Raw genomic sequence first — 54808 nt, forward strand, 5'->3', positions numbered from 1 at the left:
ATGACCCGATCCAAGCTCGCCCAGCTGCGTGAACTGTCCGTCGTGGTCGCCGATACCGGCGACTACGACGCCATCAAGCGCCTGCGCCCGGTCGACTGCACCACCAACCCGACGCTGGTGCGCAAGGCGCTGGACCTGCCGGTGTACGCCGGGCTGATCGAACGCGAACTAGAATGGGGCCGCGCCCAGCCCGGCGACCGCGCCGAGGTCGCCAGGGCCGTGGTCGACCGCCTGACCATCGGCGTGGGCACGATGCTGGCCGCGCTGGTGCCGGGCCGCGTTTCCACCGAGGTCGATGCCGACCAGGCCCACGACACCGACGCGACCATCGCCAAGGCGCGCCAGTTCATCGCCATGTACGCAGCGGCCGGCGTGCCGCGCGACAAGGTGCTGATCAAGATCGCCGCCACCTGGGCCGGGGTGGAAGCCACCCGCGTGCTGCAGACCGAGGGCATCGACTGCAACCTGACGCTGATCTTCAACCCGACCCAGGCGCTGGCCTGTTCGGAAGCCGGCGCGTTCCTGATCTCGCCGTTCGTGGGCCGCATCCTGGACTGGTACGTGGCCCATGGCCAGGCGCCGGCCAGCATCGACGAGGACCCGGGCGTGCGGTTCGTGCGCGGGGTGTACGCCGAGTTCAAGCGCCGCGGTTCGCCGACGGTGGTGATGGGCGCCTCGTTCCGCTCGACCGCGCAGATCGAGGCGCTGGCCGGCTGCGACCGCCTGACCATCTCGCCGGACCTGCTGGAAAAGCTCGACGCCGACCTGGGCGAGCTGCCGCGCAAGCTGGTGCCGGGCGCCGCCGAAGCGGTGGACGTCGCGCCGATCGACCAGGCGAAGTTCGACGCGGACATGGCCGCCGACCCGATGGCCACCGAGAAGCTGGCCACCGGCATCGACGCCTTCGCCAAGGACCTGCAGGCGCTGCGCCAGCGCATTGCCGACGAACTGGCCCGCTGAACGTCCGCGGGAGCGCACCCGGGTGCGCTTCTGCGGGCAACCGGGCAACGCTCCGGGTGTGTCAATGCACATGCGGGGCAGGCCCCGCATCTACGGTACCGGGTGGCTGCAGAGGATCCCGGGCACCCGCCCTGCCGGCGGCGCATCGCCGCCGCGCTGAACCGCCGCCCCTCGCAGACGCGCGCCTTCGTGGGCGCTGGGGCTTTGCCGGCAAGGCCGGCCGCGCCCCCGGGTGCGTGCCTGCAGACGCCCGGGCCATGCCCGAAGAATGCCCGGCCGCGAAGGTGCATGCGGGCAAGCCCCGCATCCAGGCTCAGAAGATTCCCAGTTCCAGCCCCGCCGCGAGCAGCGCGCCGAGTTCGCGGCCGCGCGCCAGGTCGGCCTGCGGCAGCACCTTGGGCGCGGCGATCGCCTCCGGCGTCTGCGCATGGGTGCGCACCAGCAGCGGTTCGGCCACTTCGCGCAGGCGCAGGCCGGTGGCGATGCGCCGCAGCTGGGCGATGGTCGGCTGCCCGTCCGAACCGGCACAGACCACCAGCGCGTACGGCTTGCCGTCGCAGCGGCCCAGCAGCGGGTAGTAACTGCGGTCGAAGAAATCCTTCATCGCGCCACTGATCGAGGCCAGTGTTTCCGGGGTGGCGAACACCACCGCATCGGCGCCCAGCACGTCGTCGGCCGCGGCGTCGGCCGCGCGCAGCAGGCGCACGTCCAGCGCGTCGCGGCCCCCCTCGCGCGCCGCCTCGGCGACCGCGCCGGCCATGGCCCGGGTGGCGCCGGTGAAGCCGTGCCACACCACCAGCAACCGGCGTGGCGCGGCCTCCGCCACCTCAGGCGTCCAGCCCGATCGGGCAACTCACGCCGGTGCCGCCGATTCCGCAGTAGCCGTTCGGATTCTTGGCCAGGTACTGCTGGTGGTAGTCCTCGGCGTAGTAGAACGGCGGCGCCGGGTACACGATCTCGGTGGTGATGTCGGCGTAGCCGGCGGCGCCCAGGCGCTGCTGGTAGGCATCGCGGCTGGCGATGGCGGCATCGAACTGCGCCTGCGTGTGGCAGTACAGCGCCGAGCGGTACTGGGTGCCGGTGTCGTTGCCCTGGCGCATGCCCTGGGTGGGGTCGTGGTTTTCCCAGAAGGTGCGCAGCACGGTGTCCAGCGCGACCCGCGCCGGGTCGAACACCACCCGCACCACCTCGGTGTGGCCGGTCAGCCCGGAACAGACTTCCTCGTAGGTGGGGTTGGGGGTGGTGCCGCCCTGGTAGCCGACCGCGGTGGTCACCACGCCCGGCAGCTGCCAGAACTTGCGTTCGGCGCCCCAGAAGCAGCCCAGGCCCACGTCCAGCACGGCCAGCCCGGCGAAATCGCCGCGCAGCGGCTGGCCGTTGACGTAGTGCACGTTGTGCAGCGGCAGCGGCGCCTCGCGCCCCGGCAACGCTTCTTCCGGTCGCGGCAGGCGCTGCTTGAACGCGCCGATGCCCAACCGCCCGTGTCCGATACCCAGCATGGTCCGCTCCTCAGGCCGGCAGGATTCCCGGCGCTTGCTCATCGTCACAGATGGGGCCGGCCGCGGCGTCGTCCAAGCCCAGCGCGGCGACGATGTCGTCGGCCTCGGGTTTGGCCGCGTCCGGCACGCAGACCCGCAGCAGCCCGAACAGCGGCAGCTCGCCGCCGGCGCCCAGCAGCGATTCACCGAACACGAAGGCCGGGATGCCCGCGTCCTCCAGCGCGTGCTTGACCAGATGGGCGTCGAACAGGTTGTTTGTCTGGTAGACCAGTTGCATGGGGTTGTCTCCGGGAAGGGCGGGCTCAGCCCGGGCGGCACAGGGCGTCGATGGCGGCCACGCGCGCGCTTTCCTGTTCGGCCGCCTGGCGCCACTGCTGCAGTGCCGGCAGCGCGGACAGCGCCTGCAGGTAGGCCGCGGCGGTGTCGTCCAGCGCCACGCCATAGCCGTCGAAGCGGATCGCCACCGGCGCGAACATGGCATCGACGATGCCGAAGCCGCCGAACAGGAAATCGCCGCCGGCACCGTGTTCGCGGCGCAGCGTACGCCACAGCGCCTGCACCCGGTCGATGTCGCGCTGGGCGGCGGCGTCCCAGCGGTAGCCGTCGGGCCGGCGCCGGCTGTTCATCGGCAACTGGGTGCGCAGCGCGGCGAAACCCGAGTGCATTTCGGCCGCGGCGGCACGGGCCAGCGCGCGCCGCTGCAGTTCGGCGGGCCAGCCGCAGCCACCCAGCCAGCGCTCGTTGGCGTACTCGCAGATCGCCAGCGAATCCCAGAGCACCAGCTCGCCATCGCGCAGCGCCGGCACCTTGCCGGTGGGCGAGTGGTGCAGGGCCTGGGCGGCGAACTCCGGCGTGTCCAGCGCCAGCACCACCTCGTCGAATTCGACGCCGAACTGGCGCAGCAGCAGCCAGGGGCGCAGCGACCAGGAGGAGTAGTTGCGGTTGCCGATCACCAGGACGGGGCGGGGCATGGGCGCTACCTGCGGGCGGGACGCCCAGCATAGCGCCGGTCCGGCAGCCGGCGCCCGGCTCGGCTAAACTTGCGTTCTATTTCAATACCCTGCGCCCCCATGTCCGAGAACACGCCTGCCGCTGCTGCCACGCCGGAGACGGCTCCCGCCGAGAAGCGGGACTTCATCCGCCAGATCGTCCGCGAGGACCTGGCCAGCGGCAAGCACACCGCGATCAAGACCCGCTTCCCGCCCGAGCCCAACGGCTACCTGCACATCGGCCATGCCAAGTCGATCTGCCTGAACTTCGGCATCGCCGGCGAGTTCGGCGGGGTGTGCAACCTGCGCTTCGACGACACCAACCCGGCGCGCGAAGATCCCGAGTACGTGGCCGCGATCCAGGACGACGTGCGCTGGCTGGGCTTCGAGTGGAACGAGCTGCGCCACGCCTCGGATTACTTCGAGGCCTACTACCTGGGCGCGCAGAAGCTGATCCGCGACGGCAAGGCCTATGTCTGCGACCTGTCGGCCGAGGAAGTGCGCGCCTACCGCGGCACCCTGACCGAGCCGGGCCGCCCCTCGCCCTACCGCGAGCGCAGCGTCGAGGAGAACCTGGACCTGTTCGCGCGCATGCGCGCCGGCGAGTTCGCCGACGGCACCCGCACCCTGCGCGCCAAGATCGACATGGCCAGCGGCAACATCAACCTGCGCGACCCGGCGATCTACCGGATCAAGCACGTCGAGCACCAGAACACCGGCAACGCTTGGCCGATCTACCCGATGTACGACTACGCGCACGCGCTGGGCGACGCGCTGGAAGGCATCACCCATTCGCTGTGCACGCTGGAGTTCGAGGACCACCGCCCGCTGTACGACTGGTGCGTGGACAACGTCGATTTCGCCCACGACCCGGCACTGACCCAGCCGCTGGTGGACAAGGGCCTGCCGCGCGAAGCGGCCAAGCCGCGCCAGATCGAGTTCTCGCGGCTGAACATCAACTACACGGTGATGAGCAAGCGCAAGCTGATGGCGCTGGTCACCGAGCAACTGGTGGATGGCTGGGACGACCCGCGCATGCCGACCCTGCAGGGCCTGCGCCGGCGCGGTTACACGCCGGCGGCGATGCGCCTGTTCGCCGAGCGCGTGGGCATTTCCAAGCAGAACTCGCTGATCGATTTCAGCGTGCTGGAAGGCGCGCTGCGCGAGGACCTGGACAGCGCCGCGCCGCGCCGCATGGCGGTGATCGAGCCGCTGAAGCTGGTGCTCGGCAACCTGCCCGAAGGCCACGAGGAAATGCTGACCTTCAGCAACCACCCTAAGGACGCAGCGTTCGGCGAGCGCCAGGTGCCGTTCTCGCGCGAGCTGTGGATCGAGCGCGAGGACTTCGCCGAAGTCCCGCCCAAGGGCTGGAAGCGGCTGGTGCCGGGCGGCGAAGTGCGCCTGCGCGGCGCCGGCATCGCCCGCGTCGACGAGGTGGTGAAGAACGACGCGGGCGAGATCGTCGAGCTGCGCGGCTGGCTGGACCCGGAATCGCGCCCGGGCATGGAAGGCGCCAACCGCAAGGTCAAGGGCACCATCCACTGGGTCAGCGCGCGGCACGCGGTGGAAGCGGAAATCCGGCTGTACGACCGCCTGTTCTCGGTGCCGGACCCGGACAACGAAGCCGACGGCAAGAGCTACCGCGACTACCTGAACCCGGAATCGCGCCGGGTGGTTACCGGCTACGTCGAGCCGGCCGCGGCCAGCGCGGTGCCGGAGCAGTCGTTCCAGTTCGAGCGTACCGGCTACTTCGTCGCCGACCGCCGCGACCACACGGCGGACAAGCCCGTGTTCAACCGCAGCGTGACCCTGCGCGACACCTGGGCCGGCTGATGGGCACGAGTGAGTGAAGAGGAGTGAGGAGTGGGAAGAAGCGGATCCTGCCGCGTTTTCAGCTCCTCATCCTCGCCTTGCTCCCCCGCCTTCTCTCTCTCCTCACTCCTCTTCATTTACTCCTCGCCCAATGCTCTACGCCCAAGTCCACCTGACCCTCCCGGCCTGGATCCACGAAGTCGTCGACACCAGCCGCGTGTATCCGGGCGACGACGCCAAGGTCGCGCTGGCGGTCGAGCTGTCGCGGCTGAACGTGGATGCGGAAACCGGTGGCCCGTTCGGCGCGGTGGTGTTCGGCCCGGACGACCGCGTCATCGCCGCGGCGGTGAACCGCGTGGTACCGCACTGCACCTCGCTGGCGCACGCCGAGAACATGGCCTACATGCTGGCGCAGCAGCGGCTGCAGAGCCCGCGGCTGAACGACGTGCTGTCGCCGGTGACCCTGGCCACGTCCTCGCAGCCGTGCTGCCAGTGCTACGGCGCGACCATCTGGGCCGGCATCGACCGCCTGCTGATCGGCGCCAGCGCCGCCGACGTCGAGGAACTGACCGCATTCGACGAGGGCCCGCTGCCGGCCGACTGGGTCGGCGAACTGAACCGGCGCGGGATCGAGGTGGTGCAGGGCCTGCACCGCGATGCGGCGCGCGCGGTGCTGCGCCACTACGGCCACAGCGACGGCGCGCGCTATTGAGGCGCACGGCCGCGCCCACCGTCCGCGGTGGGTGGGCAGCCCCCTTCCGTTCGGCGGCCGATGACCGCGCCTGCACGCTGACGGCGCAGCGCGGTCGCGACACGCGGGCACAGGCGATACCCGCTTGATGCCGGCGGCGCTTGCGCCCGGTTCCGCGGACCACGCAGCGCGCCCGGCCGCCCCGGCATCCGCTCATGTGCGAGCCTATGGCGCGCTCTTCCCCACCCTGCTCCGCCCCACCTCCAAGGAATCCCGATGACCGGCCTGCTGTGCTACTGCCGCCAAGGCTTCGAGCCGGAACTGGCCGCCGAACTGACCGAACGCGCGGCCCACGCCAGCATCGCCGGCTATGCGCGCACGCGGCGCAACGACGGCTACGTGGTCTTTGCCAGCGATGACGCCGACGCGCTCGACCGCGCGCTGCCGTGGCGCGGGCTGATCTTCGCGCGGCAGAAGCTGCGCCTACTGGCCGAACTGCCGCAGCTGGACCCGGCCGACCGCATCAGCCCGATCATCGCCGCACTGCAGGGCCAGCCGCGCTTCGGCGAGCTGTGGGTGGAACACCCCGACTCGGACGCCGGCAAGCCGCTGGCCGGGCTGGCGCGCAGTTTCGGCAATGCGCTGCGCCCGGCGTTGCGCAAGGCCGGGCTGCTCACCGACAAGGACAACACCCGGCTGCCGCGGCTGCACGTGGTGTTCGTCGATGGCACCCATGCCTTCATCGGCGTCGCCGACACCCGCGACAGCGCGCCGTGGGCGCTGGGCATCCCGCGGCTGAAGCTGCTGCCCGAAGCGCCCTCGCGCTCGGCGCTGAAGCTGGACGAGGCGCTGCTGACCCTGCTCACGCCCGAGGAACGCGAAGCGCTGGTCAAGCCGGGCATGCGCGCGGCCGACCTGGGCGCCGCGCCCGGTGGCTGGACCTGGGTGCTGACCCGCCAGCACCTGCACGTCACCAGCATCGACAACGGCCCGCTGCGCCAGCACGTGCTCGATACCGGCCTGGCCGACCACCTGCGCGCCGACGGCTTCCACTGGCAGCCGGAAACGCCGCTGGACTGGATGGTCTGCGACATGGTCGAGCAGCCGCGACGGGTGGCCGAGCGCATGGCCACCTGGCTGCGCGAAGGCTGGTGCCGGCACGCGATTTTCAACCTGAAACTGCCGATGAAGAAGCGCTGGGACGAGACCCGCCTTTGCCTGGACCTGTTCGCCGCGCAGGCCGGGCGGCCGCTGACGGTGCGTGCCAAGCAGCTGTACCACGACCGCGAGGAGATCACCGTGCTGGCGATCCCGGCGCGCGGCTGATCGCAGGTGCGGGGCTCGCCCCGCACGGCGCATTGCCGGGAAGGGCGCGTGCGGGGCAAGCCCCGCACCTGCGGCGGTACGTCGTTGCTTTCGCAACCAGCGGCCATTCCCATGGCGCGGCTCTGGCACACTGCGAGCCTTCCCCGCATGGAGAGCGCCGCCATCGTCCGCCACGTCCTGTTGCGCCCTGTCGTCGCGCTGTGCCTGGCGGTGTGCGGCAACGTCGCCGCCGCGCCCGATTTCGTCGCCCGCGACCATGTCGGCGACGGTGTGTTCAGCGCCGGCATCGAAGGCCCGGCCAGCGGCCCGGACGGCGCGCTGTACGTGGTCAATTTCGGCCGCGACGGCACCATCGGCCGGGTCGATGCGGACGGCAGCGCCGAACTGTTCCTCACCCTGCCCGACGGCAGCGTCGGCAACGGCATCCGCTTCGCCGCCGACGGCACGATGTGGGTGGCCGACTACACCGGCCACGCCGTGCTGCGCGTCGATCCAGGCACCCGCGCGGTGTCGGTGTTCGCGCGCCTGCACGGCGCGCACCAGCCCAACGACATCGCGCTGGCGCCGGACGGCACGCTGTATGCGAGCGACCCGGACTGGGCCAACCCGGACAACGGCCAGCTGTGGCGCATCGACCGCGACGGCCGCGCACAGCGGCTCGAATCCGGCATGGGCACCACCAACGGCATCGAGGTCAGCCCCGACGGCCGCCGCCTGTACGTCAACGAAAGCGTGCAGCGCAATGTCTGGGTGTACGACCGCGATGCCGCCGGCGCGCTGTCGAACAAGCGCCTGCTGCTGCGCTTCGACGACCACGGCCTGGACGGCATGCGCTGCGACGCCGACGGCAACCTGTACATCGCCCGCTACGGCGCCGGGGTCATCGCCATCGTATCGCCCGACGGCCAGCTGCTGCGCGAGGTGCCGCTCAAGGGCCGCAAGCCGACCAACCTGGCCTTCGGCGGCAGCGACGGCCGGCAGGTGTACGTGACCCTGCAGGACCGCGGCGGCATCGAGACCTTCCGCGCCGACCGCCCGGGGCGTGAATACGGGCGCTGAGCCGGAAACGGCGACCGCCGCGCGGCGTCTCATTCCACGCAACCGCGATCGGGCATGCTGTCACCCCTGGGAGGACACGCATGCATGCCATCGAACTGAAGGACTCGGCCGGCTTCGGCAATGAATTCCTGCGCCTGACCCTGCTGCAGGGGTTCCAGTCGCTGACCAAGCGCGACCTGGAGCTGTTGATCTTCGTGCTGCTCGAACGCGACGGCGCGATCGACCGCGGTGATTCCAACGCCAGCGTGGCGCTGCAGCTGCGGGTGACGCCGGCCAAGGTCAAGGGCCTGCGCCGCGACGGCTACGCGCGCTGGCGCGCGCTGGTGCCCGAGGACGCCGACGCCGCGCTGCAGCGCATCGCCGCGACCGTGCTGACCGAGGCCAACCTGCGCGCCGGGGCCAAGCACGTGAGCGAGCGCAGCCGCAAGGACGGCTTCCTGGCGGTGCGCATCGAGCACCCCGACGACGCCCAGCGCTTCGAACAGGCCATCCTCGAGGTCGGCGCGCTGCCGGTCTACGAGCGCAACCGCGAGGTGGTGGCGGTGCGCTTCGACACGCTGCTGAAGATCGCCGAGCGCTGGGGCTACCTGCAGCCCGACCCACAGGCGACGGTGGCGGCGCTGAAGAAGCTGGCCCCCACCTCGGAGGAAGTGGCCGACCTGCTGAAGAAGGACGTGGCGCAGCTGCGCTGGGACGACGTGCGGCGGGCGCTGAACAGCCTGGGCGCCAAGGCGGTCAGCTCCACCGTCGAAGGCGGCTTGAAGGGCCTGCTGAAGCTGGCGTTCCCGTTCATTCCCAGCTGAGGCGGCCGGCGCTGAACCGGCGGCAACATTCAGCCGGCCTGCATGGGTTCTTGCGGCCGGTTTAACGGGGGCGGGCCAAGCATCGGGGGCGTGTTTTCCCTCACAGGAGTGCGCTCATGAACATTTTCCGCCCGCTGCTTCCCGCGCTGCTGCTGTGCGCGGCCAGCGCGCCGGCACTGGCCCAGGAAACCGGCAGGACCACCTTCACCGACAAGGGCACGCCGGTCACGGTGACCTCGGAGGAACCGGATTCGGTCCGCGGCGACTACCATATCGACTTCGCCACGCTGGACCGCGACCACGACGGCTACATCAGCCGCCAGGAAGCCCAGGCCAACCCCACGCTCGCGCGCGAGTTCGATGCGCTCGACAGCCACCGCAGCGGCCGCCTGAGCAGGGCGCAGCTGGAGGGGTGGATGAAGAAGTGAGGCCGCGCGGGCCACAGGCGAATCCCGTCGTCCGTATGCGAGGTCTGCCGTGCTCCGTCCCTGCCTGCCCCCCGTTGTCCTGCTGTTGGCCGCAATCGCCGCCGCGCCCGCGTCGGCACAGACCGCGCCACGCGACGGTGCCGTCACCGCGCCATTGCCGGTGGCCCCGGCGCCGGTGCGCGCGCAGCCACTGGCCAGCGGCGCGGTCACCCACGAGGTGCGGCTGCCGGGCGAACCCGGCCAGGCCACGGTCATCGTGCGTTCGATCCAGCCGGACAGCGTAGCCGGCAACTACCGCATCGATTTCGACGCGCTGGACGTGGACGGCGATGGCTTCATCAGCCGCGAGGAGGCGCAGGCCAACCCGGCACTGGCCGACGAGTTCACGGCGCTGGACAGCGCCCGGCGCGGGAAACTGGCGCGCGAACAGCTGGCCGGCTGGCTGCTGGATTGACACGCAACCCGTAGGTGCGGGGCTTGCCCCGCACGGGGCTTTCCGGGGACGACCCCATCGCCCACTGCAGTGCGTTCCTGCAAGTGCGCTCCTGCAGGCAAGCGCGCCGTCACAGCCCCGAGGCGCGCTTCCAGAACAGCGACAGCAGCGGCGGCATGCGCCCGGCCAGGCCGAGCAGCGCGCCGCGCGCCAGGGTTAGGTGCATCTCGTCGTTGGAGAACACCCGGTTGATCGCGTCGAAGCCATGCGCGGCGACAGTGTTGTCGCTGCGCCGGATCCGCGCCCAGCGCCGCAGCCGGTGCGGCGCGGTCCAGTCGGCGCGGCGCTGGTGCGCGTCGTGCACCAGGGCGCGCAGCGCGGCCACGTCGCGCAGGCCGAGGTTGACGCCCTGCCCGGCCAGCGGGTGCACCACATGCGCGGCGTCGCCCAGCACCAGCACGCGGCCGGCGACATAGTCGCTGGCCAGCTGCCGGCGCAGCGGGAAGGCCGCGCGCGGCGAGACCGGGCGCATCGGCCCCAGGCGGCCGGCGAAGGCGTTGGTCAGTTCGCGGCCGAAGGCGTCGTCGTCCAGCGCCAGCACCCGCTCGGCCTCGGCATCGGGCAGGGTCCAGACGATGGAACTGCGGTGCGTGTCCACCGGCAGCACCGCCAGCGGACCGGTATCGAGGAAGCGCTGCCAGGCGGTGGCTTCGTTGCCGCGCGCGCTGTCCACGTAGCCGACCACGCCGCGCTGGCCGTAGTCGTGGCGCGATACCTCCAGCCCGGCCAGCGCGCGCAGGGTGGATTCGCCGCCATCGGCGGCGATGGCCACCGCCGCATCGACCCGGCGGCCGTCGTCCAGGCGCAGGCGCACGCCACGTTCGTCCTGTTCCATCGCCTCGACCCGCGCCGGGCAATGCAGCTGCACGCCGGCACCGGGCAGTGCCGCCCACAGCCGGTCCACCAGCAGCCCATTCTCGACGATCCAGCCCAGCTCGCGGCGGCCCAGGGTGTCGGCATCGAAGGCCAGTTCACCGCCACCGGCCGCGTCCCACACCCGCATGCGCAGGTAGGGATGCGCCCGCGCCTGCGCCACCTGCGGCCATACCCCGAGCGATTCCAGCAGTGCCGCGTTGTCGTGGGCGAAGGCGAACACGCGCAGGTCCGGCCGCTGCGCCGACCACGGCGCCGGCGCACGCCCTTCCACCAGCGCCACCTGCAGGCCTTCGCGCGCCAGCGCCAGCGCGCAGGTGCTGCCGACCACGCCCGCACCGACCACCACCGCATCCAATCCACCACGCCGGCTCATTGCACCTGGCTCCTGCACAGTGCGGGCACCTGCCCGCGGAAGCCCATCGCGCCACCGACCAGGAACGACTGCAGCGGCGCGGCCTGCGCGGCGGCCACCAGCCCCAGGCTGCGCAGCGGCCGCAGCAGCGGCGCCGGGTTGCCGGTCAGCCGCGCCAGCCCGTCGGAAAAGGCCAGGGTCTGCTCGCGGTCGGGCGCGCGGCGCTGCACGTAGGCCCGCAGCAGGGCGTCGGCGCCCGGGTCGCACGCGGCATCGCCGATCAGCTCGGCCAGGGTCAGCGCGTCGCGCAGGCCCAGGTTGAAGCCCTGCGCACCCAGCGGATGGATGGTCTGCGCGGCGTTGCCCAGCAGCAGCGCGCGTTCGCCGACCAGTTGCCGGGCCAGCACCTGGACCAGCGGGTAGGCGCTGCGCGGGCCGCTTTCCAGCAGCCGCCCGGCGCGCCAGCCCAGTACCGCCTGCACGCGCGCCAGCCAGGCGGCATCGTCCAGCGCCATCACCGCTTCGGCCTCCGCGCGGGCCACCCCATGGACCAGGCCGTAATGGCGGTCGCCACGCGGCAGCAGCGCGGTCGGGCCGGTGTCGGTGAAGCGCTCCCAGGCGGTGCCGTCCGGTGCCCGGGCGGCGCGCACCCGCGCCACCAGCAGGGTCTGCAGGTAATCGTGTTCGCTGGCGTCGATGCCCAGCGCCTGGCGCACCGCGCTGCGGGTGCCGTCGGCGCCGACCACCAGCCGCGCGCGCAGGCTGCGCTCGCCCGCGGCGTCGGCGATGCGCACCTGGCGGCGGCCATCGACGCAGTCGCCCAGGCCGACGAACGTGGCCGGGCGGTAGCGGACCAGCCGCTGCAGGTCGCCCAGGCGCGCCTCCAGCGCGTGGCCGAAATCGCGCGCCACCACCACCTGGCCGAAGGCGTCGCGGCCGTAGTCGCCGGCATCCAGCAGCACGCGGCCGAAATCGCCGGCGCGGCTGACGTGGATGCGGCGGATCGGGCCGGGCGGGCCCTGCAGGCGCTGCATCACCCCCAGCGCGGTGAGCGCGTTGACCGTGGCCGCGGCGAAGCTGAGGTTGCGCTGGTCGAACACCGCCGGCAGCGCCCCGGCCGGGGTCGCTTCCACCAGCGCCACGTCCAGCCCCAGCCGGTCCAGGGCGATGGCCAGGCTGGCACCGACCAGTCCGCCACCGACGATCACCACATCATGAAGGTCGCTCATGCCGCCATGATAATGGCTCGGCCAGCGCGAACGCCGCCGCGTTGCCGCGCCGCACCCGCGGCCGTGGCGCGACTGCGGCTAGAATGGCGGCCTGATTCCGCCAGATCCCTCATCACCATGACCGCCAACGTCCAACGCACCTTCGTCCTGACCCTGCTTGTGCTGCTGATGGTCGGCACCCGCATCAACCATTTCGCGCCGGTCCCGGACGCGTCCTGGGCGGTGTTCTTCATCGGCGGCTTCTACCTGCGCGGCTGGACCCGCTGGGCGTTCCCGCTGCTGATGGCGCTGGCGGTGGCGATCGACTGGGCGGTGATCAGCGGCCAGGGCATGGATTTCTGGGCGCACTACTGCGTGTCGGCCGGCTACTGGGCGCTGGTCCCGGCCTATTTCGCGATGTGGGCCGGCGGCATGCTGCTGCGCCACGCCTACACCGGCGCCAGCTGGCGTGCGCTGGGCCTGTTCGCCGCCAGCCTGGTCGGCGCAGTGGTGGTGTGCCACCTGTTCGCGCAGGGCGGCTTCTACTGGACCAGCGAAGTCGTCGCCGAGCCGACCGTGGCCGGCTGGTTCAAGAACTACACCGACTGGCTGCTGCCGTACATGCGTACCGCGGCCCTGTACACCGGCATGGCCGCGCTGGCCCAGGTTGCCGCCGAGGCGTTCGCGCGCCAGGCGGCCGCCGATCGCGTCGCGCACTGAGCGGCCGCGCACCATGGGCAACCGGCTCTCCAAAATCTATACCCGCACCGGCGACGACGGCACGACCGGGCTGGGCGACGGCAGCCGCACCGGCAAGGACTCGCTGCGGGTCAATGCCTACGGCACCGTGGACGAGGCCAACTCGGCCATCGGCGTGCTGCTGGCGGTCACGCTGCCGGACGACGTGCGCGCGCTGTTAACCACCATCCAGCACCAGCTGTTCGACCTCGGCGGTGAACTGTGCATTCCCGGCCATGCCGCCATCCAGGGCGCCGACATCGACGCGCTGGAACGGCACCTGGACCGCTACAACGACGACCTGCCGCCGCTGAAGGATTTCATCCTGCCGGCCGGCGGCGAGGCGGCCGCGCGCTGCCACCTGGCCCGCACCATCGTGCGCCGCGCCGAGCGCGAGGCGGTGGCCCTGGGCCGGGTCGAGGCGGTGCGTGGCGAGGCGGTGCGTTACCTGAACCGCTTGTCCGACCTGCTGTTCGTGCTGGCGCGGGTGCTGGCACGGGCCGACGGCCACGGCGAAGTGCTGTGGAACCACGAGCGCCGGCGCGCCTGATTCCCCCCGGAGGCCGCGCACGCCCAGGCGCGGCCGGTTACAGTGCCGGGCATGCTCGTATTCACCCACACGGCCTGCCTGGGCCATGACCCCGGCCCCGACCATCCCGAATCGCCGGAACGGCTGCGCGCGGTGCTCGACGCGCTGCGCCGGGCGTTCCCGGAGCAGCTGGACTGGCGCCAGGCGCCGCCGGCCAAGCTCGGCGAACTGGCGCGGGTCCACACCCGCGAGCTGATCGACGACATGCTGCAGGCGCAGACCGCGCCGCTGCGGCGGATCGACCTGGACACCTTCACCTCGCCGGGCTCGGCCAGCGCCGCGCTGCATGCCGCCGGCGCCGGCGTGGCCGCGGTCGACGCGGTGATGCGCGGGCCCGGGCGGCGCGCGTTCTGCGCGGTGCGCCCGCCCGGGCACCACGCCACCGCCGACACCGCGATGGGCTTCTGCCTGTTCAACAACATCGCCGTGGCCGCGGCCTACGCCCGCGACGTGCACGGGCTGGAACGGGTCGCCATCGTCGATTTCGACGTCCACCACGGCAACGGCACCCAGGCCATCTTCGAGACCGACCCGCGGGTGGCCTACTACAGCAGCCACGAGTCCGGCCTGTTCCCGTACTCCGGCAACATGCGCGAGCGCGGCGTGGGCAATGTCTGCAACATCCTGCTGCCGCCGGGCAGCGGCGGGTTCCGTTTCCGCAATACCTGGGCCGACGAACTGCTGCCGCTGGTGGATGCCTTCCGCCCGCAGCTGCTGTTCGTGTCGGCCGGTTTCGACGCCCACCTGCACGACCCGCAGGCCGACCTGATGGTCGAGACCGAGGACTTCGGCTGGCTGACCGCCGAGCTGGCGGCGCTGGCCGACCGCCATGCCGACGGCCGCCTGGTCTCCATGCTCGAGGGCGGCTACGACCTGCAGGCCCTGGCCGAATGCAGCGTGGCCCATGTCGGCGCCCTGCTCCCCCGGTGACGGACGCATGAACCCCGTCCGGCGGCCAGGGCCGGTCTTCATTGCCCCCATGCAGGCGATGCGGCAAGCTAGCGGCCGTTTTCACTGAATCCGATCCGCGTGCGCCCAGCCCTCCGCCTGCTTCCCCTGCCCCTGAGCGTCGCCTTCGCACTGTCGGCGATGGCCAGCGAGAAGCCGGTGAACTGGAACCTGTGCCCGGCCACCGACGTGCTGCCGGCGTTCGACGAGGCGCCCAAGGCCGACCCGGCCGCGGCCGCCACCCGCGACCAGCTGCCCACCGACATCGAGGGCGACCAGCTCTCCGGCACCAGCGTCATCCCCCAGTACCAGGGCAACGTCGCGCTCAAGCGCGGCGACCAGTTCATGGGCACCGACAACCTGCGCTTCGACACCGAGACCGGCAACTACATCGCCGACGGCAACGTGCGCTATTCGGACTCGTCGATCCGCCTGACCGCCAAGCGCGCCGAGGGCAACCAGGAAACCGACAGCCACAAGATCAGCGACATCAGGTACCAGCTGGTCTCACGCCGCGGCAACGGCAGCGCCGACTCCATCGACCTGCAGGGCTCGGTGGGGCAGATGCACCGCTCCACCTACACCACCTGCGATCCGTCGCAGCCGGTGTGGAAACTGGCCGCGCCGCAGATCGAGGTGGACAACGACGAAGGCTTCGGCACCGCCCGCAACGCGGTGCTGCGCGTCGGCAAGGTGCCGGTGATGTACATGCCGTGGTTCAAGTTCCCGATCGACGACCGGCGCCTGACCGGGCTGCTCTATCCCAAGCTGAGCCTGTCCGGGCGCAACGGCTTCGACTACGCGCAGCCGATCTATTTCAACCTGGCGCCGAACTACGACGACACCCTGACCCCCCGCTGGATGAGCCGGCGCGGGCTGATGCTGGACAACGAGTTCCGCTACCTCTACGGCGGTGGCCGCGGCCAGCTGGACACCGAATGGATGCCGCATGATTCGCTGCGCGACCGGGAGCGCGGCAAGATCGCCTACAACGGCTACCACAACGTGGACCGGCACTGGCAGGCGCGCGCCAACCTGGCCTGGGTCAGCGACGAGCGCTACATGGAGGATTTCGCCAACCGCCTGCTCGGGGTGACCGCCTCCAACCTGCAGAGCACCGCCGGCCTGTACGGCACCGGGCGCACCTGGACCGCCGGGCTGATGGCCGACCACTGGCAGCTGACCGACTACACCCTGACCGAGGCCGCCCTGCCCTACAGCCGCCAGCCGCGCCTGTTCGGCACCTGGGACGACAGCTTCGGCCGCTGGCTGGAAACCGGCGTCTACGCCGAGGCGGTGCGTTTCACCCACGACGACATCCGCGGCAAGGCCATCGTCGACGGCGAGTACGTGCGCGACGGCAGCCTGACCCGGGTGGACGGCGGCTCGCGCCTGGACATCAAGCCCTACGTGTCGATGCCGCTGGCCGGTGCGGCGTGGTACATCACCCCGACCCTGGCCTGGCGCTACACCGCCTACGACCTGGACCGCGGCCTGGCCGACAGCATCCGCCGCAACCAGCTGGTGGCCGACGGCATCGACCCGGCCACCGCCACGCCGGAGCAGCTGCGCGGCAATACCACCCCGCACCGCAGCCTGCCCATCGCCAGCCTGGACATGGGCCTGTTCTTCGACCGCGAGACCGAGATCGGCGGCAAGTCCTACCTGCATACGCTGGAGCCGCGGCTGTTCTACCTGAACACCCCGTACCGCGACCAGCGCGACCTGCCGCTGTTCGACACCCGCGCCTTCACCTTCAGCTGGGGCCAGCTGTTCCGCGATTCGCGCTTTACCGGCGCCGACCGCCAGAACGACGCCAACCAGCTGACCACGGCCCTGACCACGCGCCTGATCCGCCAGGCCGACGGCCGCGAGAAGCTGTCGGCCAGCATCGGCCAGATCTCCTACTTCGATGACTCCAGGACCACCCTCGGCAGCGGCGATGCCATCGTCCAGCAGGGCAATTCGGCCTGGGTCGCCGACGTCAACTGGGCGATCAACGACCGCTGGACCCTGGGCAGCACCTACCAGTGGAACCCGAAGTACCGCAAGGAAGACCTGGCCAGCGTCCGCGCCCGCTACCTGATGCCCGGCGACGGCGTGGTCAACCTGACCTACCGCTACCGCCGCAACCCCAGCACCAACGTCGACCAGCTCAAGCAGGCCGACCTGTCGTTCCTGTACCCGATCAACCCGCGCTGGAGCATCGTCGGCCGCTATTACTACTCGATGCTCGACAACAAGCCGCTGGAAATCATCGGTGGCGTGCAGTGGGACAGCTGCTGCCTGGCGGTGCGCGCGCTGGCCCGCCGCTACGTGCGCAACCGCGAGGGCGACATGAACAATTCCCTGCAGGTCGAGTTCGTGCTCAAGGGCCTGAGCTCGGTCGGGCAGGACACGGACCGCACCTTGCGCCGTGCTATTCTCGGCTATAACCGAGACGACCTGTACCTCGTTCCGCCCAGCAACATCGAGGCGAACGACGACGACTACGATCCGAACCTGATTCCATGACCAAGACCCTATCCGCAGTCCTCGCCACCCTGCTGGCGCTTGCCGGCGTGTCCGCACCGGCCGCCGCGCAGCAGACGCAGCCGCTGGACCGCATCGCCGCCGTCGTCGACGAGGACGTGATCCTGCAGAGCGAACTGCAGCGTGCGATCAACAACATCAAGGCGCAGTACGCCGGCCGCGAGCACCAGCTGCCGCCGCAGGGCGTGCTTGAACGCCAGGTGCTCGAGCGCCTGGTGCTGGTCAAGCTGCAGGTGGCCCGCGCCGAGAGCAGCGGCATCCGGGTCAGCGGCGAGGAACTGAACCAGGCCATCGCCAGCATCGCCCAGCAGAACGGCACCAACGTGGACGGCCTGCGCCAGCGCCTGGCCCAGGACGGCATCGGCTTCGACGACTTCCGCAGTTCGGTACGCGAGGAAATCATCACCCAGCGCCTGCGCCAGAGCTTCGCACAGAGCCGCATCAGCGTCAGCGAGGGCGAGGTGGACGCGGCCCTGGCGCAGCAGAACGCCGGCGGCATGCAGTACCACCTGGCGCACATCCTGGTGGCGCTGCCCGACGGCGCCAGCGCCGAGCAGATCGCCACCGGCCAGAGCAAGATCGACGGCATCAAGAACCTGATCGGCAAGGGCGAACTGGACTTCGCCGCCGCCGCGGTGCGCTATTCCGACAGCCCCAACGCGCTGGAAGGCGGCGACCTGGGCTGGCGCAGCCTGGACGAGATCCCCAACGCGTTCTCCGCGCAGATCAAGGCGATGAAGGCCGGCGACGTGATCGGCCCGATCCGCGGCCCCAGCGGCTTCCAGCTGCTGAAGCTGGTGGAAGTGCGCGACAGCGACAACGCCGCCGGCACCCATACCGTCACCGAGTACCACGCCCGCCACATCCTGGTGCGCGTGACCGACCAGGTGGACGACGCCGCGGCCAAGGCGAAGATCGAGACCCTGCGCGCGCGCATCGCCGGCGGCGCCGACTTCCAGGCCGTGGCCAAGGAATCGTCCGACGACGCCAACAGCCGCGGCCAGGGCGGCGACCTGGGCTGGTTCCCGGCCGATGCGTTCGGCCCGGACTTCGGCCGCCAGGTCGAGAGCGTGCAGGACGGTGGCGTCACCGCGCCGTTCCGCACCGATGCCGGCTGGCACATCGTGCAGCGCGTGGCCACCCGCCAGACCGACGTGACCGACGACAACAAGCGCGCGCAGATCCGCGACCAGATCGGCCGCCGCAAGCTGGACGACGAGTACAACCGTTTCCTGCAGGAGCTGCGTGGCGACGCCTACGTCAGCTTCCGCACCGGCGACCGCGCCGAGGGCACCGCCGGGCCGGACGCCGGCGCGTCCGAACCGGCCAAGCCCTGATCCCATGGTTCCCCAGCTCGCTCTGGTCCCGGGCGAGCCTTCCGGGGTCGGCCCGGAACTCTGCGTCCGCCTGGCGCAGCAGCCGCGCGTTGATTGCCGGCTGCTGGCATTTGCCGACCCGGACACGCTGCGCGGCGCCGCCGCCGCGCTCGACCTGCCGCTGAACCTGCTGCCCGAGGACGCCACCGCTACGGCGCCGGGCGACCTGCGCCTGCGCGCGGTGCGCAACGCCGCGCCGTCGCGCTTCGGCCAGCCCGACCCGGCCAACGCCCGTGCGGTGATCGACGCCCTGCTGGGCGCCGGCCAGGCCTGCCTGGCGGGCGAACTCGACGGCGTGGTCACCGGCCCGGTGCACAAGGCGGCGATCAACGACGGCGGCATCGCCTACAGTGGCACCACCGAACTGCTGGCCCACCAGGCCGGGGTGGAGGTGGTGATGATGCTGGCCAACGCGCACATGCGCGTGGCCCTGGCCACCACCCACCTGCCGCTGCGCGAGGTAGCCGATGCCATCACCGCCGAGCGCCTGCGCGCGGTGATCGCCACCACCCACGCCGCGCTGCGCCGCGACTTCGGCCTGGCGCGGCCGCGCATCGCCGTGCTCGGGCTGAATCCGCACGCCGGCGAGGATGGCCACCTTGGCCGCGAGGAACTGGACGTGGTCATCCCGCTGCTGCAACGGCTGCGCGGCGACGGCCTGGACCTGGCCGGGCCGCTGCCCGCCGACACCGCGTTCCTGCCGGCCAGGCTGCGCGGCTTCGACGCGGTGCTGGCGATGTACCACGACCAGGGCCTGCCGGTGCTCAAGTACAGCGGCTTCGAGCAGGCGGTGAACATCACCCTGGGGCTGCCCTACCCGCGCGTGGCCGTCGACCATGGCACCGCGCTCGACCTGGCGGGCAAGGGCACGGCCGATCCCTCCAGCCTGCAGGCCGCCACCGCGCTGTGCGCGCGGCTGGCCGCACACCGTAAAATCACCCGATGAATTCCTCCCACGCCCCGCGCGCCGGCGCCGGTTTCACCGCGCCGGCGAAGAAGCAGCTCGGCCAGCACTTCCTGGCCGACGCGCATTACGTCGAGAAGATCGTGCTGGCGGTCAACCCGCGGCCCGGCGACCGGCTGGTCGAGATCGGCCCCGGCCAGGGCGCCATCACCTTCCCGCTGCTGCGCCGGCATCCGCAGCTGACGGTGATCGAGTTCGACCGCGACCTGATCGCGCCGCTCACCGCCGCGGCCGCGCCGCTGGGCGAGCTGACCATCGTCCACCGCGACGTGCTGCAGGTCGATTTCACCGAGCTGGCCGGCGGCGCGCCGATCCGGCTGGTCGGCAACCTGCCCTACAACATCTCCTCGCCGATCCTGTTCCATGCCCTGGAACACGCCGCGGCGATCAGCGACATGACCTTCATGCTGCAGAAGGAAGTGGTGGACCGCATGGCCGCCGCGCCGGGCAGCAAGGTCTATGGCCGCCTGAGCGTGATGCTGCAGGCCTGGTGCCAGGTGACCTCGCTGTTCGTGGTGCCGCCGGGCGCGTTCCGGCCGCCGCCGAAGGTGGACTCGGCGGTGGTGCGGCTGGTGCCGCGCGATCCGGCCACGGTCGGCATCACCGATCCGGCGCACTTCGCGCGGCTGGTCAAGGCCGCCTTCGGCCAGCGCCGCAAGACCCTGCGCAACGCGCTGCACGGCCTCGTCGACGAGGCCGGTTTCGCTGCCGCCGGGGTGCGCAGCGACGCGCGCGCCGAGCAGCTGGACGTGGCCGAGTTCATCGCCCTGGCCAACGCCACCGCTGCCTGACGTCCGCTTACACCGCTTTTGCTTACACTTGCCCGCATGGATGATTCCCGCCAGTACGCGATCGAGATCGAGGTGTCGCCTCGCTTCATCGACGAGCAGTCGGCGCCCGAGGACGGGCGCTATGCGTTCGCCTATACGATCCGCATCCACAACCGCGGCAGCGTGCCGGCGCGGCTGATCAGCCGCCACTGGCGCATCACCGACGGCAACGGCCGCACCGAGCACGTGGATGGCGACGGCGTGGTCGGCGAGCAGCCGCGGCTGCGCCCGGGCGAGGAATTCCGCTACACCTCCGGGGTCATGCTCGGCACCGAGCGCGGCACCATGCAGGGCCACTACGACATGCTGGCCGACGATGGCACCGAGTTCGCCGCGCCGGTCGCGCCGTTCGTGCTGTCCATTCCCAGGACCCTGCACTGATGGCGACCTGGGCGATCGGCGACCTGCAGGGCTGCTACGACGTCACCCAGCGGCTGCTGGAGAAGATCAACTTCGACCCGGCCGCCGACCGGCTGTGGTTCTGCGGCGACCTGGTCAACCGCGGCGGCCAGTCGCTGGAGACCCTGCGCCTGGTGCATTCGCTGCGCGAGCACAGCGTAGTGGTGCTGGGCAACCACGACCTGTCGCTGCTGGCCGTGGGCGCGCGCAGCGCCGAGGAGCAGCGCAAGGTCAACCCCGACCTGCAGCGCGTGGTGCTGGCCGAGGACCGCGACGTGCTGCTGGACTGGCTGCGCCAGCAGAAGCTGGTGCACGTGGACCGCCGCCTGGGCTGGATGATGTTCCATGCCGGGCTGGCGCCGAAGTGGACGGTGGCGATGGCCGAGCGGCATGCGCGCGAGGTCGAGCAGCAGCTGCACGGCAACGGCTACCGCAAGCTGCTGCGCAACATGTACGGCGACGGCCCCAGCTGGGCGCCGAACCTCACCGGCTACGACCGTTCGCGCGCGATCATCAACATCTTCACCCGCATGCGCTACTGCACGCCGCGCGCGCGCATCGGCATGGAAGACAAGGGCACGCCGGGCACCCAGCAGCTGGGCATGTACCCGTGGTTCGAAGTCCCGGGCCGGGTCGAGCGCGAACTGAAGATGGTCTGTGGCCACTGGTCGGCGCTGGGCCTGACCATCACCCAGGGCGTGCACGCCATCGACACCGGTGCGGTGTGGGGCGGCAAGCTCACCGCGCTGCAGCTGGACAGCGAGGAACTGCGCGTGGTCCAGGTCCCCGGCCGCGATGTGCCGGCGCCGGTACCCGGCGCGCATCCGCCACGGCGGCCACCGGCCGAGCGCCGGCCCGACCCCGGCGCCGAGGCGCAGGGCGAACGCCGCGAACGGCGCCGGGCACGCCGGCACCGGCCGCACGGCGGCGGCAACAATGGCAACAATGGCAACAATGGCAACAACGGCGGCAACAACAACAGCAGCAACGGCAACCCGACGGGCACGCCGGGCAACCACGGCGGCGCCACGCCCACGCCGTAAGCGCTCAGGCGCCGGGCTGCAGCACCTGGCAGGCCTCCAGGCAGTTGCCGTCGGCATCGTGGAAGCGGAAATACACCACGCCATCGCCGCGCTCCAGTTCGCCGACACGCACGCCACGGCGTTTCAACGTCGCGCAGGCCGCCGCCGCATCGCGCGTGGCGAAGATCGGAAACGCCCCCTGCGCGCGCGGATCCGGTGCCGGCCCGCCGGCCTGGCGCTGCCACAGGGTCAGGCTCGCGCCCTGCGCCAACGGCAGCACCGCCAGGCCTGCGCCCGCATCCACGTACGTCGCCTGCAGGCCGAGCTTGGCGGCGTACCAGTCAGCGGCGGCCTGGTAATCGGCCACCGGCAGGACGAAGGTGTCGATCCGGTCGAACAGTGCGGTCATGCCCGTCTCCTGGGGTTGGAAGGTAGCTGCATCGGCTCGGCGGAACGGCATCGCTGGCACAACGGCGCAACCGACCGGGGTACCACTACCGGGAAACCCTGGAGCGGGGCTGGCCCCGCTGGGCTTGTCCGGGGATGCCCCCTGCGGGGCACGCCGCGCCGCTAAGGGGAACGCCGCAGGTAATGGGCGAAACGGAAGGCGAACGCATGCCGCGCATCGGCCGGATGCGGCTGGCTGTCCACTTCCCGCCACACGGCAGGGTCGACCTCGGGAAAATGGGTGTCGGCCGCGACCTCGGCGTCCACCCAGGTCAGGTGCAGGTCGGTGGCCTGGTCGATCAGCAGCCGGTAGATCTCGCCGCCGCCGATCACGCACAGTTCGTCGGCAGCCTCCCCGGCGGCCATCTCACGAGCCTGCTCCACCGACGCCACCGCGCGCATCCCCGCGAACGGCACCTGCCCGCCACGGGTCAGCACCAGGTTGGTCCGGCCCGGCAGCGCGCGCCCGAGCGACTGCGCGGTCTTGCGCCCCATCAGGATCGGCTTGCCGAGGGTCAGCGCCTTGAAGTGCTTGAAGTCGTCGGGCAGGTGCCAGGGCATGGCGTTGTCGCGGCCGATCCCACGGTTGCGGTCCAGCGCGGCGATGAGCGACAGCTTCATCACACCGCCACCGGCGCCTTGATCGGCGGATGCGGGTCGTAGCCGTCGATGCGGATGTCGTCGTAGCTGAAGCCGAACAGGTCGGTCACTTCGGGGTTCAGCCACAGCGTCGGCAGCGCGCGGGGCGCGCGCGCGAGCTGTTCGCGGGCCTGTTCGAAATGGTTCGAGTACAGGTGCGCGTCGCCCAGCGTGTGCACGAAATCGCCCACGCCCAGCCCGGTGGCCTGGGCCACCATGTGGGTCAGCAGCGCATAGCTGGCGATGTTGAACGGCACGCCCAGGAAGATGTCGCCGCTGCGCTGGTACAGCTGGCAGCTGAGTTTGCCGTCGGCCACGTAGAACTGGAACAGGGTGTGGCAGGGCATCAGCGCCATCTGCGGCAGCTCGCCCACGTTCCAGGCGCTGACCACCAGCCGCCGCGAGTCCGGGTTGCGCCGGATCTCGTCCAGCAACCACTGCATCTGGTCGATCTGGCGGCCGTCGGCGGCGGCCCAGCTGCGCCACTGCCTGCCGTAGACCGGGCCGAGGTCGCCGTTGGCGTCGGCCCATTCGTCCCAGATGCCGACCTTGTTGTCCTTCAGGTAGGCGATGTTGGTGTCGCCCTTCAGGAACCACAGCAGCTCGTGGATGATCGAGCGCAGGTGCAGCTTCTTGGTGGTGACCAGCGGAAAGCCTTCGTCGAGGTTGAAGCGCATCTGCCAGCCGAACACGCTGCGGGTGCCGGTGCCGGTGCGGTCGGCCTTGTCGGTGCCGTGGTCGAGCACGTGCCGCAGCAGATCCAGGTACTGCTTCATTCTTTGCCTCCGGCTAGTGACTTCATTCTTCGCCTCCGGCGAAAGGCTTCATTTCCCACCTCCGGCGCAGCGCTTCATGCCTTGTCCCCGGCCGGTACCGCCGGCTGCAGCGCAGGCGCACGCCGCGACATGGCCAGCAGCACCAGTCCGAGCACGATCAGCGGCAGGCTCAGCAGCTGGCCGCGGGTGAACCAGCCGAAGGCCAGGTAGACGCCGTTGTCGGGCATGCGCACGAACTCGACCAGGAAGCGGAAGCTGCCGTACATCAGCGCGAACAGGCCGGACACGGCATAGCGCGGGCGCGGCTTCATCGAATACGTCCACAGCACCACGAACATCACCAGCCCTTCCAGCAGCGCTTCGTACAGCTGCGAGGGATGGCGCGCGTACTGGGTCAGCAGGCCGGCCGCGTAGTCCTGGCGGATCTGCGCGGCCGACATCAGCTGCTCCATGGTCGGCAGGCCGGCCGGCACGTCCTTGAGCGGCGCGTGCGGGAACACCACGCCCCAGCCGGCGTGGGTGAACTTGCCCCACAACTCGCCGCCGACGAAGTTGCCCAGCCGGCCGAAGCCCAGCCCCAGCGGCACCAGCGGCGCGACGAAATCGATGGTGTCGAAGTAATGCAGCGCGTGTTTGCGGGTCCACCACCAGCCGGCGGCCATGACCCCGAGCAGGCCGCCGTGGAAGCTCATCCCGCCCTCCCAGACGCGCAGCAGCAGCAGCGGGTTGTGCAGGAAATCGGCGGTGGCATAGAACAGCATGTAGCCGATGCGCCCGCCCAGTACCACGCCGAGCATGGCGTAGAACAGCAGGTCGGAAAACGCGTTCATGTCCACGCCCGGCAGGCGCCCGGCGCGGATGCGGATACGCCCCAGCCACCACGCGGCGGCGAAACCGAGCAGGTACATGATGCCGTACCAGTGCACCTTGATCGGCCCCAGGGAGAAGGCGATGGGGTCTATGTCGTGGAGATAGAGCATGCAGGCGGGTCCGGCGGACGAGTCCCTATTCTCGGGGCAGCGCCCGCGGGGCTCAACCGCCGCGTCACCCGAGCAGCTGCGGGCGGTCAGGCAACTCGTTGTCGCGCGGCGCGTCTGGATCGGCCGGAAAATGCTCGGCCAGCATTTCCGAGAGGGTTGCGATGCCCGCCAGTACCGCGGCCTCCAGGTCGCCCTCGCGCTGGCGGCGGCCGAAATCCTCGCAGACCAGGCGCCACTGCGCCGCGTCGATGCGCCCGTGCAGGCCACGGTCGGCCACGATCTCGACGGCGTGGTCGGCCAGCAGCAGGTAGAGCAGCACGCCATTGTTGTCGCGGGTGTCCCAGGTCCGCAGCAGCGCGAAGGCATGTTCGGCGCGTTCGCGCGGCGAGACCCCGCGCCACAATGCCGCCAGCGGCAGGTCGGACTCGACCGCGAACATCAGCTGGGCGCCGTGGCGGCGCTCGCCCTCGGCAATGGCGCGGGCGATGCGGTCCAGGCTGGCGGCGGGAAACCGCGCATGCGCCGACGGCGAAAAGACATGGCGCAACCAGCGCATCACCAGCTCCCCGAGGCGCCACCGCCTCCCGAACGCCCGCCGCCGCCGGACCAGCCGCCACCGCCGAATCCGCCGCCGCCAAAGCCGCCACTGCCAAAGCCGCCACCGCGGGCGAAGCCCCCGGGCGAGAGCCCACCCAGCGACAGGAAGAACGCCACCGCCGCGGCGACGCCGCCGCCGGCCAGCGACAGCAGCAGCCAGCCGGCACCCCCGGCCAGCAGCGCGGCCAGCAGGCCTTTGGCCGGCCGCGAGCGGCGCGCGAACAGCAGCCGCGCCAGCATCGAGGCGATGCCGCCGATGAACAGCGCGACGAAGAAGGTGGCGTCGCTGCCGCCGGGCTCACGGTTGCTGGCCACCGGCGCCGGCAGCGGCTCGCCGTCGATCAGCCGCACCAGCACCGCGGTGGCCTCGGCGATGCCGCCGGCATAGTCGCCGTTGCGGAAGCGCGGCACCAGGTATTCCTGGATCACCCGGTTGGCGATGGCGTCGGGAATCGCGCCCTCCAGGCCATAGCCGGGCTCGATGCGCACGCGGCGGTCGTCCCGGGCCACCACCAGCAGCACGCCGTCGTCCACGCCCTTGCGGCCGATGCCCCACTGCTCGAACACGCGGGTGGTGTACTGGGCGATGTCCTCCGGCCGGGTGCTGGGCACGATCAGGATCTGCAACTGGCTGCCCTTGCGCTGCTGCAGGGCCAGCGCCTGCTCCACCAGCGCCTGGCGCTGCGCCGCGTCCAGGGTGCCGGTGGTGTCGACCACCGGCGAGTCCAGCGGCGGGATCGGCGCCAGTTGCTGCGCCATGGCCGTGCCCGGCCCGGCCAGGCCGAGCAGGAAAGCCAGCAGCAACAGGCGCAGCAGGCGGTTCATCGGCTCACTGCGCCGGCGCGGGTGCCGGCGGCGGGGTCTGCGGCTGCGGTTGCGGCCGGGTGCCGAAATCCACCGCCGGCGGCTGTGCGATCTGCGCTTCGTTGTCCACGCTGAAGTTCGGCTTGGCCTGGTAGCCGAACAGCTTGGCGGTGATCACCTGCGGGAACGAGCGGATGTAGGTGTTGTAGTCCTGCACCAGCTGGATGTAGCGCCCGCGCGCCACGGTGATGCGGTTCTCGGTGCCTTCCAGCTGCGCCTGCAGGTCGCGGAAGTTCTGGTCGGACTTCAGCGTCGGGTAGTTCTCGCTGACCACCAGCAGCCGCGACAGCGCGCTGCCCAGTTCGCCCTGCGCCTGCTGGAACTGCTGCAGCGAGGCGGCATCGTCGGCGTTGACCTGGATCTGCCCGACCCGGGCGCGCGCATTGGTGACCTCGGTCAGCACCTGCCGCTCCTGCTGGGCATAGCCCTGCACGGTGTTGACCAGGTTGGGGATCAGGTCGGCGCGGCGCTTGTACTGGTTGAGCACCTCGGACCAGCCGGCCTTGACCGCCTCGTCCTTCTGCTGGATGGCGTTGTAACCGCAGCCGGAGATCGAGCCTGCCACGAGGGCAAGCAACACGAGGCGGAGGAAGGGGCGCATGGGCGGGTCCTGGTTGGCCGGAACCGCAAGCATGCCACCACTGCCGTGCAGCGTGTGCATACGACAGGGGCCGGCACGTGCCGGCCCCTTTGGGTAGCGCGCCACCGGCACCCGGCCGGCGGCGGGCAACGGCTTACCAGTTGTCCGCGCCGGGGATGTGGTGCTGCCTGGCGTTGCGCCGCATCAGCAGGTTCAGCCACTCCACCATCACCGAGAAGCCCATCGCGGCATAGATGTAGGGCTTGGGCACGTGCAGGTCCAGGCCGTCGAGCACCAGCACCGCGCCGACCAGCAGGATGAACGCCAGCGCCAGCAGCTTGACGGTCGGGTTGGCGTCGATGAAACGGCCCAGCGGGTTGGCCGCCAGCAGCATCACCGCCACCGACAGCAGCACCGCGCAGACCATCACCGGGACGTGGTCGGCGATGCCGACGGCGGTGATCACCGAATCCAGCGAGAACACGATATCGATGATCGCGATCTGCGCGATCACCGTGCCGAACGCGGCCGATGCCTTGGTGGTGGTCGGGTCCTGGTCCTCGCCGCCGCTGACCAGTTCGCGCACTTCCTTGATGCCCTTGTAGAGCAGGAACAGGCCGCCGACGATCAGCACCAGGTCGCGGATCGAGATGCCCATGCCGGCCACGGTGAACAGGTTGCTCTCCATGTGCGCCAGGTAGGCCAGCGACACCAGCAGCATGATGCGGGTGATGCAGGCCACGGCGATGCCGACCCGGCGTGCCAGCGGCCGGCGGTGCTCGGGCAGCCGGCCCACGGCGATGGAGATGAACACCAGGTTATCGATGCCCAGCACGATTTCCAGCGCACTGAGCATGAACAGGGTGACCCATACGTTCGGGTCGGCAAGGAACTCAAAAGACATGCAGGCAATCCTTCAACAAAGACAATCCGCCGCGGTCGCGCGCGGCGGCGAGGTTCAGAAAATCCGGGGCACCAGGATCAGCCCCCAGCACAGCAGCACATTCATCATCATCACGAACACCGCTGCCGAGCCCATGTCCTTGGCGCGGCCGGCCAGCACGTGGAACTCCGGGCCGTAGCGCTCGATCACCGCCTCGATGGCCGAATTGGCCAGCTCCATGGCCAGCACCAGCAGCAACGAGCCGACCAGCAGCACGCGCTCCACCGGGGTCTGCCCCAGCCACACCGCCACCGGGGCGAGCAGCACGAACAGGTACACCTCCAGCCGGAACGAGGATTCGTGCCGCCAGGCCGCGGTCAAACCCTGCCAGGACCAGACCGCCGCCTTGAGCACGCGCGCCGGGCCACGCGGCAGGTTGCCCATTTCGTCAGCCATGCGCGCGGCCCTCGGTCGAGCCGGCGCGGGTGGCCGGGACGGGGCGGGAACGGGAAATATCCATGCAGGCGGCCGTGGCGATGAACAGCGCAGGATTCTGCCACACGCGCCCTGCCGGCGCCCTGTCGCCCGCTCGCACAGGCTCGCGGAGGCAGCCGTGCGCCGTCGCGCCAGGGCGCCGGGCCCGCCACCGGCAGCGGTCGGGTCAGGGGGAGGCGGTGCCGTCCACGCCCTGCTCGGGCTGCGCGGCGTCGCGCGCGAAACGCACCGTCACCGTGGTACCCCGCCCGGGCTCGCTCTGCAGCTCGATGCGCCAGCCGAAACGCTCGCACAGGCGATGCACGATCGGCATGCCCAGGCCGTGGCCCTGGCGCCGCTCCGGCTCGACCCGGAAGAACGGCTCGAAAATCCGCGCCAGCGCCTCGGGCGACATGCCGATGCCGGTGTCGCGCACCACCACCCGGTCGGCCTCCACGTAGGCATCGACGCGGCCGCGGTCGGTGTAGTTGCAGGCATTGCGCAGCAGGTTGCCGACCACCACGTGCAGGACCTGCGGCGGCACCCGCAGCGGGCTGGCGGCGGCGACATGGACTTCCAGTTCCACCGGCCGCCCGGCCAGGCTGCCGCGGGCATTGGCCGCCTCGTAGCGGACCACGTCGGCCACCTCGACCCACTCGGCCTGCGGCTCGATGTTGGCCTCGCGCGCCAGGATCAGCAGCGCGTCGATCAGCGCCTCCATGTCGCGGCCGGCGCGCTGGATGCGCTGCAGGCTGCGCTGCAGCCCGGGGCTCAGCTCCTGCGCGCCCAGCGCCATGTCGCTGGCCATGCGGATCACGGTCAGCGGCGTGCGCAGCTCGTGGCTGGCATCGCGGGTGAAATTGCGCTCGCGCGCGACATGGTCGCCGATGCGCCCGGCCATGGTATGCAGGGCACCGGCCAGCTGCCGTACCTCGCCCTGCACGTCGGCCGGCAACCGCTCCGGCGCCAGTTCGCTCGCGTCCGGGTACAGCGGGTCCCACTGTGACACCCGCCGCGCCAGCCAGGTCACCGGCGACACCACCCGGTGCGAGACGTGGTAGGTCAACCACGATGCGCCATATACCGCCAGCAGGATCAGCAGCACCGGCACCACCCCGAACCAGAACGCCAGGTGCTGCGCCTGCGAGCGCAGGAACACCAGGTACAGGCGCCCGGCGGGCTTGTCGTCCACCAGCACCAGTTCGTCGGCGTCGCCGACCTCGTGGAAGCCCGGCGCCAGCCCGCGCAGGTCGGCGGGCAGGCTCAGCGGCGACTGCCCGGTCTCCAGCAGGTAACCGCGGACATTGCTGGTGTTGGGCGGCGGCTGCACCGGCGAGGCCTGGTACAGCTCCCAGTAGTGCGCGGCCTCCTGCCTGAGCAGCGCGTTGACCAGGCCGAACTTGACCACCAGCAGCACCAGGTAGCCGCCCAGCAGCACCGCAAGGCCGGCCAGCAGTGCCTGCAGCATGAAAGCGGTCCTGATCTTGCGCGGCAACCCGTGCAGCATTGCGGTCCCGTGGTGGTCCAGTGCGGTTAGGGGAAGAGCACGCCGGCGCGGGCCGTGGTACGGCCCGCCCGGTCGCGACGGATCACGCTTCCCCGCATGCCTCAGCCCATCGGCTGGGCGATATCGGCAATACGGTAGCCCGCGCTCTGCACGGTATGCAGCAACGGCCGGTCGAACGGCTTGTCGATGATCTTGCGCAGGTTGTACAGGTGGCTGCGCAGGGTATCCGAGTCCGGCAGGCCGTTGCCCCAGATCTCGCGCTCGATTTCCTGGCGGGTCACCACCCGCGGCGATTCGCGCATCAGGATGGTCAGCAGGCGCAGGCCGATCGGCGACAACTGCAGCTCGGTGCCGGCGCGGGTGGCGCGCATGCTGACCGGGTCCAGCACCAGGTCGGCGACCTTGAGCACCTCGGCGCCCACCTGGCGGCGTTCACGGCGGATCAGCGCGCGCAGGCGCGCTTCCAGTTCCTGGATGGCGAAGGGTTTGGTCAGGTAGTCGTCGGCGCCGAACCCCAGCCCGGTCAGCTTGTCGTCCAGGGTGTCGCGCGCGGTGAGCATCAGCACCGGGGTGGACTTGCGCGCCTCGTTGCGCAGGCGGCGGCACACCTCGATGCCGTCCAGCCGCGGCAGCATCAGGTCCAGCACCACCACGTCGTAGCTGTTTTCCGCCGCCAGCCGGTAGCCGTCCAGGCCATCGCAGGCATAGTCCACCTCGAATCCCTTGCTTTCCAGGTATTCGCCGATCATCTCGGAAATGTTGCGGTTGTCCTCGATGACAAGCACCAGTCCGGACGATTCCTTGGTCTGTCGCATGGAGCCTCCTCGTTCTTCAGCTTTGTGAAAGATGCCGTACCCCGAGTGGATCCCATGTGAAGAAACTACGCCCTGTCGCGCGTGGTTCGCCGGACCGGTGCTGCACCTATGCTATGCGCGCCTTCCCACGGACCCGGACATGCCCGCCCCGCCCTTCACCGCCTATCTGTACCCGGTACTACTGCTGGTCGCCAGCAACGTTTTCATGACCATCGCCTGGTACGGCCACCTGAAGTACCGTTCGGCGCCGCTGCTGACGGTGATCCTGGTCAGCTGGGGCATCGCCTTCTTCGAGTATTGCCTGCAGGTGCCGGGCAACCGCCTGGGCGCGGCGGTCTATTCCGCGCCGCAGCTCAAGGGCATGCAGGAAGTGATCACCCTGGTGGTGTTCGCGGTGTTCTCCGCGGTCTACCTGGGGCAGCCGCTGAAATGGAACCATTGGGCGGCGTTCGCGCTGATCGTGGTCGCCGCGCTGCTGATGTTCAAGGAATGAGCCCGCGCGGCGGCGCCATGCCGCCGCACGGATGCCGCCGCCCCGGCGCTCAGTCCGCGGCCGGTGCCTTTTCAACCCAGGCCGCGAACACCTCGCCGATCCGGCGTTCGTCGACCGCCCGCCCCGCCTGCACGGCTTCGGCCTGGGTGAACAGCGGCACGATCATCGCCATGCCGTCGACCGGCGTCTTCAGCCGCACGCCCGGCGCCTGGCCGAGGAAGCCGTCCCAGTGCCGGCGCACCCGCGCCCAGTAGCCGGCGGTGGCGTTCCAGTAGGCGCGGGCCGGGCTGAAATCCACGTCCGTGGTGCGCACGTAGTCGTTGAAACCGAACTCGCGCGCGATTTCGTGCTGCCCGCCATCGGCGTCGCGGCGTACCTTGGTGTTGAACTGTTCGTGGGTCCAGCCGTTGGGGGTCAAAGTGTGGCGGTTGACCATGGCCAGCGCGTTGTAGTCGCTGCGCCGGGTGTACTCGCGGCGTGGCAGCGGGCGCCAGCCCGGGTCGCTGGTCCAGCTGGGCACGCCGTTGTCGTAGCGCCAGCGGCCGGTGCCGCAGTAGCGCGGCGCGTCGCTGACCTCGTAGACGCATTGGGTCCAGGCGCCGCGGGTGAGGTCGGCGGGAAGCGCGCGCACCCGCCAGGTCTGGTCGGTGCTGAACTCGAAGCGCACCGGCGCTTCATAGGTCCAGTCCTGGCGCCAGTGCTTGGTGACGTGGCCGCTGGCCGGATCCACCAGCAGGTGCTGCAGCACGATGCGGGTGGGGGTGTCCTCGACCACGACCACCAGTTCGTTGCCGCCGCTGCGCATTGCCGGGGCGCGTGCGTAACCGGGCTGCAGCAGCACGGTTTCGTCGAAGGCGAAATCCACGGTGTACTCGCCCTGCATGCGCACGATGGTGTCGTGGTCGCGGGCGGGGTCGGCGGGCGCGGCGACCGCGCCGGCACTGGCGGCGCAGGCCAGCAGCAGGCTGGCGCAATGCGGTTTCTTCATGGGTTCCTCGGGGGCGGTGGGAAGGCCGTCCATGGCCGGGTGACGCTCCATCGGGGGAGGGAAGCAGCGGTTGGCGCCGCTCACCAGGCCAGTGACAGGCTGGCCGATACGGTGCGACCGGGGTTGCTGAAGCGGTCGCTCACGCGGCTGGAAGCGGCCAGGGTGCCGGCCAGGCTGGACCATTCGATGTAGCGGCGGTCGGCCAGGTTGAACACGCCGACCTGGGCGGTGGCGCCCGGCGCGAAGCGCCAGTGCGCCATCAGGTCGAGCACGCCGTAGCCGGCGGGACGGAACGCCTCGGCGCTGGCGACCCGGCCCTTGCGGCGGGCGAAGCTGCCGGCCAGCTCCATGCCCCAGTCGTCGCGGTCGTAGGCCAGCCCGAGGCTGCCGCGCAGCGGGTCCACCGTGTCCAGCGGCACGCCTTCGCTGAGGTTGCGCCCGCGCGACCAGGCCGCCGCGCCGCGCAGCGACCAGCCGGCCAGCCGCGCATCCAGCGCGCCCAGCTCCAGCCCCGCCTTCAGTTCGGCGCCATGGATGCGCGCGTCGGCGATGTTCTGCGACTGGAACACCATCAGCCCCTGCGCGTTGGTGCCGACGTAGCGCTGCGATTCGATGAAGTCGCGGTAGTCGTTGCGGTAGCCGCCGAGGCTGGCCCACAGCGCCGGCCCCACGTAGCGCACGCCCAGTTCCAGGCCATGGCTGGTTTCCGGTTTCAGGTCCGGGTTGGGAATGGCGGTGTAACCGAACAGGACGTTGGTGAAGCCCAGGTTGACGTCGTTGTACGGCGGCGAGCGGAAGCCGCGCGCGTAGCCGGCGAACAGCGACCAGCGCGGATCCAGGCGCCAGACCATGCCCAGCTTCGGCGACACGCTGGTCTTGCGCAGCGACGCCAGTGCCACGCCGGGGTTGTCGCCGCTGAAGATCGCGTCGGCCTGCGGCTCGAGCCGGTAGTGGTCCACGCGCACGCCGGGCACCAGCGACAGGCGGCCGCCGGCCAGCCGCACCTCGTCCTGCAGGTACAGGCCCAGCTCGGTGGTGCGGGTGACCGGGAAGTCGCGCACCGGGAACGCGTCGGGCAGGATCGTGCTGCTGGTGCTGCCATTGGCCAGCACCTGGTAGCCGTCGCGCTTCTGCCGGATCCGGCTCCAGGTGCCGTCCAGGCCCCAGGTCAGCGCATGTTCGGCCGCGCCGGTGACCAGGCGCTTGTCGAACTGCGCCTGCGCGCCATGCACCCGCTGGTCGAAGTCGAACACGCGGTGGCGGCGGCTGCGGTTGGCGCGGTCCTCGTCGGTGACCTGGGTGGTCTCGCTGTCCTGGCGGTACAGCTGCCAGCGCAGGCTGTCGGCGAAGGCCGCGTCCAGCGCGTCCATTTCATGCGCCAGCGACACCCGCGCGCGGGTCTGCCTGTCGTGCGCCTTCATGCCGATGGTGGTGACGTGGTCGATGGCCGACAGCACGTCGGTGTCGGTGACGTCCTCGTTGCCCTCCACGGTCAGGCGCAGGCGCTGGCCGTCATCGGGCGCATAGACCAGCTTGGACAGCACGCTGCGGCCGTCGCGCTGCTGCGGATTGGGTGCGGTGCGGGTGTTGTCGGCACTGCGCACCCGGCCCTTGTTGCCGGTTTCCTGGCCCTGGCGGTGGTTGACGTTGACCATGCCGCTCCAGCGCGCGCCGCCGAAGGCGGTGGTCACCCCGCCGAGCAGGCCCTGCCAGTCGCCGTCGTAGCCCAGCTTCAGGCCGACGTAGGCGCCCTTGCCGTCGCCCAGGTAATCGGCCGGGTCCTTGGTGACGAAGGCGACCACGCCACCCAGCGCGTCGGAGCCGTACAGCGAACTGGCCGGGCCGCGCACGATTTCCACCCGCTTGAGCGTTTCCAGGTCGGTGAAGTCGCGGTTGGCGCTGGCGAAGCTGCCGATGGCGAAGCTGCGCGGCATGGCGATGCCGTCGGTCTGGATCAGCACGCGGTTGCCGTCCAGCCCGCGGATGCGGAAGCCGCCCAGGCCGAAGCGGGCCACGCTGCGGGTCACCGAGATGCCCGGTTCGTAGCGGACCAGGTCGGCGATGTCGTGGACGAGCTGCCGGTCCAGTTGTTCGCGTTCGATCACGTCGACCGTGGCGGCGACGTCGGCGACCGCGCGGCCGGTGCGGGTGGCGGTGACCTGGACGCGTTCCAGGTCGTGGGCATCGGCCGGCGCGGCTGTGGCCGGGGCGGCATGGGCGGGAAACAGCGTCGCCCACAGGGCGGCGCTCAAGGCGGCGGGACGGATCATGGGTACCTTGAATCGAACGGTTGACCCCCGGCGCAGCGGCCGGCCGCCGTGGCGGCCCGGCCGTGGCCGAGGGGGAGAGAAGATGCGATTCAGGCGGGCATGACGCGCAGCGGCGCGCCGGCTGGCGGCGAATGCGGCCGGGGTTACTTGGTGAGGATCAGCTTGTCGTTGCTGGTATGGCGCAGGCGGTAAACGCGGTCGCCATGGCGGATCAGGATCTCGCGCTGGCCCTTCAGCAGCGCGCCGCTGTCGATCGCGTCATCGACGGCCAGCGGTCGCGGGGCGGGGCGCTGCGGCAGGTGCAGGGTACGGGGACGGAGCAGGACAGGTTGGGCGAACATCGCGGCGGTTCCGTGGCGGGGACGGAATTGATGATAATGATTCTCATCCGCGATGCAAGAGGGCGCGCCTTCCGCGCCCGGCCGCATTCCTCCCACGCCGGGCAGGCGCCACGGCCCGCCCGGCGCGCGTCGCCCGGGTCAAGCGAAGGCGGCTTCCACCCTGCTCCACGCGTCGTCGCCGACACGCTCGAGCAGCTCCAGCGCGCGCAGGTTCTCCTCCAGCTGCGACACCCGGCTGGCGCCCAGGATCACGCTGGATACACGCGGGTTGCGCAGGCACCAGGCGATGGCCAGCTGCGCCGGCGATTCGCCCAGCTCCGCGGCCACCGCGGTGAAGCGCCGCACCTTGTCCAGCCGCGCATCGGCCGGTTCGCCCAGCACCGCCGACTGCAGCCAGCCCAGCGACGGCTGCGCCAGCCGCGAACCGGCGGCGATGCCGTCGTTGTACTTGCCGGTCAGCAGGCCCGAGGCCAGCGGCGACCAGATGGTGGTGCCGAGCCCGGCGTCGGCGTACAGCGGCGCGTACTCCTGTTCCACCCGGGCGCGGTGCAGCAGGTTGTACTGCGGCTGTTCCATGGTCGGCGCGTGCAGGCCGTTGCCGCGGGCGAACGCCACCGCCTCGGCGATCTGCGCCGCCGACCACTCCGAGGTGCCCCAGTACAGCACCTTGCCCTGGCGGATCAGCACGTCCATCGCCTGCACCGTCTCGGCGATCGGCGCCTCCGGGTCGGGGCGGTGGCAGTAGTACAGGTCCAGGTAGTCCACCCGCAGCCGCTTGAGCGCGGCATGGCAGGCATCGTGCACGTGCTTGCGCGACAGCCCGCGCTGCAGCGGGTTGGGCGCCTCGACCGCGCCGAAGAACACCTTGCTGGACACGCAGTAACCGTCGCGCGGCAGGCGCAGGTCGGCGATCACGTCGCCCATCACCTGCTCGGCCCGGCCCTGCGCGTAAACCTCGGCGTTGTCGAAGAAGTTGACCCCGTTGTCCCAGGCCGCGGCGATCAGGTTGCGGGCCTCGCCCCGGGCGATCTGGCTGCCGAAGGTGACCCAGGCCCCGAAGGACAGGGCGGAAAGCTGCAGGCCGGACGACCCGAGGCGGCGGTATTGCATGGCTGGCTCCTGGAACGCGGTGCGCGCCGGCGGCGCGGACAGCCGCCAGTGTAACCCCCGCCACCGTACTGATAGCGCCCCGGACCTTGCCGATGCCGGCCTGATCGCCGCCGTTGCCCCCGGCAGGCACCGGGATTGTTGCCCGCCACTGGCCGCTGCTCTAGGCTTGCCGCTTTTGCGGGCTCGCCCGGGGAATACTCATGGTCGAAGGTTTGGGCAGGATCGGCTTCGGCCTGTTCGGTCTGGCGGTGCTGATCGGCATCACCTGGCTGTTTTCCAACAACAAGAAGGCAGTGGACTGGAAGCTGGTCGCCACCGGCATCAGCCTGCAGATCGCCTTCGCCGCGCTGGTGCTGCTGGTACCGGGCGGGCGCGACGTGTTCGACTGGCTGGGCCAGGGCTTCGTCAAGATCCTCAGTTACGTCAACGAAGGCTCCAGCTTCATTTTCGGCAGCCTGATGGACGTGCCCAAGTACGGCTTCATCTTCGCCTTCCAGGTGCTGCCGACCATCATTTTCTTCTCGGCGCTGATGGGCGTGCTCTACCACGTCGGGGTGATGCAGGCGGTGGTCAAGGTCATGGCCTGGGCGATCACCAAGGTGATGCGGGTGTCCGGCGCGGAAACCACCAGCGTCTGCGCCAGCGTGTTCATCGGCCAGACCGAGGCGCCGCTGACCGTGCGCCCCTACATCCCCAAGATGACCCAGTCCGAGCTGATCACGATGATGATCGGCGGCATGGCGCACATCGCCGGTGGCGTGCTGGCCGCCTACGTGGGCATGCTCGGCGGCGGCGACCCGGTGGCGCAGGCGTTCTACGCCAAGCACCTGCTGGCGGCCTCGATCATGGCCGCGCCGGCCACGCTGGTGATCGCCAAGCTGCTGGTGCCCGAGACCGGCACCCCGCTGACCCGCGGCACGGTGAAGATGGAAGTGGAGAAGACCTCGTCCAACATCATCGACGCGGCGGCTGCCGGCGCCGGCGACGGCCTCAAGCTGGCGCTGAACATCGGCGCCATGCTGCTGGCCTTCATCGCCCTGATCGCGCTGCTCAACGCGCCGCTGACCTGGCTGGGCGAAGTGACCGGGCTGGCCCAGGCCATCGGCAAGCCGACCAACCTGGCCACCATCTTCGGCTACGTGCTGGCGCCGATCGCCTGGGTGATCGGCACGCCGTGGGCCGATGCCACCACCGTGGGTTCGCTGATCGGCCAGAAGGTGGTGATCAACGAATTCGTGGCCTACCTGCAGCTGTCGGAGATCATCAAGGGCAATGTCGCCGGGGTCACCCTCAGCGACGAAGGCCGCCTGATCGCCACCTACGCGCTGTGCGGCTTCGCCAACTTCAGTTCGATCGCCATCCAGATCGGCGGCATCGGCGGGCTGGCCCCGGACCGTCGCCACGACCTGGCCAAGTTCGGCCTGCGCGCGGTGCTGGGCGGCACCATCGCCACGCTGATGACGGCCACCATCGCCGGCGTGCTCAGCCACTTCGGCTGAGCCCGCGCGCTCCCCCTTCGGCTCCCCCCCAAAGCCACCTGAAGAGAAATTGATTCCATGAAGTCTGTTGTTGTTGCCGGTTCCTTCAATGTCGACCACGTCTGGCGCTGCGATACCCTGCCCGCGCCGGGGGCGACCATTGCCGGGCGCTACAGCACCGGTCCCGGCGGCAAGGGCTTCAACCAGGCGGTGGCCGCGCGCCGCGCCGGTGCCGACATCACCTTCGTCTGCGCGCTGGGCGACGACGCCGGTGGCGCGCTGGCCCGGCAGCTGGCCGCGGCCGACGGCATCGTGCTGGCCGCCGAGGCCAGCGGCGAGCCCACCGGCACCGCCGGCATCTACGTGGACAGCCGCGGCCGCAACTCGATCGTCATCGGCCCCGGCGCCAATGCCTCGCTGAGCACCGGCTTCATGGCCGCCAACGCCGGTCTGATCGGCGCGGCCGGGGTGCTGCTGGCGCAGCTGGAGTCGCCGGTGGAGTCGATCGAGGCGGCGCTGGGCATCGCCCGCGAGGCCGGCGTGCTGACCGTGCTCAACGCCGCCCCGGCCAACGCGCCGTCGAGCATCGGCCTGCTCAAGCTGGCCGACGTGCTGACCCCGAACGAAACCGAGTTCGCCGCCCTGCTCGGCCGCCATGTCGGCGAGCGGGTGGAGGCCGACGACGTGGCGGCGCTGGATGGCGCCAGCCTGCACTCGCTGTGCCGCAAGCTGTCCGGCAACACCGTGGTGGTCACCCTCGGCGCGGTCGGCGTGTTCGTCTCGCACGACGAGGAGCGCCTGCGCGGCGACAGCCAGCCCTACTACCGGGTGGCTGCCGAGCCGGCGCAGGTGGTCGATACCACCGGTGCCGGCGACGCCTTCAACGGCGCCCTGGCGGCCTCGCTGGCACAGGCCCCGGACGCGGCCTTCATCAAACACGTGCGCTTCGCCAACCAGTACGCCGCCCGCTCCACCGAGAGCGAAGGCGCCGCCGCGGCGATGCCGCGGATGACCCCGGCCGACGCCGCCTGAGCCCGGGTACCGGCGCTGCGCTGGCCGCCACCGCTGGGCGGCCAGCGGCCGCCCGCGGCGGCACGGCGGGGGCGGTGCGCCACCGGCAAACCGGATGAGCGCTGAAGCCATGCCCGCGCGAGGGGCCGGCGCCGGCATCGGCGCCGCGCCGGGCACTACAATGCGCCGCATGCAGATCGGCCCCTACACCATCGCACCCAACGTGGTGCTCGCGCCCATGGCCGGCGTCACCGACAAACCGTTCCGGCAGCTGTGCAAGCGGCTGGGCGCGGGCCTGGCCGCCTCGGAGATGACCATCTCCGACCCGCGCTTCTGGAATACCCGCAAGTCCATCCACCGCATGGACCATGCCGGCGAGCCGGCGCCGATCAGCGTGCAGATCGCCGGCACCGAGCCGCGGCAGCTGGCCGAGGCGGCGCGCTACAACGTCGACCACGGCGCGCAGATCATCGACATCAACATGGGCTGCCCGGCCAAGAAGGTGTGCAATGCCTGGGCCGGCTCGGCGCTGATGCGCGACGAGGCGCTGGTGGCGCGCATCCTGGAGGCGGTGGTGGGTGCGGTGGACGTGCCGGTCACGCTGAAGATCCGCACCGGCTGGTGCGCGCAGGTGCGCAACGCGCCGGCCATCGCCCGCATCGCCCAGGACAGCGGCATCGCCGCGCTGGCGGTGCACGGCCGCACCCGCGACCAGCACTACACCGGCACCGCCGAGTACGACACCATCGCCGCGATCAAGACCATGCTGGACATCCCGGTGCTGGCCAACGGCGACGTCGATTCACCGCGCAAGGCCGCGCAGGTGCTGGCCCATACCGGCGCCGACGCGGTGATGGTCGGCCGCGCCGCGCAGGGCCGGCCGTGGATCTTCCGCGAGATTGCCCACTACCTGGCCACCGGCGAGGAGTTGCCGCCGCCGTCGCTGGAAGAGGTGCGCGACATCCTGCTCGGGCACTTGGCCGACCTGCATGCGTTCTACGGCGAACCGCAGGGCGTGCGCATCGCCCGCAAGCACCTGGGCTGGTACGCGAAGGACCGGCCCGAACACACCGATGAACAGCGCGCGGCGTTCCGCGCCGTGGTCAACGCCGCCGAGAGCGCCGACGCGCAGCTGCGGCTGACCCGCGACTACTTCGACGGGCTGATCGCCGCGCAGCCGCTGGCCGCGGCCTGACGGGCAATCCCCGCATGCAACCAATCCCGTAGATGCGGGGCTTGCCCCGCATGCGGCCGTTCCCGCGAGGCTTCCGTGCGCGGCAAGCCCCGCACCGGCGGCGTCGATCCCTGGCCTGTGCCCGGCACGGCCGCCAACCCGCGGGGCCGCGTTCCGGCAGGCCAAGCCGGAAAGGAGCGCGACCACCGGGCACAACAGAAAGGCCCGCCAGCAGAGCCGGCGGGCCTGGATCGGCGCGGGGGGAGGAGCGCGCCGGAAGGCTCAGGCGAAGACCTTGAAGCGGGCCTCGTCCTCCATATAGCTCTTCTCGCCGATGGCGGCTTCGTGGGAGCCGAACGGCATCTGCGCGCGCAGCTGCCAGTTGCCGGCAATGCCCCATTCGCGGTGCACGGCCTCGTCCACCACCGGGTTGTAATGCTGCAGGCTGGCGCCGATGCCGGCCTCGGCCAGCGCCGTCCACACCGCGAACTGGGCGATGCCGTTGGCGTGCTCGGCCCACACCGGGAAGTTGTCGGCGTACAGCGGGAACTGGTCCTGCAGGCCGCGGGTCACGTCCACGTCATTGAAGAACAGCACGGTGCCGGCGCCGGCGGCGAAGCTGTCCAGCTTGCCCTCGGTGGCGGCGAACGCGGCGGCCGGCACGATCGGGCGCAGCGCGTCCTTGACCAGCTCCCAGAACTTCACGCTCTGCGCCCCGTGCAGGATCAGCGCGCGGGTCGGCTGCGAATTGAAGGCCGACGGCGCCTCACGCACGGCGTGCTTGATCAGGTCGGTGACCTGGTCCTGGCCGATGGGCAGGGTGCGGCCGAGCGCGTACTGGGAACGGCGCTGCTTGTACAGGGCGATGGCTTGGCTGTTCATGGTGACTCCGGAAGGAAGGAAAGCCGGCAAGGCGGCCATTCGTGGAATGGGCGCCAGTGTAATTGCCAACAAATTCAGAACAAACACTATAAAAATCACTATTTGTTCTAAATTTGAAAATAAAGCCCGCTTCCGGAATCTCCCGCCTAACCGCCCGTCACCTCCGCCGCCGGCATCACGCCCTCATCGTTCCATATACGGTGCCAGACCTGCGCCAGCCGCTGCTCCAGCACCGCGCGCCCACCGGCATCGCGATACACGGGCCGCAGCTGCCGCGGCGGGATCGGCGCCCAGCGCCCCCCCTGCTCGCGGGCCACGGCGAAACTGAAGTTGTAGTCCGGCTCAAGGCCCATGCGCAGGTCGCTGAGCACCAGTTCGCCATCGCGCACCTGCGCGCGCATGAAACCGCGGTTGAACCACTGCAGCCGCGCCACCGCCGGGATCGACTGCGCCTGGCGCAGCGCCTGCACATTGGACGGGTAACCGCTGAAGCGCATGGGCCCGTGGTCGGCCCACAGCGAGCGGTCGCCGACCACGTAGCCCTGCGGGGTCATCGCCACCACCCGCCACAGCAGCGTGTTGAACGGCATCGGTACCGAGAACCGCGGCGCGCCGGCCAGCCCCATCGCCGCCAGCGCGCGGTCGGCGTCGCGCTCGACCCGATGCTTGGCCAGCAGCGACCAGCCCAGGTACCCGCAGCTGAGCACCAGCCCGGCGACCAGCGCGCGCTGCGCCAGCGGCCGTGCCCGCGCGAACCACGCCACCACGCAGGCCAGCGCCAGCCACACGGTATACAGCGGGTCGATGATGAACACGCTCGACCACATCGTCGGGTGCGGCATCAGCGGCCACCACAGCTGCGTGCCGTAGACGGTGAACGCGTCCAGCAGCGGATGGGTGACCAGCGCCAGCACCATCGCCCACCACCAGCGCGCGGGCGCCTGCGCCACCCGGCCGTGGCCGAAGCGCCGGTACAGCCACCAGATCAGCGTGCCCAGCAGCGGCAGCACGAACAGCGAATGGCTGAAACTGCGGTGCACCGTCATCAGGCTCACCGGGTCGCGGGTGAAGGCGATGATCAGCAGCCCGTCGAGATCGGGCAGCGTGCCCAGCGCGGCACCGGCGAGCAGCGCCGCGCGGCGGTGGCCGGCCGGGGCGATGGCGGCGGCGACGGCGCCGCCGAGGACGATCTGGCTGAGGGAATCCATCGCCGCATTATGCCGGGCCCTGCCGTGGATGCAGGGCTTGCCCTGCAGGGCGCATCCGCGGCCGCCCCCGGTGCCGGGCGGACCCGGCAGCTACCCCGGAGGGTGGCGTGGCGGCCGCGCGCGCAGCCGCCACGCCGCCAGCGCAGCGTACAGCAGCGCCAGCAACAGCAGGTTGAGCAGTTCGCCGCCGATCTCGGGCACCCGCGCGCCCATCTGCTGGGTGCGCACGATGGCGTTGATGCCCGCGGTGGTCGGCAACAGCTTGGCCAGCGCCACCAGTGCCGCTGGCGACGCCACCGCCGGCCACGACAGGTTGGACAGGAAGAACAGCGGGATCGAAACCCCGGTGACGTACTGGAACGCGCGCTCGCGGGTACGGAAGAAGCTGCCGACGAACAGACCGAACGCCACCGACGCCAGCGCGAACAGCAGCACCGCCAGCAGCAGGCCGGGCACGTTGCCGCCACGCGGGTAGTCCTGCACCCAGGCGTTGAAGCCGGCGTAGTAGAGCAGCCCGGCCACCGCCACCAGGGTGAAGGCCGCGGCCATGCCCAGCAGCGCCGGTGTCGCCACCTGCAGGCGCTGCCCCGACTGCGCGCGACGGGTACCCAGCAGCACGCCGATGCCCAGCAGCAGGGTCTGGTGCACGATCAGCTCGGCCACGCCCGGCACCACGCTGCTGCCGTAGCCCTCGCGGGTGTTGTACAGCGGCCGCTGCACCAGTTCGAGCGGTGCCGCCAGCGGCGGCCCCATGAAGCCGGCCTGGCGCACCGCCTGGTCGCGGCCGAAGGCGCCGATGCCCTCGGCCAGCCCGCCCAGGATGGCGCTGGCGCGGCCCAGGTAGGCGCCATTGCCCAGCAACACCAGCTGGCCGCTGCCACCGCGCAGGATGTCGCGCTCCAGCCGCGCCGGGATCAGCACGATGCCATCGACCTGGCCGGCTTCCAGCTGCGCGCGCGCCTGCGCCAGGTCGCGCGGCTGGGTCGCCACCCGCACCGCGCGCAGCGCGTCGACATGCCGGACCAGCGCGCGGCTGGTGGCGCTGCGGTCGGCGTCGACCACCGCCAGCGGCAGGTCGCTGGCGACCTGGTGACGGTAGGCCGCCGGGTAGAAGAACGAATACAACAGCACCGCGCCGATCATCACCGTGCGCGCGGCCGAGTCGGCGAACACCGCCTGCAGCGTCGCGCGGAAGCTGGCGGCGACCCGGCTCATGCCGGCACCGGCACCGGCGGCGCGGCGCGGCGCGCGGCCCGGGCCAGCAGCAGCGCACCACCGGCACCGGCCACCCCCGCCATCAGCGCCAGCACGCCCAGCGGACGCAGCGACACCGTCCACGGCGAGCCCATGAACAGCTGCTGCATCTGCAGCTGGACATACGCGGTGAGCGGCAGCAGCGCATTCCACACGCGGGTGAACAGCGGCGCCGCCACCACCGGGAAGGTGGCGCCGGAGAACGCCAGCGCGGTGCCGATGCTCAGCCCGACCAGCGACAGCCCGGTGCACATGTCGCGGGTGAGGGCGATGAACAGCAGCGCGAAGCAGCAGCACGCCAGGTAGAACAGCGGCTGGGCCAGCAACAGCAGCCACACGCTGCCGGCCACGCCGTCGCCACGCACATAGGCCACATACAGCACGCCGAAAGCGCCGTACAGCGAGAACACCGCCACGTAGGGCAGCAGCTTGCCGGCGATGGCGGCCCAGGGCCGCCGCCCCAGCCAGGTGGCCAGCAGGCCGTCGCGGCGCTCGCGGCCGAAGGCGCCGCCGGCCGCCAGTGCCGCCAGCAGCGACAGCACCGCCGGGAAGATCAGCGGCAGCAGGAACAGTTCGTAGCTGCGCGCCGGGTTGTACAGCACCGTGGCCTGCACCGTCACCGGCGCGGCGCGCAGGCGCGCCGGCCCGGCCTGCAGGCCGATCCGTTCCTTCAGCATGCGCGCGTTGTACGCGGCCACCGCGTCGGCGATGTCGCGCGCGGCCGATTGCCCGGTGGCCAGGTAGGTGGCGTTGTAGAACGCGTAGACCGGTGCCGGTTCGCCGCGCAGCGCGCGCCGGCTCATGTCGCGCGGCAGCAGCACGATGGCGAACACCTCCAGCGCGCGCAGCTGCGCCTGTGCCTGTTGCAGTGACGCCGGCTGGGCGACCAGCGCCACCCCGGGGCTGGCATCGATGGCGCGCGCCAGCGCGCGGCTGTCGGCGCTGCCGTCCAGGTCCACCAGCGCCACCGGCAGCTGGCGCAGCACCGCGCCGGAGAACAGCGCCATCATCAGCAGCATGAGCAGCAGCGGCACCAGCGTGACCAGTGCCAGTTCCCAGCGGTCCTCGCGCCAGTGGCGCAGTTCGCGCCGCAGCGACGCGGCGAACGCGGCGCCGCTGCCCGGCGTCAGCCCTGCGGCCATGCGAACAGCACGCTCATGCCCGGGCGGAACCCGTCGACCGGCTGCCGCGGACGCACCCGCACCTCGAAGCTGCGCACGTCGTAGCCGGATGACTGCCGGGTGCTGCGCCAGGTGGCGTAGTCGCCGGCCGGGCTGATGAAGTAGACCTCGAACGCGGCGCTGCGCCCGCCCAGGGCCGGGATCGTGCCGTGCAGCACCGCCCCCAGCCTGAGCCCGTACAGCTGGTCCTCGCGCAGGGTCAGCGCCACCCACATGTGGTCGATGTCGACCAGGGTAAACACCGGGTAGCCGGCCGGCACCAGTTCGCCGATGTCGGCCATGCGCTTGCTCACCTCGCCGGCCAGCGGCGCGTGGCCGCGGGTTTCCTGGCGCGCGGCATCGACTTCGGCCTTGGCGCCTTCGGCCTGCCGTACCTGCGCCAGCGCGGCGGCCTTGTCCTGGCGGCGCGCGCCGGCCAGCGCCTGGTCGTACTGCGCCCGCGCCGCCCGCGCCAGCTCCTCCGCGCTGCGCGCCTGCGCCTGCGCCTCGTCGCGCTTCTGCCGGGTGACCACGCCCTCGTTGAACAGGGTGTCCAGCCGCCGGAACGTGGCCGTGGCCAGTTCGGCACCGGCCCGGGCACGCTGCCAGTTGGCCTCGGCGGCACGGATGTCCTCGCTGCGCGCGCCCTCCTCGGCCTTGTCCGCCATCGCCTGTGCGGCCGCGACCACCGCCGCGGCCTGGCGCTCCTTGGCCGCGACTTCCGGGCTGTCCAGCTCGAACAGCAGCTGCCCGGCCGCGACCCGCTGGCCCTCGCGCACGTGCAGCGCGTGCAGCCGCGCGGTCACCTTGGCGGCGACGTTGACGCTGTCGGCGTCGGCCATGCCCTGCACCTGGTCGGCCGGGGTACGCAGGCCAAGCCACAGCCCCAGCGCCACCAACGCCAGCAACAACACGCCGGCGATGGCAAAAACGCGGCGCCGCCGCGGTCCCGTGTCGTGTCCCGCCGTCTGGCTCATTCCAGCACCTTGTCCGCCCGCCGGCGGTAGTCGTCGAACCGTTGCATCTGCCCGCTCACTTCCAGCAGCTGCGCCAGCGCCACATCGAACTGGTAGGCCGCCTGCGCCCGCTCCACCCGCGCCGCGCCCAGCGCCAGGCGCGCGTCGATCACATCCAGCGAGGTCGCCTGCCCTTCGCGGAAGGACAGCTCCTGCAGGCGCAGGTTCTCCTCGGCCTGGGCGATGCTGCTGTCCAGCAGCCGGAACTGGCTGCGCGCGGTGTCCAGTTCGTTCCAGGCCTTGCCCACGCCCAGCCGCACCTGGTTCTCCGCCTCGCCCAGCCCGGCGCGCGCCTGTTCCAGCTGCGCGCGCGCGGCGCTGACCTGCAGCGGCCGCGCGCTCGGCGACAGGAAGGTGTAGCGCAGGCCGATGCCGAACGCCCAGTCGGCATCGGTGAGCAGGGCGTCGCGGCGGTGCAGGTCGTACTGGCCGAACAGGTAGACCTGTGGCTTGAGTCTGGCCTGCTGCACGCGCACGCCCTGTTCGGCCTGCTGGCCCAGCGCGCGCAGGCGCTGGAGCTGCGGATGGCGCTGCAGCGCGCTGCGCTCGAACGCCTCGCGGGGCTCCAGCGGCGCGTCGATCACGAACAGCGGCGAGGTGGTGCCGACGTTGCCGCCGCTGCGCAGCAGCGTGGCCAGCGCCTGCTGCAGGGTGGCCAGGTCGTTGCGCGCCTTCTGGTACTCACGCTCGGCCTTGTCGCGGGCGACACTGGCCTGCAGGCGCTGGGCGCGGCTGGCGAAGCCTTCGCGTTCGAGCTTGAGCGCGTCGTCCAGGTGCCGCTGCAGGCCATCGCGGACCTCGCGCCGCACCTGCACCGCGCGTTCGGCCAGCTGCTGGCCGAAATAGGCCTGCACCAGCTGCAGCGCCAGCGACTGGCGCTGCGCCTCGCGCTCGGCCTCGGCCTGGGCGGTGGCTGCCTGCGCCGCCTGCTGCGCCGCCGGGATCAGCCCGCCGCTGTACAGCGGCACGCTGGCGGTGACGATCGGGCGGGTGCGCCAGTCGCGCTCGGCGAAACGCAGCGGCGATTCGATGCCGAACGCCTCGGCCACCGGTGCCAGCGAACCCAGTGGCAGCTCCAGCGATTTCTGGAACTGCATGCGGCGTATGTCGCCGGTGATTTCCGGCAGCCGCAGGTAGCGGGTGGCGTCCTGCAGGTCCTGCTTGCCGCGCACCCCGGCGTCGGCCGCGGCCAGCGCGTCGGAGACCTGTTCCAGGCGCGCGCGCGCCTGCTCGAAGCTCAACGCCGGCGGCGCGTCGACGCTGGCGGCAGCGGTGCCGGTGGCGGCCAGCAGAAGCCAGGCCGCGAACAACACCGCCCTTGCCCGGGTCGTCGACTGCGTGTGTGCCACCGCGGATGCTCCTTTCCCCAGCCCGCGGCGAGCATAGCGCCGCCACCGTGAGGACGCAGCATGCAGGCCAGCTCAGGCGGCCCGCGCCTGTGGCGCGCGTGGCGGCAGCCACGCCAGGCTGCGCCCGGCAGGGTCGAGCAGGCGCAGGCTGCCGTCGTGATCCTCGGCCAGGGCGGTGAGGCTTTCGACCCAGTCGCCGTCGTTGGCATAGACCAGGCCATCGCGCTCGACCAGCGCGGCCCGGTGGATGTGGCCGCAGACGATGCCGTCCAGGCCACGGCGGCGCGCGTCGTCCAGCCCGGCCTGCACGAAACGCTCGATGTAGCGCTCGGCCGCGGCGCTGCGCCGCTTGAGGAACTCGGCCAGCGACCAGTAGCGCAGCCCGACCCGCTGGCGCAGCACGTTGAGCAGGCGGTTGCCGGTGAGGATGCGGTAGTAGAGCCAGTCGCCCACGCCGTACTGCAGATGGGTGAGAACCCGACGCCCGCGGCCTTGGGTCGAGGGGGCGATCGCATCGCCGGCATCGGGCGATGCGATGGGGGAAGTCGCCGCGCGCGTCGGCATCGGCAGGTGCCAGCGCGTCGCGCCGTCGTAGTCGTCGCCGTGCACCACCAGCAGGCGGCGGCCATCGGCGGTGACGTGGATGGCACGCCGCCGCACCTGCATCGCCGGCAGCATCAGCCCGCAGGTCCGGCGCAGCGGGGCGTCGTGGTTGCCGGGGATGTAGATGATCGCGGTGCCGGCGCGGCGCAGCCCGTGCAGCGCCTCGACCACCGCGTTGTGCGCCGCGTTCCAGCTGGCGCGCCGCTGCGCCAGCCACCACAGGTCGACGATGTCGCCGACCAGGTACAGGCGTTCGCAGCGCAGCGTGGACAGGAACCGCGCCAGCTCGGCCGCATGGCAATGGCGCGCGCCCAGGTGGGTGTCGGAGATGAACACCGCGCGCCGGTACGGCAGCAGCGGGGTCGGCGCGCTCATGCCGGCACCCCGGCGTCGCGCAGGTAACGCCGGCGCTTGTGCGGGCGGATCGCCTGCAGGTCCACTTCGATCAGGCCGTCGATGGAATCGCTGAAATCCGGGTCCACGCCGAACGCCAGGAAGCGCGCGCCGCCCGGCTCGCACAGGTCGGTGTACTGGCGGTAGAGCGTGGGCACGCTGGTGCCCAGCGCGGCCAGGTTGGCCTTGAGCACCTCGAACGCGGCATCGGCATCCATGTCGCCGAAGCATGGCGGCGCGGCGAAGTACTGGAACGGCCGGGTCGACTCGACCAGGCCGTGGCCGCCGCCGTAGTAGCGCTGGTAGTACGCGACCAGCTGTTCGCGCGCCTCGCGCGGCAACGCCGCGCTGATCGATACCGCGCCGAACAGGTAGCGCACGCCCGGCTGGCTGCGCAGGTAGGCGCCGATGCCCTGCCACAGGTAATCCAGGCTGCGGCTGCCCCAGTAGTCGGGCACCACGAAGCTGCGGCCCAGCTCCATGCCCTCGGCGATGCGCGGGATGGCATCGTCGGCATAGCGGAACAGCGCCGCGGTATAGAGCCCGGCAAGGCCGCTGCGCGCCAGCGCCTGGGCGCCGCGCATGATGCGGTAGGCGCCGGCGATGCGCTGCTGCGCCGCATCCCAGACCACGATGTGCTGGTACAGCAGGTCGAAGTCGTCCAGGTCGCGGCTGCGCCCGGTGCCCTCGCCGACCCGGCGGAAGGTCAGCTCGCGCAACCGCCCCAGTTCCAGCAGTAGCGGCGAGCCGGCGGCGCAGCGTGCCAGCCGGATCTGCTTGCCGTCGCCGGTCTGGCCGAGCAGGTCGGCGGCCTCGATCTCCGCCGCGACCCGCTCGGCGGCGATCGCCGCGGCCAGCGGTTCGGGCCCGTCGACGGCGGCGCCCGCCGGCGCGTCGTCGGCACCGAGCGCGTACAGCGCGCGCCGTACCGCCTGCAGCTGCAGCGCCGGGTCCAGCGCGGGGTCCAGGTGCAGGGCCTGCCCCACCCACAGCCGCAGCGGGCGCCCGCGGCGGGCGAACATCTCGCGCGCCAGCAGCGCGGTGCCGGCCGGCTTGAACAGCGCCGAGGCGCCGTAGAACAACGCCGAGTTGCGCGCCTGCACCCGCACCGGCAGCACCGGCGTGCCGGTGGCGTTGGCGAAGCGCACGAAGCCGCGGTTCCAGCGGCCGTCGCGGATGCCGCGCAGCGACAGCCGCGACACTTCGCCGGCCGGGAACACGATCACGCACTGCTCGGCCGCCAGCGCCTGCTCCACCGCGCGCAGGCTGTCGCGACGCGCGCGGCCGCCCAGGATCCGTACCGGCAGCAGCAGCTCGCGCAGCGGCTCCAGGTCGGCCAGCAGGTCGTTGGCGATGATGCGCACGTCGCGCCGCACCTGGCCCACCGCGTCCAGCAGCGCCAGCGCGTCGAGCGCGCCGGAGGGGTGGTTGGCGACCACCAGCAGCCGCCCGCGGGCGGGGATCCGCGCCAGCGCGCCACGGTCCAGCTGGTAGCGGCTGCCCAGGAAGTCCAGCGCGGCCTGGACAAAGGCGAGGCCGCGGCGCTCGCCGTTGTGGCGCAGGAACGCCTGCACCTGGTCCAGCCGCGACCAGCGCCCCACGCTGCGCAGCAGCGGCCGCGCCAGGCGCCCGCGCGGGCCATGGAACCACTCGGGATAGCGCTGCTGCAGGCGTTGCTCGATCTGGTGCATGGCGGTGGTCCGACGGCCCGGTTGGCCGGCAGCCTGCGCCCGCCAGGCGGCAGCGCGGTTGCGGTTTTGCGGCAGTTCGGTGACGCCCGGCCGCGGGCGGCGGGCTGGGTGAACCGGTTTATTAACCGGATGGCAACAACCGGCCCTGCACTATTCCCGGGGTGCCCCGGCCGTGTATCATGCGCGGCTATCTTTTCATCCGCATACAGGGATACAAGCTCATGTCCAGCTATCTCTTCACTTCCGAGTCGGTCTCCGAAGGCCATCCGGACAAGATCGCCGACCAGATTTCCGATGCGGTGCTGGACGCGATCCTCACCCAAGACAAGCGCGCCCGCGTCGCCTGCGAAACCCTGGTCAAGACCGGTGCGGCGATCGTCGCCGGCGAGGTCACCACCTCGGCCTGGGTCGACATCGAAGAGCTGACCCGCAACGTCATCAACGCGATCGGCTACGACAACTCCAACGTCGGCTTCGACGGCCACACCTGCGCCATCATCAACATGCTGGGCAAGCAGTCGCCGGACATCGCCGCCGGCGTCGACGGCACCGACAAGAAGGCCAAGAAGCCGGAAGAACAGGGCGCGGGCGACCAGGGCCTGATGTTCGGCTATGCCTGCAACGAAGCCCCGGAATTCATGCCGGCGCCGATCTACTACTCGCACCGCCTGGTCGAGCAGCAGGCCAAGGTCCGCAAGAAGAAGAACTCGCCGCTGCCGTGGCTGCGCCCGGACGCCAAGAGCCAGGTCACCCTGCGCTACGGCCAGGATGGCAGGATCGAGGGCCTGGACGCGGTGGTGCTGTCGACCCAGCATGACCCGGGCGTGAAGCAGAAGGACCTGATCGAGGCCGTGCGCGAGCACATCCTCAAGCCGGTCCTGCCGAAGGCGTGGCTGGACGCGCTGCCGAAGAACAAGGTGCACATCAACCCGACCGGCATCTTCGTGATCGGCGGCCCGGTGGGCGACTGCGGCCTGACCGGCCGCAAGATCATCGTCGACACCTACGGCGGCATGGCCCGCCACGGTGGCGGCGCGTTCTCCGGCAAGGATCCGTCCAAGGTCGACCGCTCGGCCGCCTACGCCGCCCGCTACGTGGCCAAGAACGTGGTCGCCGCCGGCCTGGCCGACAAGTGCGAAGTGCAGGTTTCCTACGCCATCGGCGTGGCCGAGCCGACCTCGATCTCGGTCACCACCTTCGGCACCGGCAAGATCGCCGACGCGCAGATCGAGAAGCTGATCCGCGCGCACTTCGACCTGCGCCCGTACGGCATCATCAAGATGCTCGACCTGATCCACCCGATGTACCAGCAGACCGCCGCCTACGGCCACTTCGGCCGCAAGCCGAAGGAATTCTCGTACGTCGACGGCGACGGCAAGACCCAGAACGCCACCGCGTTCTCCTGGGAGAAGACCGACCGCGCCGAAGCGCTGCGCAAGGCCGCCAAGCTCAAGTAAGCCCGGCCCGGCAGGCGTTGACCGGAAAGGCCGCCCGCACGGGCGGCCTTTCTGTTTGCGGGCAGCGGCCGGGGGTGCATCCGGCCACCGCGCCGGGTTAGCCTGCGGTTCCCCCCTTCGCGCCAATGCCCATGTCCGAGCCCACGTCCCACCAGTTGTCGATGACCGTGCTGATGACCCCGGACATGGCCAATTTCTCCGGCAAGGTGCATGGCGGCGCGGTACTGCGCCTGCTCGACCAGGTGGCCTATGCCTGCGCCAGCCGCTACGCCGGCAATTACGTGGTCACCCTGTCGGTGGACCAGGTGATGTTCCGCCAGCCGATCGCGGTGGGCGAGCTGGTCACCTTCCTCGCGTCGGTGAACTACACCGGCACCTCGTCGATGGAAGTGGGCATCAAGGTGGTGGCCGAGGACATCCGCCAGGGCAGCGTGCGCCACGCCAACAGCTGCTTTTTCACCATGGTCGCGGTGGACGACGACGGCAGGCCCACGCCGGTGCCGCCGCTGCAGCCGGCGACCGGCGACGAGAAGCGCCGCCATGCCGCCGCGCAGATCCGCCGCCAGCTGCGCCAGGACATGGAGCAGCGCCACCGCGAGCTGCTCGGCAGCAGCGCCACGGCCACGGCGCCCTAGCACCGCGGCGCCCGCGCCCGCGGGCGTGCCCCACCAACCGGAGCGCGGCGTGGCGTCTCGCGCCTGCCGCTTCGCGTCAGCGGCCGCCGGCCGCGGCGATCACCTCGCGTGCCTGCTCGCGGACCGAACGCATCCCGGCATCCAGCTGCGCGGGGTCACGCTTCAGCAACGGGTCCAGGTAGCGGGTGCGCAGCGCGGTCGCATCGTCCACGCGTTGCATGCGCTGCAGCAGCCGACACAGGCGCGCGGCGGTTTCGATCGTGGGCGACGCCTCGGCGCCGAGTTTGCGCGCGCGCAGCTCCAAGGCCGTCGCGTAGGCCGCGCGCGCCGGCTCCAGCCGGCCCAGGGCCAACAGGATGTCGGCATTCAGGCTCCAGGTGCCGGCGATGATCGGGTGGTCCGGCGCGAGCGTGCGGCGCTGGCCCTCGAGGCAGCGCTGCGCATGCGGCAGCGCCTGCGCATGGCGCCCCTGCCGGTGCAGCAGGCTCGCCAGGCTGCCCTGCGCCAGCAGGGTATTGGGATGGTCCGGACCGCGGTGGCGCAGGTGCGAATCCAGCACCGCCTGCTGCACCCGCAGCGCCTGCGCCATGAATTCGGCGCGCGCGGCCGGGTCGTCGGCCAGCATGGCACGCTTGTTCAGCACGCCGACCAGGCCGGTCATCGGCGAGACGGCCTGGGCGCTGTCTTCGCCCTGTTGCTGGCGCCGGTAGTCGATGACCCGTTCGATCTCGGCCTGGACCCGGGCCAGCGCCGCGTCGTCGCCGGCCAGCGCGAAGCCATTGATCGCCACCAGGTAGCGCGCCGACACCGTGTCCGGATGGTCTTCGCCGTAACGCTGCGCCAGCACGTCGGCGGCGTTGCGAGCCAGGGCCTGCGACTGTTCGAACTGCTTCTGCTCGCGCAGCAGCTTGGCCTGCACCAATGCCACGTACAAGGTATCGCGATGCGTCGCCCCGAGCGCACGCTGGTACAGCGGCAACAGCGCTTCGGCCTCCGGCCCGGCCTCGGCGCGCCGGCCGGCCTGGATCAACGCATCGATGCGGTAACGACGCAGGCGCAGCAGGCGCTCGTCGCTTTCCGGCAGGGCGCTGCCGACACCCGCGCGGATCGCGTCGTAGGCGGCGATGGCATCGTCGAAGCGGCCCTGGATGATCATCAGGATGGCGCGCCCCAGTTCGGCCTCCAGCCGCTGCGGATCGCTCATCGGCCGTGCCGCGGTGGCGGCGTGCACCTGCGTATACAGGCGCTGCGCCTCGTCCGCGCGCCCAAGGGTGACCAGCACCCCCGCCAGCGCCAGTTCCGTTGACAGCCGCTCCGGGCTGTCCGCTGCCAGCGCCTGCCGCTGCTCCAGCACCTGCCGCAACTGTGCCTCGGCGCTGACGTTGCTGCCGATGGCGTGCAGCACGCCGGCCAGCGATTGCCGCAACTCCGCCGCCAGCGCGGCGTCGTCACTCACCTCGTTGCCGATCCGGTCCAGCGCGTGCGCCACCACGTAGGTCTCCAGCGCATCGCGGGCCAGATCGGTGGCGCCACGCGCGGCCGCGGCATCCACCAGCTGCAGCACCTGCGGCGAGGCCAGTTGCCCACCGGCGGCGGCGTCGGCCTTGAGCAGCATGTCCTTCTGCGCGGCGGCCAGCGAGCGCCCCATTGCCTGGATGTCGACGCTTTCCAGGCTGCTGCGCTGGAAATCGACGATCCGCTGCAGCTCCCGCCCGCGGCGTTCGGCCAGCGCCTGCTGCGCTTTGGCCTCGCGCAGGGCCAGCACCGAGGCCAGCAGCCCGCCCAGCACCGACAACAGCACCAGCGCCGCGGCGGCCAGCGGCCAGGCATTGCGCCGCAGCAGGCGCCGCATGCGATACCCGCGTTCGCCGGCGCGGGCGCTGACCGGGCGGTGCTCCAGGTACCGGCGTAGGTCCTCGGCCAGCGCCGCGACCGAGGGGTAACGGCGGTCAGGCTCCTTGCGCAGCGCCTTGAGCACGATGGCGTCGATGTCGGCCGGCACCGCGCGCCCGCGCCGCCGTGGCGCACCGTCGGCGCGCAGCCGCCGGCTTGGCGGCGGCACGTCGGTATTGGCGATGGCGTTGTACAGGCCGGCCGGATTGTCGATGTCGGAGAACGGCAGCTGGCCGCAGACCAGCTGGTACAGCACCGCGCCCAGCGAGTAGACGTCGGTGGCGGTGGTCAGCGGCTGGCAGGCGAGCTGCTCGGGGCTGGCGTAGGCCAGGGTGAGGGCATGCTGGCCGGTACGCGTATCGCCGGCCGCCGCGCTGTCCTCGTCGATCAGGCGGGCGATGCCGAAGTCCAGCAACCGCGGCTGGCCGCGCGCGTCGACCAGGATGTTGGCCGGCTTGAGATCACGGTGGATGACCAGGCAGCGGTGCGCCTCGGCCACCGCTTCGCAGATCCTGACGAACAGCGCGATGCGCTCGTCCAGCGGCAGCCGCGCGGCGTGGACGTCCACGCGCTCGCCCTCGACGTATTCCATGGCCAGGAACGGGCGGCCATCGGCGAGAATGCCGCCGTCGAGCAGGCGCGCGATGCCCGGGTGGTCCAGCCGCGCCAGCAGTTCACGCTCGCGGGCGAAGCGCGCGCGCAGTTCCTGCGACGCCTCGGCCACCGGGTTGAGCAGCTTCAGCGCGACCTTCTGCACGAAGCCGCCGTGGCTGCGTTCGGCCAGGTACACCACGCCCATGCCGCCGGCGCCCAGGCGCTGCAGCAGGCGGTATTCGCGGCTGGCGTCGGCCGATGCCTCCTGGCCGCTGAGGTCCTGCCCCGGGTCGGGCGGCGGCAGCCCCGGCGAACGGCACGACACCACCAGCGTCTGGTCGGCCTCCATGCCGGCGAGCAGCGCCCGCGCCTCCTCGGCCAGCGCTGCATCGCCGGCCGCCTCGCGTTCGATCAGCGCCTCGCGGGCGCTGCCCTGCAGGTCCAGCGCCTGCAGCACGATCTGCTTGACCCGGTGGTAACGCGTCGCGTCGCCACTGCTCCCCTCGCCTTCGCGCATCGTCCCCATTCCCCGTTCACCTCCCCGTGCGGCGGATCCCCTCAGCCGGTATTCTGCACCCCCTGCGATACCCCGTTCACGCAGGCCACCAGCGCGCGCAGCAGCGCGTCGTCCTCGCGGCCACTGTGACGCCAACGCTGCAGCAGGTCCACCTGCAGGGTGCTGATCGGGTCGATGTAGGGGTTGCGCAGGCGGATGGACAACGCCAGCCGCGGATCGTGCGCCAGCAGTTCCTGCTGCCCGCCCAGGCGCTTGACCCAATGCGCGGTCAGCGCCAGTTCTTCGCGGATCACCGGGAAGAAGCGGTCATGCAGCGGCCCGGCCAGGCGCGAGAACTGCTCGGCGATGTGGATGTCGCCCTTGCTCAGCACCATCGCCATGTCGTCGAGGAAGGTGGCGAAGAACGGCCAGTCGTGCGCCATCTCGCGCAGCCGCTCCTCGTGCCCGGCGTCGGCGGCCGCCTGCAGGCCGCTGCCGACGCCGAACCAGCCGGGAATCACCGCCCGCGCCTGGCTCCAGGCGAACACCCACGGGATCGCGCGCAGGTTGGACAGCGCCGCGTCCTGGCCGAGCCGGCGCGACGGCCGCGAACCCAGGGTCATGCGCTCGATCACGTCGATCGGGGTGGCGGTGCGGAAGTACGCCATGAACTGCGCATCGCCGACCAGGTCGCGGTAGCGGCGCGCACTCGCGGCCGCGACGGTGTCCATCACCGGCGTCCACTGCGCCTCGCGCGGTTCGGCCGGGCGTGGCCGCAGGCTGGCGCGCAGCACCGCGCCGGCCGCCTGCTCCAGCGAGCGCAGCGCCAGCGCACGGATACCGTACTTGCGGTGGA

Annotated in this window: 54 protein-coding genes (1 of these 54 cut by a window edge); 23 read left to right on the forward strand and 31 right to left on the reverse strand. The window is 71.2% G+C overall.

The features are described 5' to 3' along the window. Entirely contained in the window at positions 1 to 960 is a 960-nt protein-coding gene (locus MKP15_RS14600; protein ID WP_240213208.1) for a transaldolase, read from the forward strand. Positions 961 to 1273: 313 nt separating this feature from the next. On the opposite strand, the gene MKP15_RS14605 is transcribed toward MKP15_RS14600, so the two are convergent. From MKP15_RS14605 to MKP15_RS14620, 4 genes are read right to left on the reverse strand one after another with little or no spacing between them, the layout of a single operon-like run. Next, on the reverse strand, positions 1274 to 1786 hold the full coding sequence (locus tag MKP15_RS14605) for an NAD(P)H-dependent oxidoreductase (protein WP_240213209.1): 513 nt from the start codon (positions 1784 to 1786) through the stop codon (positions 1274 to 1276). A 1-nt stretch (position 1787) separates the two neighbouring features. After that, positions 1788 to 2459: a peptide-methionine (S)-S-oxide reductase MsrA gene (gene msrA, locus MKP15_RS14610; protein ID WP_161613847.1), complete on the reverse strand. Its 672-nt coding sequence runs from the start codon at positions 2457 to 2459 to the stop codon at positions 1788 to 1790. A gap of 10 nt (positions 2460 to 2469) precedes the next feature. Continuing rightward, a complete protein-coding gene (locus tag MKP15_RS14615; RefSeq protein ID WP_104939543.1) occupies positions 2470 to 2736 on the reverse strand; it encodes a DUF2007 domain-containing protein in 267 nt (88 codons plus the stop codon). A gap of 25 nt (positions 2737 to 2761) precedes the next feature. Then, the gene (locus MKP15_RS14620; RefSeq protein ID WP_240213210.1) at positions 2762 to 3430 is read right to left on the reverse strand and encodes a glutathione S-transferase family protein; all 669 of its coding nucleotides are present in this window, start codon (positions 3428 to 3430) and stop codon (positions 2762 to 2764) included. A 99-nt stretch (positions 3431 to 3529) separates the two neighbouring features. Between MKP15_RS14620 and MKP15_RS14625 the strand changes: the two genes are divergently transcribed. From MKP15_RS14625 to MKP15_RS14655, 7 genes are all read left to right on the forward strand, one after another. Further along, positions 3530 to 5281 carry a glutamine--tRNA ligase/YqeY domain fusion protein gene (locus MKP15_RS14625; protein ID WP_104939545.1) on the forward strand — a complete coding sequence of 584 codons (1752 nt, stop codon included), beginning with the start codon at positions 3530 to 3532 and terminating at the stop codon, positions 5279 to 5281. A gap of 130 nt (positions 5282 to 5411) precedes the next feature. Then, positions 5412 to 5972, forward strand: coding sequence for a nucleoside deaminase (locus tag MKP15_RS14630; RefSeq protein WP_240213211.1), 561 nt, complete (start codon positions 5412 to 5414; stop codon positions 5970 to 5972). A gap of 255 nt (positions 5973 to 6227) precedes the next feature. Next, complete coding sequence (rlmM, locus tag MKP15_RS14635) at positions 6228 to 7277, forward strand: 23S rRNA (cytidine(2498)-2'-O)-methyltransferase RlmM (RefSeq protein ID WP_240213212.1); 1050 nt, start codon at positions 6228 to 6230, stop codon at positions 7275 to 7277. A gap of 147 nt (positions 7278 to 7424) precedes the next feature. Further along, the gene (locus MKP15_RS14640) at positions 7425 to 8336 is read left to right on the forward strand and encodes an SMP-30/gluconolactonase/LRE family protein (RefSeq protein ID WP_240213213.1); all 912 of its coding nucleotides are present in this window, start codon (positions 7425 to 7427) and stop codon (positions 8334 to 8336) included. 80 nt (positions 8337 to 8416) lie between these two features. After that, complete coding sequence (locus tag MKP15_RS14645) at positions 8417 to 9139, forward strand: hypothetical protein (protein ID WP_240213214.1); 723 nt, start codon at positions 8417 to 8419, stop codon at positions 9137 to 9139. Between the two features lie 116 nt (positions 9140 to 9255). Continuing rightward, positions 9256 to 9567 carry a hypothetical protein gene (locus MKP15_RS14650; RefSeq protein WP_161613842.1) on the forward strand — a complete coding sequence of 104 codons (312 nt, stop codon included), beginning with the start codon at positions 9256 to 9258 and terminating at the stop codon, positions 9565 to 9567. Positions 9568 to 9652: 85 nt separating this feature from the next. Next, complete coding sequence (locus MKP15_RS14655) at positions 9653 to 10021, forward strand: EF-hand domain-containing protein (RefSeq protein ID WP_240213215.1); 369 nt, start codon at positions 9653 to 9655, stop codon at positions 10019 to 10021. Positions 10022 to 10130: 109 nt separating this feature from the next. Here the strand turns inward: MKP15_RS14655 and MKP15_RS14660 are convergent, their stop codons facing one another. Then, the gene (locus MKP15_RS14660; protein ID WP_240213216.1) at positions 10131 to 11309 is read right to left on the reverse strand and encodes a UbiH/UbiF family hydroxylase; all 1179 of its coding nucleotides are present in this window, start codon (positions 11307 to 11309) and stop codon (positions 10131 to 10133) included. After that, positions 11306 to 12517 carry a 2-octaprenyl-6-methoxyphenyl hydroxylase gene (ubiH, locus tag MKP15_RS14665; protein WP_240213217.1) on the reverse strand — a complete coding sequence of 404 codons (1212 nt, stop codon included), beginning with the start codon at positions 12515 to 12517 and terminating at the stop codon, positions 11306 to 11308. The genes MKP15_RS14660 and ubiH overlap by 4 nt, the downstream gene beginning before the upstream one ends. A gap of 117 nt (positions 12518 to 12634) precedes the next feature. On the opposite strand from ubiH, the gene MKP15_RS14670 reads away from it, so the two are divergent. The 9 genes from MKP15_RS14670 to MKP15_RS14710 all read left to right on the forward strand — a co-directional run bounded on the left by MKP15_RS14670 (position 12635) and on the right by MKP15_RS14710 (position 21915). Then, positions 12635 to 13216, forward strand: coding sequence for a hypothetical protein (locus tag MKP15_RS14670; protein WP_240213218.1), 582 nt, complete (start codon positions 12635 to 12637; stop codon positions 13214 to 13216). A 13-nt stretch (positions 13217 to 13229) separates the two neighbouring features. Next, the gene (locus MKP15_RS14675; RefSeq protein WP_240213219.1) at positions 13230 to 13784 is read left to right on the forward strand and encodes a cob(I)yrinic acid a,c-diamide adenosyltransferase; all 555 of its coding nucleotides are present in this window, start codon (positions 13230 to 13232) and stop codon (positions 13782 to 13784) included. Positions 13785 to 13835: 51 nt separating this feature from the next. Next, complete coding sequence (locus MKP15_RS14680) at positions 13836 to 14753, forward strand: histone deacetylase family protein (protein ID WP_161613837.1); 918 nt, start codon at positions 13836 to 13838, stop codon at positions 14751 to 14753. Between the two features lie 99 nt (positions 14754 to 14852). Beyond that, positions 14853 to 17285, forward strand: coding sequence for an LPS-assembly protein LptD (gene lptD, locus MKP15_RS14685; RefSeq protein WP_240213220.1), 2433 nt, complete (start codon positions 14853 to 14855; stop codon positions 17283 to 17285). Then, positions 17282 to 18640 (forward strand): peptidylprolyl isomerase, encoded by a 1359-nt coding sequence (locus MKP15_RS14690; RefSeq protein WP_240213221.1) that lies wholly within the window; start codon positions 17282 to 17284, stop codon positions 18638 to 18640. The genes lptD and MKP15_RS14690 overlap by 4 nt, the downstream gene beginning before the upstream one ends. Positions 18641 to 18644: 4 nt before the next feature. Continuing rightward, positions 18645 to 19625, forward strand: coding sequence for a 4-hydroxythreonine-4-phosphate dehydrogenase PdxA (gene pdxA / locus MKP15_RS14695; protein ID WP_240213222.1), 981 nt, complete (start codon positions 18645 to 18647; stop codon positions 19623 to 19625). After that, positions 19622 to 20434 carry a 16S rRNA (adenine(1518)-N(6)/adenine(1519)-N(6))-dimethyltransferase RsmA gene (gene rsmA, locus MKP15_RS14700; protein WP_240213223.1) on the forward strand — a complete coding sequence of 271 codons (813 nt, stop codon included), beginning with the start codon at positions 19622 to 19624 and terminating at the stop codon, positions 20432 to 20434. The genes pdxA and rsmA overlap by 4 nt, the downstream gene beginning before the upstream one ends. A gap of 36 nt (positions 20435 to 20470) precedes the next feature. Further along, positions 20471 to 20854, forward strand: coding sequence for a Co2+/Mg2+ efflux protein ApaG (gene apaG, locus MKP15_RS14705; RefSeq protein WP_104939559.1), 384 nt, complete (start codon positions 20471 to 20473; stop codon positions 20852 to 20854). Further along, positions 20854 to 21915, forward strand: coding sequence for a symmetrical bis(5'-nucleosyl)-tetraphosphatase (locus MKP15_RS14710; protein ID WP_240213224.1), 1062 nt, complete (start codon positions 20854 to 20856; stop codon positions 21913 to 21915). The genes apaG and MKP15_RS14710 overlap by 1 nt, the downstream gene beginning before the upstream one ends. A gap of 4 nt (positions 21916 to 21919) precedes the next feature. On the opposite strand, the gene MKP15_RS14715 is transcribed toward MKP15_RS14710, so the two are convergent. From MKP15_RS14715 to MKP15_RS14765, 11 genes are all read right to left on the reverse strand, one after another. Beyond that, positions 21920 to 22303 carry a VOC family protein gene (locus MKP15_RS14715; protein WP_240213225.1) on the reverse strand — a complete coding sequence of 128 codons (384 nt, stop codon included), beginning with the start codon at positions 22301 to 22303 and terminating at the stop codon, positions 21920 to 21922. Positions 22304 to 22464: 161 nt separating this feature from the next. Next, positions 22465 to 22962: a dihydrofolate reductase gene (locus MKP15_RS14720; protein WP_240213226.1), complete on the reverse strand. Its 498-nt coding sequence runs from the start codon at positions 22960 to 22962 to the stop codon at positions 22465 to 22467. After that, positions 22962 to 23756, reverse strand: coding sequence for a thymidylate synthase (locus tag MKP15_RS14725; RefSeq protein WP_240213227.1), 795 nt, complete (start codon positions 23754 to 23756; stop codon positions 22962 to 22964). Before MKP15_RS14725 ends, MKP15_RS14720 begins: the two co-directional genes overlap by 1 nt. A 74-nt stretch (positions 23757 to 23830) precedes the next feature. Then, positions 23831 to 24736 (reverse strand): prolipoprotein diacylglyceryl transferase, encoded by a 906-nt coding sequence (lgt, locus tag MKP15_RS14730; RefSeq protein ID WP_240213228.1) that lies wholly within the window; start codon positions 24734 to 24736, stop codon positions 23831 to 23833. A gap of 64 nt (positions 24737 to 24800) precedes the next feature. Continuing rightward, on the reverse strand, positions 24801 to 25292 hold the full coding sequence (locus MKP15_RS14735) for a TPM domain-containing protein (protein WP_240213229.1): 492 nt from the start codon (positions 25290 to 25292) through the stop codon (positions 24801 to 24803). Continuing rightward, a complete protein-coding gene (locus MKP15_RS14740) occupies positions 25292 to 26158 on the reverse strand; it encodes a TPM domain-containing protein (protein ID WP_240213230.1) in 867 nt (288 codons plus the stop codon). Before MKP15_RS14740 ends, MKP15_RS14735 begins: the two co-directional genes overlap by 1 nt. A gap of 4 nt (positions 26159 to 26162) precedes the next feature. Continuing rightward, entirely contained in the window at positions 26163 to 26798 is a 636-nt protein-coding gene (locus MKP15_RS14745) for a LemA family protein (RefSeq protein WP_104940266.1), read from the reverse strand. A 133-nt stretch (positions 26799 to 26931) separates the two neighbouring features. Next, the gene (locus MKP15_RS14750; protein ID WP_104939566.1) at positions 26932 to 27681 is read right to left on the reverse strand and encodes a TerC family protein; all 750 of its coding nucleotides are present in this window, start codon (positions 27679 to 27681) and stop codon (positions 26932 to 26934) included. 54 nt (positions 27682 to 27735) lie between these two features. Beyond that, positions 27736 to 28116, reverse strand: a complete 381-nt coding sequence (locus MKP15_RS14755) for a diacylglycerol kinase (RefSeq protein WP_104939567.1) — start codon at positions 28114 to 28116, stop codon at positions 27736 to 27738. A gap of 205 nt (positions 28117 to 28321) precedes the next feature. After that, the gene (locus tag MKP15_RS14760) at positions 28322 to 29641 is read right to left on the reverse strand and encodes a HAMP domain-containing sensor histidine kinase (protein ID WP_104939568.1); all 1320 of its coding nucleotides are present in this window, start codon (positions 29639 to 29641) and stop codon (positions 28322 to 28324) included. Between the two features lie 101 nt (positions 29642 to 29742). After that, complete coding sequence (locus tag MKP15_RS14765) at positions 29743 to 30456, reverse strand: response regulator transcription factor (RefSeq protein ID WP_054667567.1); 714 nt, start codon at positions 30454 to 30456, stop codon at positions 29743 to 29745. Between the two features lie 139 nt (positions 30457 to 30595). On the opposite strand from MKP15_RS14765, the gene MKP15_RS14770 reads away from it, so the two are divergent. Next, positions 30596 to 30949: a DMT family protein gene (locus MKP15_RS14770; protein WP_054667569.1), complete on the forward strand. Its 354-nt coding sequence runs from the start codon at positions 30596 to 30598 to the stop codon at positions 30947 to 30949. 49 nt (positions 30950 to 30998) lie between these two features. On the opposite strand, the gene MKP15_RS14775 is transcribed toward MKP15_RS14770, so the two are convergent. The 4 genes from MKP15_RS14775 to MKP15_RS14790 form a co-directional block, all read right to left on the reverse strand. Next, on the reverse strand, positions 30999 to 31937 hold the full coding sequence (locus MKP15_RS14775) for a DUF6607 family protein (RefSeq protein ID WP_240213231.1): 939 nt from the start codon (positions 31935 to 31937) through the stop codon (positions 30999 to 31001). A gap of 80 nt (positions 31938 to 32017) precedes the next feature. Next, positions 32018 to 34207, reverse strand: a complete 2190-nt coding sequence (locus MKP15_RS14780; protein WP_240213232.1) for a TonB-dependent hemoglobin/transferrin/lactoferrin family receptor — start codon at positions 34205 to 34207, stop codon at positions 32018 to 32020. 143 nt (positions 34208 to 34350) lie between these two features. Then, positions 34351 to 34548 (reverse strand): hemin uptake protein HemP, encoded by a 198-nt coding sequence (locus MKP15_RS14785; protein ID WP_240213233.1) that lies wholly within the window; start codon positions 34546 to 34548, stop codon positions 34351 to 34353. Between the two features lie 138 nt (positions 34549 to 34686). Continuing rightward, on the reverse strand, positions 34687 to 35658 hold the full coding sequence (locus tag MKP15_RS14790) for an aldo/keto reductase (protein WP_104939572.1): 972 nt from the start codon (positions 35656 to 35658) through the stop codon (positions 34687 to 34689). A gap of 200 nt (positions 35659 to 35858) precedes the next feature. Between MKP15_RS14790 and MKP15_RS14795 the strand changes: the two genes are divergently transcribed. From MKP15_RS14795 to dusB, 3 genes are all read left to right on the forward strand, one after another. Further along, positions 35859 to 37157: a nucleoside transporter C-terminal domain-containing protein gene (locus MKP15_RS14795; RefSeq protein ID WP_104939573.1), complete on the forward strand. Its 1299-nt coding sequence runs from the start codon at positions 35859 to 35861 to the stop codon at positions 37155 to 37157. 57 nt (positions 37158 to 37214) lie between these two features. Then, on the forward strand, positions 37215 to 38168 hold the full coding sequence (locus MKP15_RS14800) for a ribokinase (protein ID WP_240213234.1): 954 nt from the start codon (positions 37215 to 37217) through the stop codon (positions 38166 to 38168). Positions 38169 to 38337: 169 nt separating this feature from the next. Beyond that, entirely contained in the window at positions 38338 to 39342 is a 1005-nt protein-coding gene (dusB, locus tag MKP15_RS14805) for a tRNA dihydrouridine synthase DusB (RefSeq protein ID WP_240213286.1), read from the forward strand. 261 nt (positions 39343 to 39603) lie between these two features. On the opposite strand, the gene MKP15_RS14810 is transcribed toward dusB, so the two are convergent. The 8 genes from MKP15_RS14810 to MKP15_RS14845 all read right to left on the reverse strand — a co-directional run bounded on the left by MKP15_RS14810 (position 39604) and on the right by MKP15_RS14845 (position 48877). Further along, entirely contained in the window at positions 39604 to 40203 is a 600-nt protein-coding gene (locus MKP15_RS14810) for a nitroreductase family protein (protein ID WP_104939575.1), read from the reverse strand. 146 nt (positions 40204 to 40349) lie between these two features. Next, positions 40350 to 41411, reverse strand: coding sequence for a metal-dependent hydrolase (locus MKP15_RS14815; RefSeq protein WP_240213235.1), 1062 nt, complete (start codon positions 41409 to 41411; stop codon positions 40350 to 40352). Between the two features lie 90 nt (positions 41412 to 41501). Beyond that, positions 41502 to 42626, reverse strand: a complete 1125-nt coding sequence (locus tag MKP15_RS14820; protein ID WP_240213236.1) for an ABC transporter permease — start codon at positions 42624 to 42626, stop codon at positions 41502 to 41504. Beyond that, a complete protein-coding gene (locus tag MKP15_RS14825; protein ID WP_240213237.1) occupies positions 42623 to 43807 on the reverse strand; it encodes an ABC transporter permease in 1185 nt (394 codons plus the stop codon). The genes MKP15_RS14820 and MKP15_RS14825 overlap by 4 nt, the downstream gene beginning before the upstream one ends. Beyond that, entirely contained in the window at positions 43792 to 44802 is a 1011-nt protein-coding gene (locus MKP15_RS14830; RefSeq protein WP_240213238.1) for an efflux RND transporter periplasmic adaptor subunit, read from the reverse strand. The genes MKP15_RS14825 and MKP15_RS14830 overlap by 16 nt, the downstream gene beginning before the upstream one ends. Then, a complete protein-coding gene (locus MKP15_RS14835) occupies positions 44799 to 46190 on the reverse strand; it encodes a TolC family protein (RefSeq protein WP_240213239.1) in 1392 nt (463 codons plus the stop codon). Before MKP15_RS14835 ends, MKP15_RS14830 begins: the two co-directional genes overlap by 4 nt. Positions 46191 to 46262: 72 nt before the next feature. Continuing rightward, a complete protein-coding gene (locus MKP15_RS14840) occupies positions 46263 to 47168 on the reverse strand; it encodes a UDP-2,3-diacylglucosamine diphosphatase (RefSeq protein ID WP_240213240.1) in 906 nt (301 codons plus the stop codon). After that, positions 47165 to 48877, reverse strand: a complete 1713-nt coding sequence (locus MKP15_RS14845; protein ID WP_240213241.1) for a lysophospholipid acyltransferase family protein — start codon at positions 48875 to 48877, stop codon at positions 47165 to 47167. Before MKP15_RS14845 ends, MKP15_RS14840 begins: the two co-directional genes overlap by 4 nt. A 221-nt stretch (positions 48878 to 49098) precedes the next feature. Here MKP15_RS14845 and metK point away from each other — a divergent pair, with 221 nt between their 5' ends. Then, positions 49099 to 50334, forward strand: a complete 1236-nt coding sequence (gene metK, locus MKP15_RS14850; RefSeq protein ID WP_161613813.1) for a methionine adenosyltransferase — start codon at positions 49099 to 49101, stop codon at positions 50332 to 50334. Positions 50335 to 50465: 131 nt separating this feature from the next. Then, positions 50466 to 50969, forward strand: a complete 504-nt coding sequence (locus tag MKP15_RS14855) for an acyl-CoA thioesterase (RefSeq protein WP_240213242.1) — start codon at positions 50466 to 50468, stop codon at positions 50967 to 50969. 76 nt (positions 50970 to 51045) lie between these two features. Here MKP15_RS14855 and MKP15_RS14860 read toward each other — a convergent pair whose 3' ends face one another. Then, a complete protein-coding gene (locus MKP15_RS14860) occupies positions 51046 to 53973 on the reverse strand; it encodes a serine/threonine-protein kinase (RefSeq protein ID WP_240213243.1) in 2928 nt (975 codons plus the stop codon). Between the two features lie 41 nt (positions 53974 to 54014). Next, positions 54015 to 54808 carry the final stretch of a phosphoenolpyruvate carboxylase gene (gene ppc, locus MKP15_RS14865; RefSeq protein WP_161613811.1) on the reverse strand. The gene runs 1918 nt beyond the window's last position, so 794 of the gene's 2712 nt are visible here — the last part of the coding sequence; its start codon lies off the right edge, out of view — the gene reads right to left on this strand; its stop codon occupies positions 54015 to 54017.

The organism is Stenotrophomonas sp. Y6 (genome assembly GCF_022436665.1).
Classification (GTDB): Bacteria; Pseudomonadota; Gammaproteobacteria; order Xanthomonadales; family Xanthomonadaceae; genus Stenotrophomonas; species Stenotrophomonas acidaminiphila_A.

Excerpts from the sequence above, each read along its gene's own strand:
- MKP15_RS14600 (WP_240213208.1), top strand. The coding sequence starts at position 1 with ATGACCCGATCCAAGCTCGCCCAGCTGCGTGAACTGTCCGTCGTGGTC.
- msrA (WP_161613847.1), bottom strand. The coding sequence starts at position 2,459 with ATGCTGGGTATCGGACACGGGCGGTTGGGCATCGGCGCGTTCAAGCAG.
- MKP15_RS14615 (WP_104939543.1), bottom strand. The coding sequence starts at position 2,736 with ATGCAACTGGTCTACCAGACAAACAACCTGTTCGACGCCCATCTGGTC.
- MKP15_RS14620 (WP_240213210.1), bottom strand. The coding sequence starts at position 3,430 with ATGCCCCGCCCCGTCCTGGTGATCGGCAACCGCAACTACTCCTCCTGG.
- MKP15_RS14625 (WP_104939545.1), top strand. The coding sequence starts at position 3,530 with ATGTCCGAGAACACGCCTGCCGCTGCTGCCACGCCGGAGACGGCTCCC.
- MKP15_RS14630 (WP_240213211.1), top strand. The coding sequence starts at position 5,412 with ATGCTCTACGCCCAAGTCCACCTGACCCTCCCGGCCTGGATCCACGAA.
- rlmM (WP_240213212.1), top strand. The coding sequence starts at position 6,228 with ATGACCGGCCTGCTGTGCTACTGCCGCCAAGGCTTCGAGCCGGAACTG.
- MKP15_RS14640 (WP_240213213.1), top strand. The coding sequence starts at position 7,425 with ATGGAGAGCGCCGCCATCGTCCGCCACGTCCTGTTGCGCCCTGTCGTC.
- MKP15_RS14645 (WP_240213214.1), top strand. The coding sequence starts at position 8,417 with ATGCATGCCATCGAACTGAAGGACTCGGCCGGCTTCGGCAATGAATTC.
- MKP15_RS14650 (WP_161613842.1), top strand. The coding sequence starts at position 9,256 with ATGAACATTTTCCGCCCGCTGCTTCCCGCGCTGCTGCTGTGCGCGGCC.
- MKP15_RS14660 (WP_240213216.1), bottom strand. The coding sequence starts at position 11,309 with ATGAGCCGGCGTGGTGGATTGGATGCGGTGGTGGTCGGTGCGGGCGTG.
- ubiH (WP_240213217.1), bottom strand. The coding sequence starts at position 12,517 with ATGAGCGACCTTCATGATGTGGTGATCGTCGGTGGCGGACTGGTCGGT.
- MKP15_RS14670 (WP_240213218.1), top strand. The coding sequence starts at position 12,635 with ATGACCGCCAACGTCCAACGCACCTTCGTCCTGACCCTGCTTGTGCTG.
- MKP15_RS14675 (WP_240213219.1), top strand. The coding sequence starts at position 13,230 with ATGGGCAACCGGCTCTCCAAAATCTATACCCGCACCGGCGACGACGGC.
- MKP15_RS14680 (WP_161613837.1), top strand. The coding sequence starts at position 13,836 with ATGCTCGTATTCACCCACACGGCCTGCCTGGGCCATGACCCCGGCCCC.
- MKP15_RS14690 (WP_240213221.1), top strand. The coding sequence starts at position 17,282 with ATGACCAAGACCCTATCCGCAGTCCTCGCCACCCTGCTGGCGCTTGCC.
- pdxA (WP_240213222.1), top strand. The coding sequence starts at position 18,645 with ATGGTTCCCCAGCTCGCTCTGGTCCCGGGCGAGCCTTCCGGGGTCGGC.
- rsmA (WP_240213223.1), top strand. The coding sequence starts at position 19,622 with ATGAATTCCTCCCACGCCCCGCGCGCCGGCGCCGGTTTCACCGCGCCG.
- apaG (WP_104939559.1), top strand. The coding sequence starts at position 20,471 with ATGGATGATTCCCGCCAGTACGCGATCGAGATCGAGGTGTCGCCTCGC.
- MKP15_RS14710 (WP_240213224.1), top strand. The coding sequence starts at position 20,854 with ATGGCGACCTGGGCGATCGGCGACCTGCAGGGCTGCTACGACGTCACC.
- MKP15_RS14715 (WP_240213225.1), bottom strand. The coding sequence starts at position 22,303 with ATGACCGCACTGTTCGACCGGATCGACACCTTCGTCCTGCCGGTGGCC.
- MKP15_RS14720 (WP_240213226.1), bottom strand. The coding sequence starts at position 22,962 with ATGAAGCTGTCGCTCATCGCCGCGCTGGACCGCAACCGTGGGATCGGC.
- MKP15_RS14725 (WP_240213227.1), bottom strand. The coding sequence starts at position 23,756 with ATGAAGCAGTACCTGGATCTGCTGCGGCACGTGCTCGACCACGGCACC.
- lgt (WP_240213228.1), bottom strand. The coding sequence starts at position 24,736 with ATGCTCTATCTCCACGACATAGACCCCATCGCCTTCTCCCTGGGGCCG.
- MKP15_RS14735 (WP_240213229.1), bottom strand. The coding sequence starts at position 25,292 with ATGCGCTGGTTGCGCCATGTCTTTTCGCCGTCGGCGCATGCGCGGTTT.
- MKP15_RS14740 (WP_240213230.1), bottom strand. The coding sequence starts at position 26,158 with ATGAACCGCCTGCTGCGCCTGTTGCTGCTGGCTTTCCTGCTCGGCCTG.
- MKP15_RS14745 (WP_104940266.1), bottom strand. The coding sequence starts at position 26,798 with ATGCGCCCCTTCCTCCGCCTCGTGTTGCTTGCCCTCGTGGCAGGCTCG.
- MKP15_RS14750 (WP_104939566.1), bottom strand. The coding sequence starts at position 27,681 with ATGTCTTTTGAGTTCCTTGCCGACCCGAACGTATGGGTCACCCTGTTC.
- MKP15_RS14755 (WP_104939567.1), bottom strand. The coding sequence starts at position 28,116 with ATGGCTGACGAAATGGGCAACCTGCCGCGTGGCCCGGCGCGCGTGCTC.
- MKP15_RS14760 (WP_104939568.1), bottom strand. The coding sequence starts at position 29,641 with ATGCTGCACGGGTTGCCGCGCAAGATCAGGACCGCTTTCATGCTGCAG.
- MKP15_RS14765 (WP_054667567.1), bottom strand. The coding sequence starts at position 30,456 with ATGCGACAGACCAAGGAATCGTCCGGACTGGTGCTTGTCATCGAGGAC.
- MKP15_RS14770 (WP_054667569.1), top strand. The coding sequence starts at position 30,596 with ATGCCCGCCCCGCCCTTCACCGCCTATCTGTACCCGGTACTACTGCTG.
- MKP15_RS14775 (WP_240213231.1), bottom strand. The coding sequence starts at position 31,937 with ATGAAGAAACCGCATTGCGCCAGCCTGCTGCTGGCCTGCGCCGCCAGT.
- MKP15_RS14780 (WP_240213232.1), bottom strand. The coding sequence starts at position 34,207 with ATGATCCGTCCCGCCGCCTTGAGCGCCGCCCTGTGGGCGACGCTGTTT.
- MKP15_RS14785 (WP_240213233.1), bottom strand. The coding sequence starts at position 34,548 with ATGTTCGCCCAACCTGTCCTGCTCCGTCCCCGTACCCTGCACCTGCCG.
- MKP15_RS14790 (WP_104939572.1), bottom strand. The coding sequence starts at position 35,658 with ATGCAATACCGCCGCCTCGGGTCGTCCGGCCTGCAGCTTTCCGCCCTG.
- MKP15_RS14795 (WP_104939573.1), top strand. The coding sequence starts at position 35,859 with ATGGTCGAAGGTTTGGGCAGGATCGGCTTCGGCCTGTTCGGTCTGGCG.
- MKP15_RS14800 (WP_240213234.1), top strand. The coding sequence starts at position 37,215 with ATGAAGTCTGTTGTTGTTGCCGGTTCCTTCAATGTCGACCACGTCTGG.
- dusB (WP_240213286.1), top strand. The coding sequence starts at position 38,338 with ATGCAGATCGGCCCCTACACCATCGCACCCAACGTGGTGCTCGCGCCC.
- MKP15_RS14810 (WP_104939575.1), bottom strand. The coding sequence starts at position 40,203 with ATGAACAGCCAAGCCATCGCCCTGTACAAGCAGCGCCGTTCCCAGTAC.
- MKP15_RS14815 (WP_240213235.1), bottom strand. The coding sequence starts at position 41,411 with ATGGATTCCCTCAGCCAGATCGTCCTCGGCGGCGCCGTCGCCGCCGCC.
- MKP15_RS14820 (WP_240213236.1), bottom strand. The coding sequence starts at position 42,626 with ATGAGCCGGGTCGCCGCCAGCTTCCGCGCGACGCTGCAGGCGGTGTTC.
- MKP15_RS14825 (WP_240213237.1), bottom strand. The coding sequence starts at position 43,807 with ATGGCCGCAGGGCTGACGCCGGGCAGCGGCGCCGCGTTCGCCGCGTCG.
- MKP15_RS14830 (WP_240213238.1), bottom strand. The coding sequence starts at position 44,802 with ATGAGCCAGACGGCGGGACACGACACGGGACCGCGGCGGCGCCGCGTT.
- MKP15_RS14840 (WP_240213240.1), bottom strand. The coding sequence starts at position 47,168 with ATGAGCGCGCCGACCCCGCTGCTGCCGTACCGGCGCGCGGTGTTCATC.
- MKP15_RS14845 (WP_240213241.1), bottom strand. The coding sequence starts at position 48,877 with ATGCACCAGATCGAGCAACGCCTGCAGCAGCGCTATCCCGAGTGGTTC.
- metK (WP_161613813.1), top strand. The coding sequence starts at position 49,099 with ATGTCCAGCTATCTCTTCACTTCCGAGTCGGTCTCCGAAGGCCATCCG.
- MKP15_RS14855 (WP_240213242.1), top strand. The coding sequence starts at position 50,466 with ATGTCCGAGCCCACGTCCCACCAGTTGTCGATGACCGTGCTGATGACC.
- MKP15_RS14860 (WP_240213243.1), bottom strand. The coding sequence starts at position 53,973 with ATGCGCGAAGGCGAGGGGAGCAGTGGCGACGCGACGCGTTACCACCGG.